At 38.7% G+C, this 57,671-nt stretch carries 43 protein-coding genes (2 of these 43 cut by a window edge); 23 read left to right on the plus strand and 20 right to left on the minus strand.

Translation table 11 applies throughout. The features are described from left to right. The 13 genes from CNR22_04710 to CNR22_04770 form a co-directional block, all read left to right on the plus strand. Positions 1–239, plus strand: partial view of a polyketide cyclase gene (locus CNR22_04710; GenBank protein ID PBQ31095.1) — the end only. The gene continues 262 nt to the left of window position 1, outside the view; only the last 239 of its 501 coding nucleotides appear in the window; the start codon falls outside the window, past its left edge; the stop codon is at positions 237–239. Between the two features lie 80 nt (positions 240–319). Beyond that, a complete protein-coding gene (locus CNR22_04715) occupies positions 320–703 on the plus strand; it encodes a DoxX-like family protein (protein PBQ31096.1) in 384 nt (127 codons plus the stop codon). Positions 704–721: 18 nt separating this feature from the next. Further along, on the plus strand, positions 722–2,119 hold the full coding sequence (locus CNR22_04720) for an MATE family efflux transporter (protein PBQ31097.1): 1,398 nt from the start codon (positions 722–724) through the stop codon (positions 2,117–2,119). Between the two features lie 157 nt (positions 2,120–2,276). Further along, positions 2,277–2,870, plus strand: coding sequence for a TetR family transcriptional regulator (locus CNR22_04725; protein ID PBQ31098.1), 594 nt, complete (start codon positions 2,277–2,279; stop codon positions 2,868–2,870). Between the two features lie 47 nt (positions 2,871–2,917). After that, positions 2,918–4,093: an acetyl-CoA C-acyltransferase gene (locus CNR22_04730; GenBank protein PBQ31099.1), complete on the plus strand. Its 1,176-nt coding sequence runs from the start codon at positions 2,918–2,920 to the stop codon at positions 4,091–4,093. A 2-nt stretch (positions 4,094–4,095) separates the two neighbouring features. After that, positions 4,096–5,505: a dihydrolipoyl dehydrogenase gene (gene lpdA, locus CNR22_04735; GenBank protein PBQ31100.1), complete on the plus strand. Its 1,410-nt coding sequence runs from the start codon at positions 4,096–4,098 to the stop codon at positions 5,503–5,505. Between the two features lie 21 nt (positions 5,506–5,526). Beyond that, positions 5,527–6,807: an acetyl-CoA C-acyltransferase gene (locus CNR22_04740; protein ID PBQ31101.1), complete on the plus strand. Its 1,281-nt coding sequence runs from the start codon at positions 5,527–5,529 to the stop codon at positions 6,805–6,807. 43 nt (positions 6,808–6,850) lie between these two features. Then, entirely contained in the window at positions 6,851–7,594 is a 744-nt protein-coding gene (locus CNR22_04745; protein PBQ31102.1) for a short-chain dehydrogenase, read from the plus strand. 11 nt (positions 7,595–7,605) lie between these two features. After that, positions 7,606–7,839 (plus strand): hypothetical protein, encoded by a 234-nt coding sequence (locus CNR22_04750; GenBank protein ID PBQ31103.1) that lies wholly within the window; start codon positions 7,606–7,608, stop codon positions 7,837–7,839. A 64-nt stretch (positions 7,840–7,903) separates the two neighbouring features. Then, positions 7,904–8,269, plus strand: coding sequence for a thioesterase (locus CNR22_04755; GenBank protein ID PBQ34818.1), 366 nt, complete (start codon positions 7,904–7,906; stop codon positions 8,267–8,269). Positions 8,270–8,286: 17 nt separating this feature from the next. Continuing rightward, on the plus strand, positions 8,287–9,537 hold the full coding sequence (gene fabF, locus CNR22_04760; protein ID PBQ31104.1) for a beta-ketoacyl-[acyl-carrier-protein] synthase II: 1,251 nt from the start codon (positions 8,287–8,289) through the stop codon (positions 9,535–9,537). A gap of 304 nt (positions 9,538–9,841) precedes the next feature. Continuing rightward, positions 9,842–11,464, plus strand: a complete 1,623-nt coding sequence (locus CNR22_04765; protein ID PBQ34819.1) for a phytoene dehydrogenase — start codon at positions 9,842–9,844, stop codon at positions 11,462–11,464. A gap of 99 nt (positions 11,465–11,563) precedes the next feature. Beyond that, positions 11,564–13,609, plus strand: a complete 2,046-nt coding sequence (locus CNR22_04770; GenBank protein PBQ31105.1) for a peptidase M13 — start codon at positions 11,564–11,566, stop codon at positions 13,607–13,609. 125 nt (positions 13,610–13,734) lie between these two features. Here the strand turns inward: CNR22_04770 and CNR22_04775 are convergent, their stop codons facing one another. Continuing rightward, a complete protein-coding gene (locus CNR22_04775) occupies positions 13,735–14,298 on the minus strand; it encodes a hypothetical protein (protein PBQ31106.1) in 564 nt (187 codons plus the stop codon). A 131-nt stretch (positions 14,299–14,429) separates the two neighbouring features. On the opposite strand from CNR22_04775, the gene CNR22_04780 reads away from it, so the two are divergent. Both CNR22_04780 and CNR22_04785 read left to right on the plus strand, forming a co-directional pair. After that, positions 14,430–15,554, plus strand: coding sequence for a b-N-acetylglucosaminidase (locus CNR22_04780; protein ID PBQ34820.1), 1,125 nt, complete (start codon positions 14,430–14,432; stop codon positions 15,552–15,554). Between the two features lie 119 nt (positions 15,555–15,673). Further along, entirely contained in the window at positions 15,674–16,186 is a 513-nt protein-coding gene (locus CNR22_04785; GenBank protein PBQ31107.1) for a hypothetical protein, read from the plus strand. A gap of 176 nt (positions 16,187–16,362) precedes the next feature. Here CNR22_04785 and CNR22_04790 read toward each other — a convergent pair whose 3' ends face one another. Continuing rightward, the gene (locus CNR22_04790; GenBank protein ID PBQ31108.1) at positions 16,363–17,196 is read right to left on the minus strand and encodes an ATP/GTP-binding protein; all 834 of its coding nucleotides are present in this window, start codon (positions 17,194–17,196) and stop codon (positions 16,363–16,365) included. 158 nt (positions 17,197–17,354) lie between these two features. Here CNR22_04790 and CNR22_04795 point away from each other — a divergent pair, with 158 nt between their 5' ends. Further along, positions 17,355–18,647, plus strand: coding sequence for a sorbosone dehydrogenase (locus CNR22_04795; protein PBQ31109.1), 1,293 nt, complete (start codon positions 17,355–17,357; stop codon positions 18,645–18,647). A gap of 235 nt (positions 18,648–18,882) precedes the next feature. Further along, entirely contained in the window at positions 18,883–20,490 is a 1,608-nt protein-coding gene (locus tag CNR22_04800) for a hypothetical protein (GenBank protein ID PBQ31110.1), read from the plus strand. Between the two features lie 63 nt (positions 20,491–20,553). On the opposite strand, the gene CNR22_04805 is transcribed toward CNR22_04800, so the two are convergent. After that, on the minus strand, positions 20,554–21,018 hold the full coding sequence (locus tag CNR22_04805; protein PBQ34821.1) for an NUDIX hydrolase: 465 nt from the start codon (positions 21,016–21,018) through the stop codon (positions 20,554–20,556). A gap of 220 nt (positions 21,019–21,238) precedes the next feature. Between CNR22_04805 and CNR22_04810 the strand changes: the two genes are divergently transcribed. Then, entirely contained in the window at positions 21,239–21,898 is a 660-nt protein-coding gene (locus CNR22_04810) for a hypothetical protein (protein ID PBQ31111.1), read from the plus strand. 48 nt (positions 21,899–21,946) lie between these two features. On the opposite strand, the gene CNR22_04815 is transcribed toward CNR22_04810, so the two are convergent. Both CNR22_04815 and CNR22_04820 read right to left on the minus strand, forming a co-directional pair. Then, the gene (locus CNR22_04815; protein PBQ31112.1) at positions 21,947–22,369 is read right to left on the minus strand and encodes a hypothetical protein; all 423 of its coding nucleotides are present in this window, start codon (positions 22,367–22,369) and stop codon (positions 21,947–21,949) included. Between the two features lie 30 nt (positions 22,370–22,399). Beyond that, positions 22,400–22,999 (minus strand): peptidoglycan peptidase, encoded by a 600-nt coding sequence (locus CNR22_04820; GenBank protein PBQ31113.1) that lies wholly within the window; start codon positions 22,997–22,999, stop codon positions 22,400–22,402. 266 nt (positions 23,000–23,265) lie between these two features. On the opposite strand from CNR22_04820, the gene CNR22_04825 reads away from it, so the two are divergent. Further along, positions 23,266–24,024 (plus strand): hypothetical protein, encoded by a 759-nt coding sequence (locus CNR22_04825; protein ID PBQ31114.1) that lies wholly within the window; start codon positions 23,266–23,268, stop codon positions 24,022–24,024. 41 nt (positions 24,025–24,065) lie between these two features. Here the strand turns inward: CNR22_04825 and CNR22_04830 are convergent, their stop codons facing one another. The 6 genes from CNR22_04830 to CNR22_04855 all read right to left on the minus strand — a co-directional run bounded on the left by CNR22_04830 (position 24,066) and on the right by CNR22_04855 (position 32,779). Further along, positions 24,066–24,539, minus strand: a complete 474-nt coding sequence (locus tag CNR22_04830) for a glyoxalase (GenBank protein PBQ34822.1) — start codon at positions 24,537–24,539, stop codon at positions 24,066–24,068. A gap of 70 nt (positions 24,540–24,609) precedes the next feature. Beyond that, positions 24,610–26,667, minus strand: a complete 2,058-nt coding sequence (locus tag CNR22_04835) for a hypothetical protein (GenBank protein ID PBQ31115.1) — start codon at positions 26,665–26,667, stop codon at positions 24,610–24,612. After that, a complete protein-coding gene (locus CNR22_04840) occupies positions 26,657–27,655 on the minus strand; it encodes a hypothetical protein (GenBank protein PBQ31116.1) in 999 nt (332 codons plus the stop codon). The genes CNR22_04835 and CNR22_04840 overlap by 11 nt, the downstream gene beginning before the upstream one ends. Positions 27,656–27,662: 7 nt before the next feature. Further along, entirely contained in the window at positions 27,663–30,275 is a 2,613-nt protein-coding gene (locus CNR22_04845; protein PBQ31117.1) for a hypothetical protein, read from the minus strand. Continuing rightward, the gene (locus tag CNR22_04850) at positions 30,276–31,640 is read right to left on the minus strand and encodes a hypothetical protein (protein ID PBQ31118.1); all 1,365 of its coding nucleotides are present in this window, start codon (positions 31,638–31,640) and stop codon (positions 30,276–30,278) included. A gap of 65 nt (positions 31,641–31,705) precedes the next feature. After that, entirely contained in the window at positions 31,706–32,779 is a 1,074-nt protein-coding gene (locus tag CNR22_04855; protein PBQ31119.1) for an NADPH dehydrogenase NamA, read from the minus strand. Positions 32,780–32,786: 7 nt separating this feature from the next. Between CNR22_04855 and CNR22_04860 the strand changes: the two genes are divergently transcribed. Next, positions 32,787–33,776: a hypothetical protein gene (locus tag CNR22_04860; GenBank protein ID PBQ31120.1), complete on the plus strand. Its 990-nt coding sequence runs from the start codon at positions 32,787–32,789 to the stop codon at positions 33,774–33,776. Here the strand turns inward: CNR22_04860 and CNR22_04865 are convergent, their stop codons facing one another. The 4 genes from CNR22_04865 to CNR22_04880 all read right to left on the minus strand — a co-directional run bounded on the left by CNR22_04865 (position 33,777) and on the right by CNR22_04880 (position 40,136). Further along, positions 33,777–35,309 carry a hypothetical protein gene (locus CNR22_04865; protein PBQ31121.1) on the minus strand — a complete coding sequence of 511 codons (1,533 nt, stop codon included), beginning with the start codon at positions 35,307–35,309 and terminating at the stop codon, positions 33,777–33,779. 130 nt (positions 35,310–35,439) lie between these two features. After that, a complete protein-coding gene (locus CNR22_04870; GenBank protein ID PBQ31122.1) occupies positions 35,440–36,492 on the minus strand; it encodes a 2-oxoglutarate ferredoxin oxidoreductase subunit beta in 1,053 nt (350 codons plus the stop codon). A 4-nt stretch (positions 36,493–36,496) separates the two neighbouring features. Continuing rightward, the gene (locus CNR22_04875) at positions 36,497–38,356 is read right to left on the minus strand and encodes a ferredoxin oxidoreductase (GenBank protein PBQ31123.1); all 1,860 of its coding nucleotides are present in this window, start codon (positions 38,354–38,356) and stop codon (positions 36,497–36,499) included. Beyond that, positions 38,340–40,136: a glutamate synthase gene (locus tag CNR22_04880; protein PBQ31124.1), complete on the minus strand. Its 1,797-nt coding sequence runs from the start codon at positions 40,134–40,136 to the stop codon at positions 38,340–38,342. The genes CNR22_04875 and CNR22_04880 overlap by 17 nt, the downstream gene beginning before the upstream one ends. A gap of 303 nt (positions 40,137–40,439) precedes the next feature. On the opposite strand from CNR22_04880, the gene CNR22_04885 reads away from it, so the two are divergent. After that, the gene (locus CNR22_04885; protein ID PBQ31125.1) at positions 40,440–40,946 is read left to right on the plus strand and encodes a hypothetical protein; all 507 of its coding nucleotides are present in this window, start codon (positions 40,440–40,442) and stop codon (positions 40,944–40,946) included. A 253-nt stretch (positions 40,947–41,199) separates the two neighbouring features. Here CNR22_04885 and CNR22_04890 read toward each other — a convergent pair whose 3' ends face one another. From CNR22_04890 to CNR22_04910, 5 genes are all read right to left on the minus strand, one after another. Beyond that, positions 41,200–41,610 (minus strand): hypothetical protein, encoded by a 411-nt coding sequence (locus CNR22_04890; protein ID PBQ31126.1) that lies wholly within the window; start codon positions 41,608–41,610, stop codon positions 41,200–41,202. A gap of 91 nt (positions 41,611–41,701) precedes the next feature. Beyond that, a complete protein-coding gene (locus CNR22_04895) occupies positions 41,702–42,073 on the minus strand; it encodes a hypothetical protein (GenBank protein PBQ31127.1) in 372 nt (123 codons plus the stop codon). Between the two features lie 224 nt (positions 42,074–42,297). Beyond that, positions 42,298–42,999 carry a hypothetical protein gene (locus tag CNR22_04900; GenBank protein ID PBQ31128.1) on the minus strand — a complete coding sequence of 234 codons (702 nt, stop codon included), beginning with the start codon at positions 42,997–42,999 and terminating at the stop codon, positions 42,298–42,300. Continuing rightward, positions 42,980–45,961, minus strand: coding sequence for a hypothetical protein (locus tag CNR22_04905; protein PBQ31129.1), 2,982 nt, complete (start codon positions 45,959–45,961; stop codon positions 42,980–42,982). Before CNR22_04905 ends, CNR22_04900 begins: the two co-directional genes overlap by 20 nt. A 495-nt stretch (positions 45,962–46,456) precedes the next feature. Further along, positions 46,457–48,496, minus strand: coding sequence for a hypothetical protein (locus tag CNR22_04910; GenBank protein ID PBQ31130.1), 2,040 nt, complete (start codon positions 48,494–48,496; stop codon positions 46,457–46,459). A gap of 344 nt (positions 48,497–48,840) precedes the next feature. Here CNR22_04910 and CNR22_04915 point away from each other — a divergent pair, with 344 nt between their 5' ends. After that, the gene (locus CNR22_04915) at positions 48,841–53,991 is read left to right on the plus strand and encodes a hypothetical protein (GenBank protein PBQ31131.1); all 5,151 of its coding nucleotides are present in this window, start codon (positions 48,841–48,843) and stop codon (positions 53,989–53,991) included. A 308-nt stretch (positions 53,992–54,299) separates the two neighbouring features. After that, positions 54,300–57,671: the 5' portion of a hypothetical protein gene (locus tag CNR22_04920; protein ID PBQ31132.1), read on the plus strand. Its footprint extends 1,779 nt past the window's final position; 3,372 of the gene's 5,151 nt are visible here — the first part of the coding sequence; its start codon is at positions 54,300–54,302; its stop codon lies beyond the right edge, outside the window.

Below are 57,671 nucleotides of genomic sequence, written 5' to 3' on the forward strand. Positions count from 1 at the left end.
GGTTTGCCGACAAAGACGGTAATCTTATTAAGAATGCTTTTCTTCCCGTTTTTCCATTAGAAGTTTACAATATTTGGAAATTCACAGAAGAAAATGGAAAAACCATATTGAGCTTACGTGGCACTCCATACAATGCAAGTGCTGAAGAAGAAAAAGCATTTGCCGATATGCACGCAGGCATGAACCAGGGATTTGGTGGCACTTTCGATCAATTGGAAACTTACCTAAAAACCCTGTAAACTTAAAGTAAGAAATTGCTTAGTGATTTTAAAATTCAGATATTTAAATTACAGATCTAAAACCTTAAAAAAAAATAGTCATGAAAAAAACAAAAATTATTTACTGGATCTTTACCGGCTTATTCTCATTACTAATGCTGTTCTCGTCGATTGGAGCACTTACGGGCGATCCTCAGGGTGTTGAGTTTATGAATAGCCTCCACTATCCCGCATATCTTGCAGGATTTTTAAGCGTAGCAAAAATCCTTGGGGTTATTGCAATTTTAATTCCTGGTTATCCACGCATTAAAGAATGGGCTTACGCAGGACTTGTTTTTGATTTGGCAGGCGCTACCTATTCACAAATAGCATCGCACATGCCAATGGAAGGATTATTTTTTATGCTGATTTCTTTTATACTTGCTTTTGGTTCATATTTCTATTACCATAAAAAAACGAAAGAAGAAGGCAAACCGACTATTTGATCTTTTTCAAAAAAACCTATGAACGCACCCCTACAACAAACCAGATTTTCGAAATACTTTTCTATTATTAAACAATCTCTTAACGGGGAAGAACAAGATTACACGCAGGGAAGTATTCCACGTGCTGTATTCCTGCTTGCCATACCAATGATATTAGAGTTGAGCCTGGAAAGTGTGTTTGCAATAGTGGACATGTTTTTTGTTGGCAAGCTGGGTGAAAATGCCATTGCTACAGTGGGTTTAACAGAGTCGGTTATTACTTTAATTTATTCTGTTGCTATAGGCCTTAGCACCGGCGCAACAGCCATTGTAGCAAGACGTATTGGCGAGAAAAACCCAGAAGCTGCAGCCCATGCCGGGGCACAAGCACTAGTAATTGCGGTGGTAATTACTTTTTTTCTCAGCATTGCCGGGGTAATTTTTTCAGGGGACATTTTGCAGGTGATGGGCGCCAGTAAAGAGGTTGTGGAAGAAGGCACGAGCTTTACACAAATAATGTTTGGTGGAAGTATTGTCATAATGCTGATCTTCCTGATTAATGGAATTTTCAGAGGCGCCGGCAATGCGGCAATGGCCATGAAAAGTTTGTGGATAGCCAGTATTGTCAACATTGTTCTTTGCCCCATTTTTATTCACGCGTTCGGTTTAAAAGGCGCTGCCATTGCAACGGTTATTGGCAGAAGTACCGGCGTGCTTTACCAGGTGTATCATCTTATAAAAGGAAGCGGGATTTTAAAATTTCATCTCCATCATTTTAAAACTGACTGGACACTTATTAAATCGGTGATTACGGTTGCCTGGCCTGCCACTATACAATTTATTATCGCCAGCGGAAGTTGGATTGTTCTCTCGCGTTTGGTTGCTGAAACAGATGGCACAAGTGCTTCAGCAGGTTACCAGATAGCCATCCGTAATATGGTGTTCTTTATTTTACCAGCCTGGGGGCTGAGTAATGCCGCAGCAACATTGGTGGGACAAAATCTGGGAGCCAAACAAATTGAAAGAGCTGAACGTAGCGTATTGATCACCGCCAAATACAATGCAATTTTCATGAGTTTTGTAATGATTCTCTTCGTCTTTTTTTCCACACCCATCATTCGTTTTTTCAGTCACGATGAAGCCGTGATAGCTTATGGAGCACGTGCATTACAGATCATTGGAACAGCTTATGTTTTTTACGGCATATCTATGGTTATGATCCAGGCCCTGAATGGTGCCGGTGATACGCGCACTCCTACACTTATTAACTTTTTCGGATTCTGGATCTTCCAGATTCCTTTCGCGTATTTCATGGCCAAGGGATTAGATCTTGGTTCTACGGGGGCTTTTATCGCAGTTCCTGTAGCAGAAACACTTATTGCCTTAGTAGCCTGGTACTATTTTAAGAAAGGCAAATGGAAAAACGTAAAAGTATGATTTCTACCCTGGAGATATTGCCACTAAAAGATCCGTTTTTTTGAATAATTCTCTCTCCTGATTTTTAAACTGCCATTTCCTGAAAGCCAATTTTTCCAAAATAAAATATACCGATCGGTATATTAACTATATTTGATCTCAATTTAGAATCTGGATCATGTCGAAAGCAGAAAAAACAAGAGCGTTTATCATTGAGAAATCTGCGTCAATCTTTAATAAAAAAGGATATGCGGGAACATCGTTACAGGATTTAATAAAAGCAACGGGACTTACAAAGGGCTCTATTTACGGCAATTTCGAAAACAAAGACGAAGTGGCCACGGCAGTTTTCAATTATAATATCAAAGGAGTTCACAGGCGTATTTCCGAATATGTTAGTCGTAGTACAACCTGTACCGAAAAACTTATAGCTATAACAGATTACTACCGCGAAAACTGGAAAACGGTTTTTGAAAGAGGTGGTTGTCCGTTACAAAATGCCTCTGTAGAGGCGGATGACAATCTTCCTTTTTTAAAGGCAGATGTTCAAAGTAGCGTAAAACGATGGGCTCAAAGTATCGGTAAAATCATAGAGGCAGGAAAAGAAAAGGGCGAATTCAAAAAGAACATCTCCAGCGAAGAGTACGCCTATACTATTATAACTTTATTGGAAGGTGGCATAATGCTTGGAAAAATTACGAATAACTCGAAACTGCTTATATCAGCGCTCAACAGAATAGTAACTATTGTAAAAACCGAAATCAAGAACTAGTTTTTTTTAACCAAAAATATACCGATTGGTATTAAAATAAAAGGAAAATGAAAGAAGTATTCATCATCTCAGCAAAACGCACACCCGTAGGAGGTCTGCTTGGAAGTTTATCGCATTTATCTGCTACACAGTTAGGAGCTATTGCTATCAAAGAAGCTTACACCCATGCAGGTGTAGATCCCGAAACACTTGATTCGGTTTATATGGGCAATGTACTGAGTGCAAATCTTGGCCAGTCACCGGCGAGACAGGCCGCCATTTTTTCAGGTATTCCTGATAAAACGGACGCTACAACTATCAACAAAGTCTGCGCCTCAGGCATGAAAGCAACAGCTATTGGAGCCCAGCAAATTCAACTTGGTTTGGAGCATATAGTTGTTACAGGCGGCATGGAAAGTATGAGTAATGTTCCACACTATGTGAATGTTAGAAGAGGCACTAAACTTGGTGACCTTACCATGGTTGATGGTATGACAAAGGACGGTCTCTGGGATGTATACAAAAACTTTCATATGGGAAGCGCTGCGGAATTAGGTGTTCAGAAGTATAAATTGAGTCGCAAGGCTTTAGATCAGTATGCCATTGAGTCTTATCAGAAAGCGCAGAACGCCGCTAAAAATGGAAAATTTAAAAATGAAATCGCCACTATTACCGTTGAGCAGAAAAATGGTTCCATTGTAATTGACAAAGATGAGGACATCGATAAAATAATCCTTGAAAAAGTTTCTAAACTGAAACCTGTTTTTGAAAAAGACGGAAATTTAACTGCTGCGAATTCAAGCAACTTAAATGATGGGGCAGCGGCTTTGATCTTAGCATCTAAAGAGGCTGTAGAAAAATACAATTTAAAACCTCTGGCAAAAATTGTATCCTATGCTGATGCGGCCCAGGCACCCGAATGGTTTACGACCTCTCCTGCGCTTGCTATTCCAAAGGCTTTAAAACAAGCAAATTTAAAGTTAAGCGACATCCATTTTTTCGAAATTAATGAAGCCTACGCGTCTGTTATTTTATCTAACCAACAAATTCTCGGATTAGATTTGAATAAAGTAAATGTTTATGGAGGAGCTGTTGCTATAGGACATCCAATCGGGGCATCTGGTGCAAGAATTCTAACAACACTTATTTCCGTTTTAAAACAAGAGAGTGGAAAATATGGCATGGCGGCTATCTGCAATGGTGGCGGTGGCGCTTCTGCAATGATTATTGAAAATTTAGACTAACTATGGAAACAACTCATTATGACGTTATCGTCATCGGCTCGGGTCCCGGAGGATATGTAGCTGCCATTCGTGCGGCGCAATTAGGATACAAAACAGCTATCGTAGAAAAGTACAGTGTTCTGGGCGGCACGTGCACCAATGTAGGCTGCATTCCCTCGAAAGCTCTGCTCGACAGCACAGAACATTTTCACAATGCCGCGCACAAATTTAAAACGCATGGCATTGAAGTATCTGATCTGCATGTTAATTTCACGCAACTTTACAATCGCAAAACGGATGTTGTTAAACAAAATACTTCAGGTTTAAATTACCTGATGAAAAAAAACAGAATCGAGGTCCTCGAAGGCAGGGCATCTTTTTTAAACAATAAAGAAATTTCGCTTACTAAGAAAGACGGAACTCAGACGAAATTTTCAGCGGGTTATTTCATCATCGCTACAGGATCGAAACCTTCTTCTATAAAAGGAGTAGAGATCGACAAAAAAAGAATTATCTCCTCTACGGAAGCTTTGGCTCTTGGCGAAAAACCAAAAGACATGATCATCATTGGCGGTGGTGTTATTGGGGTAGAGATGGCATCGATCTTTGCGCGCATGGATGTAAAAGTTACAATTATTGAATTTGCTGAGAGTCTGATCCCAACAATGGATAAGGACCTTGGCAAAGAGCTTAAAAAAACACTTTCAAAATTAAATATGGAAATTCTGTTAGACCATAGAGTGCAGGCTGCAAAAAATAATGGAACTTCAGTAAGCGTTTCTTTTCTGGATGCAACAGGAACTGCTAAAGAACTAAGTGCGGAATATTGTCTTGTTGCTGTTGGAAGAAAGCCTTACACCGAAGGTTTGGGCTTGGATAACACAAAAATAGGTGTAGATGAAAAAGGAAGGATTAAGACAGATAAAAATTTAAGAACTGCTGAAGAAAATATCTACGCAATTGGCGATGTGATAGCGGGGCCAATGCTAGCTCACAAAGCTGAAGAGGAAGGAGCTTTTGTTGCGGAAACTATTAACGGGCAAAAACCGCATATAAATTATAATTTAATTCCTGCTGTGGTTTATACCTGGCCTGAAGTTGCTTCGGTGGGGTACACCGAAGAACAATTGAAAAAAGAGAACAAAGCGTATCGCATAGGAAAATTCCCCTTTCTGGCAAGTGGAAGAGCACGCGCCGCAATGGAGCCGGATGGGTTCGTAAAAGTTATTTCAGAACCTAAGTATGGAGAGCTATTAGGTGTGCATATTATTGGTCCGCGGGCTGCTGATTTAATAGCACAAGCTGTTATTGGCATGCATTACGAAACTACTGATGAAGATATGTTCCGCATTTCGTATGCCCATCCAACTTATTCGGAAGCTCTGAAAGAAGCTTATCTGATTGCTTCAGGTCAGGGTGCACTTAATTTATAAACCCTCTTAAATACAAAAAATATGCAAACAACTCATCAGGTAAAAAAAGTAGCGGTGATTGGATATAACCGCATTCCTTTCGCAAGGCAAAATACGGCCTATGCCAATGCTACGAACCAGGATATGATGACGGCCGCGTTAAATGGATTAATTGACCGCTATCAGCTGAAAGGAGAGCTTCTGGGAGAAGTAGCCGGGGGTGCCGTTATAAAACATAGCAGTGAAAGAGCCATTATGCGCGAATCTGTTTTAGGAACAAGTCTTGACCCTGCCACTCCTGCCTGCGACATACAACAAGCCTGTGATACCGGCATTGAAGCGGCTGTTTACATTGCCAATAAAATTGCTTTAGGACAGATAGAAGTGGGAATTGCAGGTGGGGTTGATTCAACAAGTAATGTGCCGATTGTTGTTTCGGAAAATTTCAGAACTATTTTACTGGCTGCTAGTCGCGAAAAAAGTTTCGGTGGAAAATTAAAACAGTTTCTGAAAATCCGCCCTAAAGATCTATCGCCTGTTGTTCCGCCGGGTGGTGAACCGAGAACAGGGATGTCGATGGGCGAGCATACCGAACTGACCGCCAAATTTTATAAAATTTCCAGAGCTGAGCAAGATCAGTTTGCCTTAGAGAGTCATCAAAAAATGGCGAGGGCTTATGATGCAGGATTTTTTAAAGACATGATGACGCCTTATCTGGGATTGGAAAGCGATACTAATCTGAGGCGCGACACCACTCTTGAAAAATTGAAGAAATTAAAACCGGCATTCGATAAAACAAACGGAACATTGACCGCGGGTAACTCAACTCCTTTTACTGACGGGGCCTCCTGTATTTTATTAGCTTCAGAAGAATGGGCAAAAACCCACAATCTTCCGGTACTTGCTTATATCACTTTCTCTGAAATTGCTGCAATAGAATATGTGACCAACAAACACAATTTATTATTAGCGCCTGTTCACGCAGCTACACGTATGCTAAAAAAAGCAGGACTTACTCTGCAGGACTTCGATTTCTATGAAATTCATGAAGCTTTCGCAGCGCAGGTTTTAACAACATTAAAAATCTGGGAAAGTCCCGACTTAAGTAAAACATTTGGTTACGATAGACCATTAGGAAAGATAGACCGCAGCAAATTAAATGTCAACGGCAGCAGTCTGGCCGTGGCACATCCTTTTGCAGCCACAGGTGGACGGGTAATTGCAACAATGGCAAAGCTACTGAATCAGAAAGGCTCAGGCAAAGGATTTATTTCCATTTGCGCGGCCGGTGGACAAGGGATAACTATGATTTTAGAAAAATAAAATCAAAGATTCCCGATGGCATAAATCTGAAAAAAATAAAAACATGAGTAAAACAACAGGAAATACCGTTTTAATTAGCGGCGGTAGTGCGGGAATTGGATTTGAAATCGCAAAATTACTTTCCGAAAAAGGGAATAAAATAATTATAACAGGCAGAGACCAGGACCGGTTGCACAAAGCTGCGCTTAAGTTAAACAATGTTACTGCTGTTAATTTTGATGTCAGCAGAAAAGAAGGTGTAGAAGATTTTGTAAAGAAAATCACAACAGACTTTCCTGAATTAAATGTTGTAATAAATAATGCTGGTCGTGCAATACTTTACAAACTAACCGATGAAAACATCAATGGATTCGAAAAAGCAGAAGAAGAAATGCTAACGAATTATCTTTCTATCATTCGGTTGAACGAAAAATTATTACCGCATCTTAAAAAACAAAAGGAGGCGGCTATTGTAAACGTTTCTTCGGTTGTGGCTTTTGTACCGGGACAGCTTGCTACTTATTCAGCAAGTAAAGCAGCACTGCACTCTTATACCCTGTCTTTGCGTTTAGAATTAGAGGGGAGCCCGGTAAAAGTTTTCGAACTTATGCCTCCTTTAGTAAATACTGAGTTTTCTGAAATTATCGGCGGGAGCAAGGGAATTCAACCATCACAAGTAGCGAAAGAATTTACCGAGGCATTTGAAAAGGATGAGTATGAAATTCATGTAGGCAATACCGCGCATGTTTACAAAGTATTTCTCTCTTCCCCTAACGAAGCTTTAAAATTAGTGAACGGAAGACACTAAAAAGTAAAAAAATGAAACAGAAAATTGCTTTTGCCCTTATTATGGGTATTATTACCACTGGAATTATTTCTTTTACTCTGATCTCTATCACTATTGGCTTTGTAGATAAATTTTTAACTACCTGGCTCAAGTCATGGGCTCTGGCTTATTGTGTGGTTATTCCAGCAATACTTGTTATTGGTCCGCGAGTACAAAATTTTGTAGATTATCTATTTAACGAAAAAAAAACCGGCAATGAATCCTAATAATCAACTAGAAATTTTACAAGCCCATCTTGGAAAAGAATTTGAGGCCACTCCTTCTCCTTTTATGAAATGGCTGAAACCAATTGTGCTGGCTGCTGAAAGAGGGAAGTTAGTTTTCCAGTATAAAGTCAGACACGAGATGACAAATCCCATGGGCGGCTTGCATGGCGGAGTTACCGCTGCCATCATCGACGATGTAATTGGAGCGACGCTCTTTTCGTTTAACGAAAGCCACTTTTATACAACGTTGAATAATGTAGTAGATTATTTTGCTCCTGCAAGAGAAGGAGATATTATTATTGCCGAAACTCTAGTCATAAAAAAAGGAAAGCAGATTGTTAATGTGCAATGTGAAGTTTGGAATGAGGGAAAAAATCGTTTAATTGCACGCGCATATTCCAATCTTTTAAAAACAGGAATAGAGAAATAGATTAAAAACGACCAATTATGAAAAGAGTAGTTATAACGGGGCTTGGAGCCATTACGCCCATTGGAAATACAGTAGACGAATTCTGGACTAACTTAGTGGCGGGTAAAAACGGAGTAGGTCCCATTACAAAATTTGACGCTTCAAAATTTAAAACACGTTTTGCCTGTGAGGTAAAAGGGTTTAACCCCGATGATTATGGCGATAAAAAAGAAATGCGTAAGTATGATCTTTTTACGCAATATGCCATAGCAGCATCTGAGCAGGCTATAAAAGATTCAGGATTAAACTTCGAAAAAATGACCATAGATGAGAGAGCTGAAGTGGGAGTTATCTGGGCAAGCGGAAATGGAGGCATTGCAACCTTCGAAGAACAACTGGACGAATTTCACAAGGGAGACGGTACACCAAGATTTAATCCTTTTTTTATTGCCAAAATGATTGTTGACATCGCAGCTGGAGTTATTTCCATCCGTAATAAACTTCATGGACCAAACTATTGTACGGTTTCTGCCTGTGCCTCATCCAACACTGCTATTATTTCTGCATTTGACACTATTCGTTTAGGCAAAGCAACAATCATGGTTGCCGGAGGTTCTGAAGCAGCCATTACGCAAGCTTCTGTAGGTGGGTTCGGAGCTGCCCAGGCCCTGTCTAAAAACAATGAAAATCCTGATAAAGCCTCGCGTCCATTCGACAAAGACCGCGATGGTTTTGTAATAGGCGAAGGTGCCGGAGCATTGATTCTTGAGGATTTAGAACACGCCCTGAACCGCGGCGCTAAAATATACGCAGAGATTGTTGGAGGGGGAATGGCCGCTGATGCTTATCATCTTACTGGTACGGCGCCTGATGGGATTGGTGCTTATTTAGGAATTGAAAAAGCTTTAAAAGATGTGGGTATCGACGCTTCAAAAATCGATTATATTAACGCACATGCCACATCTACAGGCCTCGGTGACATTAGCGAACTCAAAGGCATTCAAAAAGTTTTTGGAAATGGAATGGTAGCTATCAGCGCTACTAAGTCTATGACGGGACATTTATTGGGTGCAGCGGGCGCTGTAGAAGGAATTGCATGTGTGCTGGCTATTAAAAACGGAATCATTCCTGCTACAATTAATTTAGAAAACAGGGATGAAGAAATTGAAGAACTTGTAAACATTGTTACAGGAAAGTCAATCAAGGCAAATGTAAATTATGCTTTGAATAATTCTTTTGGCTTTGGAGGACATACCGCAAGTTCTATTTTCAAAAAGTATTCTGCATAACCTGCTGCACCTGCTCTAAACACACAGTAGGCAAAAGAGTTAACAGTATTGAGTTAATCAGAAAATTTTCATCCATTTATAGAGTAGTTGCTCAATGCGCGAACTAAAAATTCGCGCATTCTTACAAAAAAATTTGCGCCTAATCTTTCTTTTTCAAGACAAACGCACTTTAAACTTTTTCATTTCTTAGGTGTTATAAACACTAATCTGAGCCTGTTTTTGCCTACATTGCAGGGTCGTGAAATTTACTGAAGTGCAAAAAGAAATCTTTGATACCATTGTTATTGGATCCGGTGCGGGTGGAATGACAGCTGCCCTTTGCCTGGCCAAGAAAGGGCAAAAAGTTCTGGTCCTCGAGCAACATTATGTACCGGGCGGATGGTGTCACAGTTTTCACCTCAACGGACAAAGATTTAGTCCGGGAGTACATTATATCGGACTTTTAGATAAAGGACAATCTACCAGTGAACTTTATAAAGCCCTTGGTATTGCCAATGATCTTGTTTTTTTCAGAATGAATGAAAAAGCCTACGAGCATTGTATCATTGGAAATGAAACCATTAATATGCCTGCGGGACTTGATGCTTTGTACGAAAGTCTCTCGCAACGATTTCCGGCTGAAAGAAAAAACTTAAAAAAATATTTAACGCTGGTTGAGAAGGTAAGTCAGCAGGTACAACTCATTCCTAAAATGCGTGGCTTTATGGATCACTTAACCATTGCATTTCGCACCAAGGAAATGGGAAAATATGGTTTGTTTACTTTAAAGCGGGTTATCGACTGGCATATCAAAGACCCTCTTTTAAAAAGTATTCTCAATATTCAATGTGGAGATCATGGCTTGCCTCCTTATAAAGCAAGTTTCCCGGTGCATTGTGTAGTGATGTATCATTATTTTTCGGGTGCCTTTTATCCTATGGGTGGCGGCGCGGGCATAGTAAAAGCAATGACTACTGCTTTAAAAAAACTTGACGGGGAAGTGCGTGTGAAACAAACCGTGAAAAAAATTATTCTTGAAAATAAAGTTGCCGTAGGAGTTGAACTCGAAAACGGTCAGCAAATTTTTGCGAAAAATATTGTATCCAATGCAGACCCAACTACAACTTACCAAAAACTTATCGGGGAAGAATATCTCAGTAAAGGACTTATTAAAAAACTCTCTAAGACAAAATATTCTGTCACCTCGCTCATTTTATTCTTGACACTCGACATGGATGTGCGTGCTGCCGGCATTGATTCGGGCAACGTTTGGTCGGTAAAAAATGCGGATCTCGATGCGATTTACGATGAATTAAAAGACACTGATATACTGGCGGGAGAAGAATTTCCAGCGGTATTTTTAAGTTGTCCCACTTTAAAAGATCCTGTAAGTTTTAATGGCAGGTACCATACTTTTGAAGTAGTAACTTTTATTGACAATGAAAGTTTCGACAAATTCAGCAAGGGCACAGATTACCATTCTGAAGTATATGCTGAACAAAAGGCAATCCTGATAAAAAAGTTTTTAAATAACGTGGAAAAAATAATTCCAGGGGCTAAAAAAAACATAGTGCAGGTAGAATTAGGTACTCCCAAAACCAATCAATATTACATCCAGGGAACAAAAGGAAATGTTTATGGTACCGAGAAAAAATTCACTCAAATTGGTCCTTTCTCCTTCAATACAAAATCTGAAGTCAAAAATCTATATCTCTGTGGTGCCAGTACGCTTTCGCATGGGGTTGGAGGCGCAGCCTATTCAGGAGTTGAAGCAGCAGCAAAAATTTTAAACATCAGCCAGGACGAACTACTTATAGCGGACCCTAAACAGGAGTTAAAAATATATGACGCAGAAAATCCTGATTCCTGGCCGGAATTTATTCACAAGAAAATTGAAGATAAAAAACGCCGGTTTAAAGAGACCGGTGATGTGTTGGAAACAGATTAAAAAAAATCACCCTTTTTGGGCTACCACTCATGTAATTTAATTTTCCTTTTCAGGATTTTTTCACACTTTTGCCGCATTGTTCATTCTAAAAAATCACTTATGCAAATTCACTTTAAAAAGCCGATAATCGGCATTGGTGCTTTTCTGTTGCTAGCGGCTTCTTCCTGCAAAACAGATCAGCCTGCTGACAAAAACACACACTCTTATTTTGATAAGGCTGGCATGGATTCAACCGTAAAAGCCGGAGATAATTTTTTTCTATATGCAAATGGCGCATGGATGAAAACTGCTGTTATACCTGACGATCAAAGTGGCTGGGGAAGCTTTTACACTTTGTATGAAGAAAACCTTAAAAAACTAAAAGGGCTTCTTGAAGATGCCGCCAAGAGCAATAGCACTCAAGGAACTACTGAACAAAAACTGGGCGATTACTACGCAAGTGGTATGGATACAGTAACAATTGATAAGTTGGGAGCACAACCGTTGAAAGAACAGTTAGCGAAAATTGATGCCGTTAAAGATTACAAAGAATTGATGAACCTTGTTGCGGATATGTCTGCGCGCGGGGAAGGTGATTTGATCGCTCTGTACGTTGGAGCCGATGAAAAAAACAGCGGCCAGAATATCGCTATTTTTTATCAGACCGGAACTTCACTTCCGGAAAAAGATTACTATACGCGTAAAGACAGCGCCAGCGAAGCTTCCAGAAAAGCTCTTGTGGCTTATGCTGAAAAAATGTTCCTGCTAACTGGAACAGATGCTGCTACAGCTAACAAAAATGCGAACGCTATATTAGCTCTTGAAACGGAAATCGCTAAAACACATCGCACTCCTGTTGAAATGCGTGACCCACAGGCTAACTACAACAAAATGAGTGTAGCTGCTCTGGAAAAGATCTCTCCAAATGTTGGCTGGTCAAATTATTTCCAAAAATTAGGTGTTAAAGTTGATTCGGTAAATGTTAGTCAACCTGGTTATTATTCTGGCTTAAGCAAAATGTTGGCTAGTCAGCCGATTGATGCGTGGAAAACAAAATTAAAATTCGATTACATCAATACGAATGCAAGCTTATTAAGCAAAGATTTTGCTACTGCAAGCTTCGAATTTGGAAGAACTTTTAGTGGTCAGAAAAAAGACAGTGAGCGTTGGAAAAAAATGACTAACCGTGTAAATGGCGGATTAGGAGAAATGCTTGGGCAAGTTTATGTGAAAAAATATTTTAACGAAACTGCAAAGCAACGCATGGATGAATTGGTAAACAACCTTCAAAAAGCTTTTGATAACAGAATTCAAAATCTTGATTGGATGAGCGCTCCTACAAAAGAAAGAGCTACTACCAAACTACATACGTTCCTCAAAAAAATCGGTTATCCTGAAAAATGGAAAAACTACGATGATGTGAGTATCGATAAAAATAATTTCTTCGCGAATGCTAAAAGTGTTCGTATGCATAATCATAAAGAAGAAATGGAAAAAATCGGCAAGCCTGTTGATCGCATGGAATGGGGCATGAGTCCTCCTACTGTAAATGCTTATTACAATCCTACAAACAACGAGATCGTTTTCCCCGCAGGTATTTTACAATTTCCTTTCTTCGATGCAAATGCTGACGATGCTATTAATTATGGAGCTATCGGAATGGTTATAGGGCATGAAATGACTCATGGTTTTGACGATCAGGGTTGTCAATATGATGAAAAAGGAAACATGAAAAACTGGTGGAGCAGCGAAGACAGTATAAAATTCAAAGCAAAAACCGGAGCTGTTATTAATCAGTATAATAATTATGTTGTGCTAAACGATCAACATGTAAATGGTGCATTAACCCTTGGTGAAAACCTTGCTGATATCGGTGGTTTGGCTATTTCATACGACGCATTTAAAATGACCAAACAGGGGAAAGATACCGTTCGTATTGATGGATTTACTCCTGATCAACGTTTCTTTTTAGGTTATGCTCAGGTTTGGAGATTGAAAAACAGAGACGAAATTCTTCGCACAAGAATTAACACAGATCCGCATTCTCCTGAAATGTTCCGCGTAAATGGACCTGCAGCGAATTTTGATCCTTTCTATGCAGCTTTTGATATTAAACCTACTGATAAAATGTATATTAAACCGGAAGAGCGCGCTCATATCTGGTAGTTGACAGACACTAGTCAATAGTTAATGATCGATAGATACCAGTTACTGGTTGATTGACAAAGTTAATTTTTGCATTTAAGAGAAGGGGCATTGAATTAATTTCGATGCCCCTTTTTTTATACCTTTTAATTTGAGAGATCCAGGATACATTTTTCTCTGATTGACCAAATATCATCTAAGCTATAGGGAATTTTATTTTCTATGATCCACTTCTGAAGATAGTTTTTATGATACGCTACTTTAAAGTGAGTGATTTGATCAGCTTCTATTTCGATTTCGTCAAGAATTACCTTTTCAATTTCTTCTTTATTCCATATCACTTTGGTTACATCGATCATTTCTCCTTTAAACCGCAAATAATTATGAGCCTCTGGAATATAAGCGAGTTTATAATTACTTAAAGTCTTACCAATAAGAGGCGAATTATCTGCATTCATTTTAAACAGGCCTAAAATAAGCTGAAGATCTTTAACATCATTTTCGATGGCCAACACTTTTAATAAAGCATGCTTGGTGCTACAGGTTCCGCAATTTTCAGAAAATACCGTAAGAAGATTGTTTTTGTCAGAGTTCCTGGCATACTTCAGTTGTTTTACAAAGGATAAAGCGTCTTTAAAATTGAAAATATTTTTGCTGTAAAACTGGCTTGAAACAGGACTTTTTCCGGAAAGAGTAAAGTTGAAAGGCATGGGTTTACATGTTTGTGAACAAACATTTCGTTTTTTATAACTCCACGCCTGTGTCGGTCAAATTTAAACTATTTTATTTTATTTTGTTCTTTCATTCACCGTGATAAAAAAAACAAATCATGTCTAAAAAAATCCAGTTTATTTTTTTCCTTCTGTTCACTTCACTTTTCTTTATCTCGATGATCAATAAAGAAGATGCACCATTACCCGGATCGGCAAAACAGGAAGTGGATAGCCTCGATATCAAGATCGGGCAAATGATTATGGTTGGAATAAAAGGAAGAACGGCGGTTTCGCCGGATGATACGCTTTTAAAAGAAATTCGTGATGGAAAAGTAGGAGGCGTTGTTCTTTTTGAAAAAAATATTTCCCCTGCAGATTCGAGAAACAAACTGATTCAGCTCAATTCCGATCTCCAGAAAAATTCTGCTATTCCTTTGTTTGTAAGCATCGACGAAGAAGGGGGATTGGTGCATCGTTTAAAAGAAAAATATGGCTTTGTTGGAATGCCTTCTGCAGCTTACCTTGGAAAAATCGATAACTCAGACTCCACTCTTTTTTATAATCGCCGCCTTACTGCAGAATTAAAAGAATTAGGATTTAACTGCAACTATGCCCCTACCCTTGATATGGCTATGAATCCTGAAAATACTGTCATCGTAAAACGTCAGCGTAGTTTTTCCGACAATCCTGATGTAGTTAGCAAAAATGCTTTGCTTTGTATTCAAGCGCATCATGAGAACGGAATCAAAACCATACTAAAACATTTTCCCGGCCACGGAAGTTCAACGGCAGATTCGCATGCAGGTATTGTGGATGTAACGGAAACATGGAGTTTCAAAGAACTCTTCCCCTACTTCACTGTTTTAAGTTCAGGAAATTACGATGCGATAATGACGGCACATATAATTAATAAGCGTTGGGATAATTCTTACTTGCCGGCAACTTTATCAAATAAGGTTGTCACCGACATCTTGAGAGGACTCTTAGGTTATAAAGGAGTTGTATTTTCAGACGATATGCAGATGGGTGCTATCGCAAAAAATTACGGATTTGAAAATGCTATTGAACTTGCCATAAACGCGGGAGTAGATGTTTTAATGTTTGCTAACAATGTAAGCAAAGAACAAAAAAATGTTAGTGCGTCAGAGATCCATGCTGTAATTAAGAAAATGGTAAAAAAGAAAAAAATTTCGAGAGAACGAATTAATGAAGCCTATTCGCGTATTATAGCCTTGAAAAGTAAAACGTTCTAACACTGCAAATTCGAAATTATCAGGGGTCAATTTTTTACACCTCTTAACATAATTCTTTCGGGGCTTAATTTTAAATCCTTTAATTTGGCTAAACTAAAAACTTATTAATATTCAACCTCATGAACAAATCATTTATTAAATCAGCAGGGCTTTTTATTTTAGCTCTATTTGTCTCTTTATCGTCCTTCGGACAAAAACCCATGGCCAGCCCACGTGACAGCGCGAGTGGAAAAGTAGGAAGCGCTAAGGTTTCTGTAAATTATGGAAGTCCCTCTGTAAAAGGACGTAAAATATGGGGCGACCTGGTACCTTACGGAAAAGTTTGGAGAGCCGGCGCTAACGAAGCAACTCTATTTACTACAGACAAAGCTATTAAAGTAGAAGGGAAAGAACTTGCAGCAGGTAGCTATGGTTTATTTGTTATCCCAAATGAAAATGAATGGATTATTATTTTCAATAAAACCTCAAAACAATGGGGCGCTTATGAATACAAAGAAAAAGACGACGCTTTGCGCGTTACTGTAAAACCTACAAAATCATCAGGTATGAATGAAAGACTAACGTATAAATTTACACCTAACGGACTTTCAATTATCTGGGAAAACTTAACCGTTCCAGTTAACATGAAATAAAATTTAAAAAAAATTAAACCGGAACAGACTTTCTGCTCCGGTTTTTTTTATGCATAACAATTGCGTTTAACTGTACAGGGTTTAATTTGAAAAATTTATTTAATCCAAATGAGACTTAAAAAAAGACCTCCGCTCAGTGTTGAATGGAGGCTTTTTTCATGATTAAAATTTAGTTTTTACTCTTTCAATTTGTACGCTACAATCTTATTTCCATAAAAAGTCGGTACATAAATTATATTTTTTGAAGAATCATAACCTATATCTGCTGTATTTAACTTCTGCTCCCGCGTATCCAATAAAATTGTTTTGCTGCCATCGGGTTTTACATGATAAATAATTCCGCTCCAACACGACACGATAAAATTTCCTGCTTTGGTCTGTATAAGACCATCCACACTTTCATCCATTCCTTCAGCAATCTTTGTTACCACTTTGCCCGTATCGGCCCTCCACAAAGCTCCCGCACTTAAAAAATAAAGACGATCATCAACGGCTAATAAACCATTAACCCCTTTTACTTCAGAAATAAAAACACTAACTGCGTTATTTTCTACACGACTGATAATCGCCTTACGTGTGTCTGAAACGTAAATAATCCCGTTTTTAGCAATAGTAACGTCGTTTAAAAACTTCGCATCAAAAATAGAAATACGTTCCAGAACTTTGGCCTCCTTTATATCGATTACCACAAGTTCATCAACGTCTGCCACATAAAGTTTGCCTTCGTGTATGGCAAGACCTTTTGGAGCATTTAAGCCTGTTAACCAATCTACATTTAACACCTTTCCATTTGGATCCATTTTGCCAATGGAACCTTTTGTGTCTTTTGCGTTAGTTTCTCCTTCGATATTTGAAAAATAAAGAACCTTGTGATCATTGGTCATTATCACACTTTCGGGCACTCTCAGATTAGCTTCTGTTTCCCAGATTTTTTGAATATCAGGCGTTTGCCCATTCATGGTTGATAAAGCCAAAAGCCCCGTTAAACCATATATCAATGATTGTTTCATAAAATTTTAGTCATGTTAAGGTAGTACAATTAAATCTCCGCAAAGTTCATTCCATCAAAACATTTCCCTAAAAAAAGACAAAAATACCACCCAGCCATGCACTTCTTTTTAATCCTGATGTTTAATTTTTACTTTTATCACTCTTAAAACATAACCCCATGCAATTAAAAACTCTTAGTTACGTCTCTGCATTTGCTTTAGCATCACTCTTCGTGCTGCCTTCGTGCAATCAAGATAAGGAAGAACCCAAATCAGAATCACTTGTATTAAAAGCTGATGCAGATAACGCCGGCCTTACTTTGCCCGCAGGTTTTGGGGCCTTAAAGGTTGCCGACGAAGTAGGACCAGCAAGGCACCTGGCTATTACTCCCGAAGGCCACGTTTTTATTAAACTGGCTTATCCCGATAAAGATGGCAATGGGATTGTTTTCCTCAAAGCCAAAGGTAACGATTACACAAAAATTGGTTTTGCTCCCTATGGTGGAACTGGAATCTTTTTAAAAGACAACTATCTGTATGCTTCTTCTAATACCGATGTTTACCGCTACAAATTAAACGAGCAACATGAACCTGTAGAATCTGTAAAACCAGAAAAAATAGTCAGCGGGCTCATTGATCGTCACCAGCATGAATCAAAATCAATTGCTCTCGACAATGCTGGAAATATTTATGTGAACATTGGAGCCTTCTCAAATTCATGTCAGCAAAAAGACCGTGAAAATAATTCTCCTGGCATTGTGAATTGTCCGGTACTCGACTCTGCTGCGGGAATTTGGCAATTTAAGGCTGATAAACAAGATCAGCACTACGGTGATGGACAACGTTACGCGACAGGTTTACGTAATGTAGTTGGCCTGGATTGGAACACTGAAAAAAACAGTTTGTTTGTTATGCAACATGGCCGCGACCAACTTACCATGTTTCCAGATGTATTTGATGCTAAAAAAAATGCTGAACTTCCTGCTGAATGCATGTTTGAATTAAAAAAAGGGGATAATTGCGGCTGGCCTTATTCTTATTATGATCCAACTACAAAGAAAAAAATATTGAATCCTGAATATGGTGGAGATGGAAAAAAAGAAGTGGGTAACGAATACATAGATCCTGTTGCGGCTTACCCTGCACATATGGCCCCAAATGGTTTGTTGTTTTACACGGGAAGCATGTTTCCAGAAAAATATAAGAACGGCGCGTTTATCGCTTTTCATGGATCCTGGAATCGCGCACCAGAACCACAAGCTGGCTTCTTTGTGGTTTTTCAACCATTTAAAGATGGTAAACCTTCTGGTGACTGGGAAATTTTTGCTGACGGCTTCTCCGGCTCAAAAGAAAACTCTGCTTCCGGAAAAGCGGATCATCGTCCCTGCGGCCTTGCACAAGGCCCCGATGGATCTATTTATGTTTCGGATGATTCTAAAGGGAGGATTTATAGAATTATTTATACCAAGTAATTAAGAATTAATCAGTAAAGGTATCTCAACAAACGCGTCTCACGAAACAGGGACGCGTTTATATTTTATCAAGGTAGTTATAAAGCTCACCTTTTTTGACAGCGCTTGATTACAAAATCATTTCACTTATTAATATGTTATCTAAACCTGATTTTAAAAAATAAAAATCAAATTTTATTCCGACCAAAGTCTTTTCATTATCTTCGCAAACTTATACCCCATTTCCTAAAAAACCATGAAAAAACTTTTTACGCTTATCCTTTGCCAGCTTCTATTAACAGGCCTGGCACTTAATGCCCAATGTACCTTTGGAAACTACCCGCCAGTTTATACTTCAACGACTGTTTCCTTGGGTGATAATTTTTTGCTTGGAACGAAATATACTTTGAGTACAACCGGCACCCTGATGGCTATTGGTTACAAAGGTGTTACTCCCGGCGCTCAAATCCGTATGGCTATTTACGCGAGCAATGCTGGAAGCCCTTCCTATCTGGTAGCAAATACCAACACATCAACTGTACAAGCAGGCAATCATCTTCTTCCTGTTACATCACCTGTAGTTTTACCTCCAGGAGATTATTTCATTGTGGGCAATTACTCTGTAAGTCCTCCGGGACCTCAGGTAAATAGCGTATCTTCTACAACCAACGTGGTTTATTACAGTCCGCAACAATTTACCTCTGCCATCACGTATTCCCCCACCTGGCAATCTTTTACCGGTAATGACTTTAATTACTGGGCAGATCTTAATCCAATGGTACAAATTGCCGGAGTGCAGCCTATTTGTAAGGGAGCCTCTTTAACGCTTACCGCTTCAGGCGCCACCACTTATACATGGAGTACGCTTTCCTCAAATACTGTTGTTACCGTTAATCCTACATTAACCACTACTTATAGCGTGATTGGAACATGGACTAACGGTTGCTACCATGTTGCAACTACCACTATCACAGTTCTGGTTTCACCCACAATTACTATCAACAGTGGTACCATCTGCGCTGGAAACACCTTCACTTTACAACCGGGTGGTGCGACTTCATACACTTTTTCGAGTGGAACAGCTACTGTTGCTCCTCAGCAAACCACCAATTATACAGTCTCCGGCACAAGCAGCGGTGGGTGTGTAGGAACCAGAGTAGCAACCGTTGTAGTGAATGCTTCCCCGGTATTAACGATCAACAGCGGCTCCGTTTGTTTGGGAAGTAATTACACCCTTACACCAGGTGGCGCAGTAAATTACACTATACAGGGAGGCAGCTCAGTTGTATCACCTGCAAGCACCTCTACTTATAGTATTGCAGGAGCTGACGCTATTGGTTGTAAAAACACAATTACAGCAACAGTTAGTGTACTCGCCTTGCCAACTCTTAGTTTATCGAGCAGCAATTCTTCCCTTTGTGCAGGAGAAGAAGGAACTCTTACGGTAAGTGGCGCCTCAAGTTACAGCTGGAACACTAACGCTACAAATCCTTCTATTTCTGTAAGTCCGGCCATAACCAGCACATACTCCGTTAAGGGAACTGACGCTAACGGATGTTCGACTACCGCAACGATTGTACAATCTGTAAATCTTTGTACAGGCCTCGAAAACAGTACCTCAAAGGCTCAGTCAATAAGGTTTTATCCAAATCCAACAAAGGGAGTGGTAATGATGGATGCCATTGCTTTTTCCGCAACTTCTCAGATAAAGATTTACAATGCTCTAGGCCAGAAAGTTTTCAGTGATTTCATTCGCCAGGAATCTTTTTCAGTAGACCTTAAAGATTTTTCGAACGGGATTTACACTTTTCAAATAACCGAAACATCAAATTCTGTTCAGTATTTTAAAGTGATAAAAAATTAATTCAAAAAAAATCCCCACCGAAAAAGTGGGGATTTTTTATTTTCTCTTCTTCCCATCAACTAGTTATCTATTTAAATTGAGTAAGGTATGCAACTCAACAATAAAGGCTTTTTGCGCCTCTATTATTTTTTCCATTGCCTGCTCTGCTGCAAACCATTCTGCTCTGTCAACTTCAGGAAATTCTTTTTTCTTACCAGAACGAGGCGGCCATTCCATTTCAAAAGTATTACTCTTTAATTTTCTAACGTCGAACTCCCCTTCTACAGCAAAACAGTATACAGTTTTTCCACCTTTCTGTGTGATATTTTTTAAAGGAATTTCATTGCCCTTCACCTCTTGTCCGGTCTCCTCAAAAAACTCACGCCTGGCAGCGTCTATAGCGTGTTCTGTAGAATCAAATTCTCCTTTAGGAACGGTCCAGGAACCAAGGTCTTTTTTTTGGAAAAATGGTCCGCCAGGATGCACCAATAAAACCTGTAGCTTTTGCTGAACTAATTTATAAAGAAGTATTCCGGCGCTTTGTTTCATATGTTTTATTAATGCTTTGTAAATAACATACCCGTCTGAACATTTCTTTCGGGAAGGGCATGTGCGTGTTACGTTTATAAACGTTTGCGCTGCGGCAACATGGCTATTTAAAGAGCAATGTAAAGTAAAAAGAAGTTTCAAAAGATTTGCAGAGATTTTCAAACAAAAACCCTTCATCATTTGACTTTGAAAAAGAAAATTTTATATTTATTTAAAAATTATGAAAATGAAAAAACTCAACTTTTTATTATCAGCCGCCTCTTTAATCGTTTTAACGGGATGTAATTCTCCAAAAACCGATGGCGCTCACGTGGAAGAGCCGAGCCACACGAAAGATTCTGTAACAACCGCGAAGCCTGACGAGGTTCCTATGGATAGCGCTGCAATGGCAAAAGCCTGGAACGAAAACCGTATGCCAGGAGAAATGCATAAATGGATGGCTACAGCCAATGGCAAATGGACCGCAGAAATGAGTTTTCGTATGAGTCCGGATGAACCATTGTCGCCACCAAGCAAAGCCGATGTTGAAACAAGAATGATCATGGAGGGCCGCTACCAGGAAACCACTTACAAAGGGAAAATGATGGGAATGGACTTTGAGGGAAAAGAAATAATGGCTTATGATAACGCGAAAAAGAAATTTATCAGCACGTTCATAGATAACACAACAACCGGGCTCATGTACATGGAAGGCACATATGATGAAGCTTCCAATACAATTAATTTTACCGGAGATATCACAGATCCTGCAACCGGCAAAAAAATGGATTATCGCCAGGAATTAAAATTTATCGATGATAAAAATCAGTTACTAAGCGCCTATGATAAAAAGGATGGCAAAGAATTTAAGAGTATGGAAATTAAGTTAACAAGAAAATGATCTGAGATAAAATCCTTTTACAAAAGCAGTCTTCGGACTGCTTTTTCTTTACATATACTTCACTTTAATCTCTACAGTCACATCTGCTTTATCCAAAGTAAAATCAAAGCTCTCAAATTTTGGTCGCGACATGCCGGTGTGAAAATAATTTGAAAATCCAAACCCTTCTTTAGGCAAAACCATTCCGTAGTCCATTTTCTCATTTATATTTTCATCATCCAAAATTGCAATGCCATAAGTTCCAGGTTTTAATCCATTATAACTTACAGCAAGCGTACCGTTTTTTAACGCGGTTTTTGGGATGGTCTTTATGAGAAAAGCTTTCTCGTCATCAAAACTTTTCGAATCTTTATAAAATGCAAGGCGAATATTTCCCTTATCGCTGCGAATGCTGTTGATGTTTACTTTTAGAGTTTGTGTCCGGCCTGAAAAGGTGGAAAGGGCTAAAATGAAAAAGAATATGTTCCGCATAACATTATTTTTGGCTAAATATAAATGAAATTATTCGACTAATTCAGAACTAAACATATCACCTGGCGAAATCATATTTTCATTTAAAGGAATTTCGTTTCCATAACGCTCGTGCAATTTCGCCTTTACCGCCGGGTGGCTTAAATCAAATGATTTCAAAGGCTTCAAAGATCCGATATCCAAATTTAAACTACGTTTATATAATTTCCATACATATTCCGAGCAATATAACTTATCATCATCCCAACTAAACCCTAAATCGTAGTGTTTACCCAGATCTTTGATAGCAGCCTTACGCAGAGTTTCAATTGCAGCAGGAGTTAAAACACTCTGATTTTTTAATCTTTTTACTTCGTAAGTTTTATCTGCACTCATGGCAACAAATTCTTCGAGTGTACTTTTAGTAACAGGTTCTACAGCATGATAAACAAATGCCTTACCATTTTCAATAAAAACAATGCCTATATGCGTGTATTTGGAATGTGTTGCCAGTTGAATGGCTTTTCCTTGTCCGGATGGATTTACCAGGAAGATCATATCCCCATTTTTCAGTGCGGACTTCGGGCTCTGCGCTGCTAAAAAACCGGAGAGTAACATACCACTGAACAGAAACAAAAATAAATGGCGCATGATTGAGTTTTTGAATAAAACGCAGCAGCGAAAGATAAGTTGCGAACTTAACAAATTTTAGATTTACAGCATCCACACTTAGCCAACAAACCATAGCAAAGGCGTTAAAAGGCCCAGCACAATAAGTAATTTTTGAAAGCGGTTAAACATAAGTATCTATTTTGATTCTTATACCAGCCATGTCTTACGGAGGTTTCTTCAGTTTCTCCAAACTAGACAAAAACCTTTTTCAAGCCGACGAATTTTCGCTACTTTTAAATTAACACATGGCGTTTTACGATTTAAATAGAGAAGAGCGGGCTCAACGGGTTTTAAACATTCAGAATGAACTTGAAAAAGAAATAAGTTCTGGAAAGTTGCACGATTCACTTGTTTATTTTGGAGACGAAGACACCTACATCCGAAAGGCCGCCTACCTTTCCATTGGCCGTATATATTTTTCGAATAAAAACATTCAATCCAGAATTATTAAAGTGCTTGAAAAACTTATCAATGAAAAGGACTTTAAAATTCGCCAAACTGTAATTAATGCCGCTGGAGAAATTGGCAAATCTGATTTTGAATCAGTACAGCATTTTTTTGATACAGGCCTGTTTGATGTGCATCACTCCCCAAGAAATGCGGTGATTGGATCTATTAAGAAGATGGGAGAAGTAAATCCCAACCCAGTTTTAAAATGGGCGAAAACGTATTTGCTTCACGACGACAAAGAAATACGCCGCGAGATTTGCCACGGCATAGAACTCCGCGGCAGAAAACACCCACAAGATATCCTGCCTCTGCTAAAAGAGTTACAACACGATAAAACAAAACGCGTAAGATCAACCTTGGTGCATGTTATAGGACAAATAGCCTATAAAAAAGGCTGCCTGGAAATTGTTCTGGCAAATTTGAAATCCTGGTCAAATAAAGAATTAGTAGCAGCTGCTCTTGACGAAATTATCGACGTGCATCAGCGTTATAAAAATTTTTCGGCAATGACTCAGAAAGAAGCCATTGCTTATATTGAAAAAAATTACCCGTAAAAAACAGAAAACTCTTGTTTTTACAAAGCGAAGTACAAAAGTTATTTTTGTTCCGACATCATTTTGTCCATACGTTTTTGCATCTCATCATAAGACACATCTTCAATGTGTGTACATACTACCCATTTGTGTCCGAAGGGATCTATCAAATTCCCTGAGCGATCTCCGTAAAACTGATCCTTTACTTCCATACCATTCTCCACTTTTCCTCCAGCATCAACAGCTTTTTTAAACACTGCATCTACATCATCAACGTATAAACAAATTCCAACAGGAGATCCTCCCAGAGACTGTGGACTCTTGTTGCCCCAATCAGCCATCTCTTCTGCCACCATAATAATAGAGTCCCCTATTTCCAGTTCTGCATGACCAACTTTATCACCCATCATTAGACGCCCTTTTTCTTTTGCCCCGAATGCTTTTTTATAATACTCTATAGCTTTATCAGCACCTTTTATATTTAAATAAGCAACAATGCTGTGATAATTGTGAGGAATTACTTTTGATTTTTCCATGATTTTAGTTTTAAATACATTCTGTATACCCGAAAACATATGCCAGCCCCCACTTTTAAATTTGCAGCAACTATTTTTTCGTAACCAGGCTTTGAGGAGCCTGATCCAAAGAAACCGCTCCCCCTTTTCCAAATAAACGCAATGCGAGTTCTTTCCCCACATTCTCAGCGGTTTTAAAAACAATTTGTTCATCCTTAACCAGAACTTTACCATCCGTTCCAACGACATTTATAATTGCCTGGTAAGAGTCGCCTTTGTGACTGAATTGAATGCTGGCCTGAGGTGCATTTACATCGTCTGCAAAATCGATATCACACGCTTTAAGATCTTCGATTACAGATTTAATTATTTCACTTTCTTCCCCGCCTGTTTTTAAATTTATATGCATCTGTATTCCAGAAAAAGGTATTAGTTGAGGAAATTCATCAAAGAGCCGGTTTTGAAAAACACGATTTTCTTCCGTTTCATTTTGAAGCGCCAGAATTTCCAGTACTCTCGCTAAAAATAATTTTTCACGTTCGTATTCAAAGCCGTTAGGTAGAACTTCGCTAGAAGGCTGCGCAATTACATTGTCCAATAGTTTCCTGCAAACCGCCTCAGCCTTTGCAGGCTCGTCATTTTCATAATTAAATTTAGCTACAAACAAATCAAAATAGCGGTAGACTTTTTCTCTGTTATCCTTAGAAGGATACTCTTCGTACATTCTTGTAAAATATGCCGGATTAAAATTTTTCAGGAGATAAAAACTTTCATCAAAAGACACTGTTGTCTCAGCACAGAACAAATCATAAATAATGCGCTTACGTTCAGGATTATATGCCATTGCATTAGCCAAAGCATATTCCAGCATCAACTTCTCCACCTTTAAACCGATCATCGCAAAAAGATCTCCCGGAGAATACCACCAACCAGGATTAAAAAATTTAAGCAGCGCGATTTTTTTATCTAGCAATTGTACCCGTAACAAATTAATGGTGAATTCGTATTGTGATTGCGTGAGTGTGGTATTAATATGAATCTCTTTAAAATTGGACGCCTTGTTTAAATAAAAATCGCTACTGTCAAGCTGACCATCGTACAAATAACTTCTTGCCAGGGCAATGTTATACCATCCGAATCCTGGCGTAGATCCAACTTGTGCAATTTTCTTCTGAGACATTTGAATAGCCTCTTTAGTCTGCCCTCCATAAATGAAAAGCATGGGTAAATAATAATCTGGCTCGCTCAGTGCGAAAGCGCCCTGGTAATCATATTTTTGGTAATAGAAAACCGACTCTTCAAAATGCGCAGTTTCATGTTTCATATTTGCATAGTTACCCCACGAAACTCTCCCGCCTTCGATTAAAAGTTTGTAATAATATTCACTGCTATCGTAATTCTGATTGTAATTATGTAAGATCGCGAGGTAATGGTAAACGGTAAGAAGGTCTTGCTGTTCTTGTCCAGGACCAAACCACATCTCATTAAGCGTTTGGTTCTTTTTTATTTTTTCGATCTGCAAATAGCAGTATTGAAAAGCTAATGCCTCGTTTTCCTCCAGACTATTTTTTAAAAAAGGGTATTTTTTAGAATTATAAAACCGGTTACGATGAACGATCCATGCCCGGTCGCTATTGGTGCTCACATAATCCTTCTGCAAATTATAATGGTCAATGCGATCTAATAAGGCCATCGTTTTTTCAGGCATTTCGAGATTATTATAACATCTTCCTAAAACATAAACCAACTGATGAAAATCGTCGAAGAGCTGAAGATTTTGGCTGTAATATCCAACAGAAGAAAATATCCTCATAAGATTATCACCGTAGTCTTTCTCCATGAGATCCAGGGCTTTTTCTAAAGGAACCACCGCATAACTATAACCCAGATAATCTGCACTACGGTTATATTTATACATCCCTTCATAATAATATCCTACATAATACGTACTGTCCAGGCGAATAAATTCACGACTTCTGGGCAAAGCATCTTTATCGTTAGTTGACACCCCTGTGCGTTTAGCGTTAATCTCGTAGCGGGCCGCCGCAGTATTTTGAGCCCTTAGGTCGTTGACGAAAAGGCACGCGAAAACAACAAACAAAGTTGCTGAGTAATTTAATCTTATATATAAAAAAAGACTAGATAACATTCTTGGCAGTAGTAATATTTAATTTCCGCAAACGGTCCATCTCTTTAACCAGGATACCACTCAATGCTTTTTGTTTCGCTTCTTTGTTCCTGTATATTAACCGGTGATCTATTACTGCGTTTGTTATTCGCAGGTCATCTTCTGTTACAAAACTTCTTCCGTTTACCATCGCAAAAGCTTTCAGACATTTTAAAAAAGTAATTCCACTTCTTGTAGATGCTCCAAGCACAATATCGGGATGCTTGCGGGTAGCGCTTACAATGTTTCTTACACTGCTCACAAGTTCTTCATGAATGAAAACTTTTTCTGCCTCCTGCTGAAGAAATAAAATGTCTTCCATATTTAAAGCCTGTTTCACATTCTCAATATTACTTTGTATACCTAAGTAATCTTTATAAATTTCAAGCTCGGTAGCTTCATCCACATAGCCAAAATAAATCTTAATAAAAAAACGGTCTAATTGTGCTGCTGGCAAAGGATAAGTTCCTTCCATCTCCACAGGATTCTGTGTAGCAATGGTAAAAAACAATTTCTCAAGCGGATAAGTTATGTCCCCCATAGTAATTTGATGTTCAGCCATACATTCGAGCAAAGCTGATTGCACTTTGGGCGAAGCACGGTTTATTTCATCAGCCAACAAAACATTACAAAACAGCGGTCCCTTCTTGAAAATAAACTCTTTTTTTACATCGTCGAAAATATGCGAACCAATTAAGTCCATTGGCAAAAGATCGGGCGTAAATTGAATACGTTTAAAATCAGATACACTCACTCCTGCTCTACCGGAAATACTTTTAGCCAGGATTTTTGCCATCACCGTTTTTCCCGTGCCTGGATTATCCTCCATTAAAATGTGTCCTTTAGCGAGCAATGCGGTAATAATATATTCTATTTGTGGACGTTTACCACGAATTACAGATTCTATATTAACGACCAGTTTTTGAATACTTGCCATTGCTCTTTCCATTTGCAGTGTTTGCTCTTCCATAGTAATTCTATTTAGATTTTGAAAAAAAATGTAGCGTTGCTGTTAAGTTTAAAAATTTACCAAAACGTGTTTTAAAAGGAACTTGCTCTTTTACCTTACTTATAAAAGGTTGGTAGAAATTCCTAAGGACTCTTTGTTCTTCTACCGTTAAAGGGAAAGAGCTGTATTTCATTTTCTGATAAACCGCGTTAAAATCAAAAAATTGAGTTGAAAATTTTGCATCTACCGATTTTAAATAATCGTTTGGCCGCAGAGGATCAGCCTCTATGCCAAGTTGATTCAAATAGTATAAGCACGCGGTATAGCGGGCGTAGCCACTGCCATCTTTTTCAGATCTAGCTCTATTATCCATATACATCCAAATACTCCAGGGGAGAAGAAATAATATAAGCACTAAACTCACAAGGGATATTAAGGTAATCCAAAGAACTTTGATCCAGTCAACATCCGTGTTAATTTCCGTCTTCCCATTTTCCTTTTGCTTCCTGGTGGGATCCTTTGTCATGATTTTAATCTCATCAATAGGCACAGGCACCGGAAGTTTTTTCACAATACCATCCACGTTATCATTTTTTAAAGCATAAATCGTTTTCAATACTTCCGCGTGTGAAACAGCGGTAACATGCATACCTTCCTTCAAGGCACTAAAATTTGTTATTCCTGTGTCACTGGTTATAGTAGCTAAAGAGATGTCTGCTAAAAGATCTGTTCCTTTACTTGTATAATCTGTATCATGGTAAAGAAGCTTTTCAACACTCATTGTCAGTCTTTTTTGCTTTTGATCCACAAATTTAATCTGTCCATCTGCCACCAAAAAAGTCTTCATCACATTTTCCGGAGGTGTGCCATCAGGTTGTGAAGCCTGTTGTGTATTAACATCCGGAATGGTTGTATCGAAATCAATCCAACCAAATTCGTTGAAATATACTTGTACCCAGGCGTGCGCCTGATCTCTGTAAAACCAATACCAACCGGGGTTTTTATTACTCCTGTCAGTTGTAGAAAAGCCAACTGCCACACGGGATGGAATTCCTAAAGAACGCAACATAAATAAAGTTGCGCCTGCAAAATAAGCACAATATCCTTTACGGTTCTCTAATAAAAAATATGTAAGCTTGTTAGCGCTTGGTAAACCGGGTACGCCAGGATTATCAGAGTACTTAAACAAAGGTTGACCGAATTCATTTTTGCTTGTAAAATAATCTCTTAAAGCTAAAATCTTATCGATAGGAGTTCTGGCATTTTTTGTAAGATTTTTTGCCAGCTCCCCGATTTTACGATACTCTGCATCTTTTGGCATGTAAGTGTAATAGTTCATAAACGCCTCATCCGGACCTTTGATCTCGGTTACTTCCCGAAGCAATTCGAAACGTTGTTGCTGAAAATCTTCAAGCTGAACATTTCCTGCCGGATTGTAAATAAAATAAGCGCTGTTTAATTCACTCACCCACATCTTTGCCTGATAGGCACTTCTGTAGGTTTGTTTTTGTTCTTTCGGAACAGAAATAGGTTGGCAAAAGAAAGAAGTAGATGGCGCAAGAAATTCAGTAGAAGATAAACTCACATTATAAATTTCAGCTGTAACAATTTTGCGATTGCGTATTGCTAAAGAATTTTCAATTACTTTTTGATCGGTCTTTTTAAAATACAGCGGAATTTGTGATGGATCGGGATCAAATAAATCGTTGTACGGAATATTTTTATCTGTTTCGAAAGTCTGCGTAGCTGTGTCAAATTTCGTGTAATAAAAAGCAGTAAAATAAAGGGGATTTGGAGTTTTTCCGTCGCTTAAAAAATTATCAAGACGTGCTACAAAAACGAGGTCCTTATCTTTATTGAGAGAACCGGCTAGTTTTGACTGATCTTTATTCTTCACCCCACCGCCTTCATCTTTCTGAGTCATGGATTCATTTTTTTCCGTGCCTTTGCCACCCCCGGATTTGGAACCACCACCCCACTCTTTTTCAATGGCATTAAACTCATTTCTAAAAACATTCAAGAGCACCAAAAACAATACCAGAAAAAAAACTGCAAATCCAACCAGGCGTTTACCGATAAACAACCCAAAACGCTCTTCCTCTTCATTCATATTCCGAATGAGTTCTGAAGTGTAGATTATATAAAAAGCATAAGTCAAAAATGGAACAAATGCGTTTATAAGTGCTGTAACATGAACGTCGGTTGTTTTACTTACAACTACAATTTGTATAACCAAAAGCAGCACAGCCCAGCAAACCGTAAAATATTTGGAGCGGCTAAAACCAAACCCAACAAGCCATCCGCAACAAAACAAAATAGAGAAAACTAAAAATTGTATGGAGACATAAAAGGAGTCAAACTCACTGACATTAATACTTCCCAATGATTTATAGACAATGTATTGAAGTATAAACAGAAGTCCGGCCGTTGCCCAAAACCGAAAACGAAAAGCATAAAAGATAATAGACAAAACCACTCCGGCGAAAAAATACAGCCCTTGCTTAACCCAATGATTCTCGAGAATAGAATAAAATAAATTCAGACGCCAGAGTAAATAAAATACCAAAGCCGCTGTGGGAAGAGCAAGTAAGAATAACTGCGCTACAACTTTTTTTACACTATGTAGTTTTCCTATCGCCATTTAGTTGATAACGAGTTGCTGATGATCTTTTAAAAGTAACTTAAGTTCTTTTTCATTCTGCTCAATTTTAAATCTCAACTTAGACAAATTCCACGAACTTCTATAGGTTGCCGTTTTATCAGTTTCCTGCTGAATAAAGATCCACTGCAACCAATGTGTAAAATCAAGATCGTTCAAACTTTCCGTTAAGGGAACAAATACAAACGAAACGTTGTGCCCGTATCTATCTACCAGTTCTTTCACCTGCTCCACCTCACTTAAAGAAGAAAGCAAAACAACGGCAGCATCTTTTGGATCAAAAAAACTTTTGAGTTGCGTTTCAGTTTGCCAGGAAGACAGTGTTATAGCATATTTTGTTCTGTCATCATTACTGTTAGCAGACTGGGGAATCGGCTGGTCAGAGACATAGCGCACCTCAAAACCTTTTCTCTCAAACTGCTGGTAAAGTGACCAACACATGGTTTTATAATAATTCAGGAATGGCACTTCAATTACTTCATTCCCCCGAACATCGAAAGAAGAAAAAAATGAAGGATAAAAATATATGTGTGAAGCGTAGGGATCCAAAACCTCTGGTATTCTCACAACAAGCTCTTTATTCTTAGCGTAAATCTTCCACACAATCCTTCTTACGTCATCACTGTTCTCGAAGTTTTTATAATTGATGTACTCGCCTTCTACTTTTTTAAGCTCCTCTATACGGGTAGTCTGCTCTTCTGTCTTGCGAGGAAAGGCATGGACACTTTTTATTTCCTGAACTTTCGGAGGTGTATAAAAAGAATTATTAGCCAATAAAGGAGTGGCGAAAGAAAAGAACTGAAAAAAATCTTCGAAATAAACAATTACTTTTTCAATACGGTATTCACGAATCTCGGGAAGGTCCCAGGAATAAACACCATCGAGTGCTGTATTAATAATTTTGCCCTTGCCTAGTTTTACAAGATCAAATTTTTTAGAGTAACGCGTTTCATCATAATTTAAACGAATGCGAATGTAACCCAGCAATGGTTGTAAAATGGGATGAATGTAGATAGAAACTTTTTGTTTGCTCCCGTCTTCTGTAGAAGTGGTGGTAAGACGTACTAGAATTCCACGCCGCCGTTGCTGCAACTTAAAATACACAAAAGCCACACTTACAGAAAGCATTCCCAGGCAAAGAATAAAAGATCCAACAAATAAAGCAAGCGACAATAAAAGCTTAAAAATATCTTTGTAAGACGAATCAGGTATTTCAGAAGCCCGATGCAACCAGCGATAACCAAGAAAAGCGGCCAAAGCAAATAAAAGAAAATAGAGTGTAAACGGAAGATAAAATCCAATGCGCTTTCCTAAAAAAAGTAACTTTTTTAAACGCGACCTGATCATATACTTGCTTATCTTTTTTTTAAAGCTAATACTTTTTTCATTCAGAATCCAGGACCCTTCAGCCTTTAACGTAATTTCTTTTTTGCTCTCACGTATTGATCGGGCCAGTCGACATCCTGCCCAAGTTCGTGAGCAGCATGCAAGGGAAAATAAGGGTCACGTAACAATTCGCGAGCCATAAATACCAGATCCGCGCGATTGTCAACAATGATAGACTCCGCTTCCTGCGCAGTCGTAATAAGTCCCACAGCACCGGTCCTTATCTCACTATTTTTCCGAATACTTTCTGCGAGATCGGTTTGATACATTGGTTTTAATTCTATTTTTACACCATGTACATTTCCACCGGTAGAACAATCTATAAGATCAACATCCAGTTCTTTTAAAACTTTTGCCAGTTCAATAGAATCCTTTTCAGTCCAGCCGCCCTCTGCATATTCTGTAGCAGAAAGGCGCACAAATAAAGGAAGTTCAGTAGGCCATACCGTGCGGACAGCTTCTACCAGCTCTCTTAAAAAGCGCGTACGATTCTCAAAACTTCCACCATAATTATCGGTGCGGGTATTGCTAAGCGGCGATAAAAATTCGTGAATTAAATACCCATGGGCCCCATGTAGTTCAACGATTTTAAAACCGGCTTTCAGTGCGCGTTCTGCCCCATCTTTAAACCGCTTTACCAAAGTCTTAATTTCAACCTTCGTTAATTCTTTTGGAATAGGATCACCTTCTTTAAAAGCAATCGCACTCGGAGCAACCGTCTCCCAACCACCATCGTTCATTCCAATAGCCTGGCCACCTTTAAAGGGCGATTCCATGCTGGATTTACGGCCTGCATGCGCAAGCTGAATGCCCGGAACGGCGCCGTGGGTTTCTACAAAAGTGGTAATGCGTTTTAAATGTTCTATGTGTTCGTCTTTCCAGATACCGAGATCAGAAGGAGATATTCTTCCTTCCGGAACAACCGCCGTGGCTTCCGTAAAAACCAACCCCGCTCCTCCAACTGCTCTGCTTCCCAAATGCACGAGGTGCCATTCACCGGCAAAACCATCCAGGCTGGAGTATTGACACATAGGTGAAACTACCAGTCTGTTTTTAATAGTGATTGATTTTATTTGTACCGGTGTGAAAAGTTCTGCCATAATTTTAATGTTGATCTTCACAAAAATAACATTACAGGCAGAATATAAACGTGAAAAAATCACAAGAGGATCTGCCCCAAATTTGGCGCCCGGCTTGGAAAAAAAATGTAAATTGTCGGCCAGTAATAACCCAAATATGATCAGGCTTCTAATTGTCTTTCTATTTTCTTTTATATGTTTTTCCTGCGAAACTCTTTTCGAAGACGAAGATCTTAAAATCATATACTTTCCAAATAGCGATCTCATAAAACAATCTATAGAATATAAAGACGGTAAAAAATCAGGCGCCTTTAAAGAATTTTACAGAAATGGAAATCCAAAAACCATTCAGCATTACCGAAACGATACGCTTACTGACACTTCTTTCTTCTTCTTCGAAAACGGCGTGCTCGGTAGTCTGCAAATTTTTAAAAATGGTGGCAAAACAGGTTGCTGGAAAAAATTTAATAAGCAGGGGCGCGAATACTGGAATGTTACTTTTAAGAACGGACTACTGGATGGCAAGGCCGAAGAATACAGTTACAGAACCATTCGCCTGCTAACCCGCAATAACTATTTTCAGGGAAAGAAACAGGGTCGACAGGAATCCTATTATCCTAACGGCAAGCCAAAGTCTATTACGTATTTCGAAGATGGCTTGGAATCAGAGAACGCACAGGAATGGGATGAAAAAGGAAAAGAAATACATAATGATTTTAGTATTCACGTTACTGAGAAAAATTTAGTGTTACTCGAAAATAAACTAACTTACTACATAACGCTGGACAATCCTCAACCAGACGATTGTGTCTATGAAATACAGTCACCCCAGATTTCTAAAAAAATTGTGACTATTCGCCGTCTCGAAAAAAATGGCAACAGTCATATCACAGACTACTACATCAGTAAAGGCGGCTTCGTGATGGAAGAAGTGCACATTGCTGTTTTTCGTAAAACTGCATTGGGAAATCAGATTGTAAAGCGCAGTAAATTTATGGCGTCTGCAAATAATTTCTAGTTAAGTTTGATTGAGTCGCATTTGCAAAGCAAAACTATTAGGAGCGTAGATAAGTCCCTTTTTTAAAAGTTCTCTACAACGCTTTACATTTCCCTTCTTATAATAAAAAGTCGCTCCTTCAGAATACGCTTTTTCAACGTATGCTGGTGTATGTTCAACGGTCTTGTCATCGGCAACTATAGATTCAAATTCTTTTAAATAATTATCTCCCTTAACAGCATTTCCCAGAAGATAACTCTGGTAACCCAGTTGTAAAACACAATTACTCCTTATCCCGTTTAGCCAATTAGATGTTGCGAGAAAAGCAAAGTCTGAAGAGAATTTTTTTGCCAGGTTCAGAATTTCCTGAGCTTCCGTCATCTTCTCAGCTTTTCGCGATAATTGCGCAATGATCAAACTTCTAAGGTCAGCCGGTTCTGGATTTGCGGTATAAGCGCCAAGCAGATGCTCATAAATAATCTTATCACTTTTTTCAGCAATAAACGCTACACGTGCAAGATTGTAATGGTAACTAAAAGCAATGTCGTTCTTTAAACCAGAATCTTTTAACGACTTGTGGATGATATTAAAAGATGCTTCATATTTTCCGTAATCAGAGCGATCAATAAGTTGATGCTGCGTTAACCGCTGAAACTCATCTCGTATATTTTGATCAGTGATATCTACATTATCAAGCGCATTCAAGCGACATAAAATTGCAAAATCCTGTACATAATTTTGTTCATTGTAATTATTGCTTCGTACCTCCATGGCGAGCATGTACTTTAAAAGGTGCCGGTTGCGCGGGCAATCATCTAAATAACAGGCTTTTTTCATTTCCCTGGCTGCTACCGTGAATATATGATCATCTGCAGAATATAAACTGTAATTGGAATACTGCATACCTACCAGACTGCGCATAGACACAGGCGTAGACGAGTAAAAATATTTTTCGAAGAGTTCTGAGGCGGGCCTTAAATCGTAATCCTCTTGTGGAATAACATGAACGGCATATAAATAGTCTACATAATTTTTCACAAAACTATCACTAAAACGCATGTATCCTTTTTCCTCGCTGGTAGTCTCTACAAAAATTTTATAACTCTGCGGATAGGCAATCAAAAAAACATGACTTGGCTTTTCCATGATCTGGAAAGGAATTCCGAGATCTGTAAAAATAAGCGCATAGAGCGCCGTTGAGGATACGCAATTGTAATATCCGTTATTAAAAATATCGCAAAAACTATTTTTGTATTCGTACTTTGTAAAGAATTTCCGGTGCACATATTGATGGATATATTTCACCTGTTTTTCTTCACTCTTACCTTTAATAGCTTCCCGTAGTTCATCCACACAAATTTTTATTCTCAGAGAAACAGTCGATAATTTAACGTCGTTGTACGTTTGAGGACTTAAAAGTAAAAGTTCAAGATAACGCGTACTTCCTGCAGTTGATTGAAAAAAAATGGTTCTTTCTTCCTGGTCTTTAAAAGTAAGGTCTCCTTTTTTTACAATAGAATCACCCTGTTGTGCTAAGCCAAATGAAGCAGACAAACAAAAGAACAAGAATAAATACACCTTAGACATCATGAAGACAGGGGAATAATAGCGCTAAATCTACAAAATAAATGGGGATCGCTAAAAACCATGTTATTATTCAAGAAACGCTTTAATGCTTTAGGTGTTACCTGAATTCCGCATTAATGTCCTTCAACATTTCCGAGCCCGGGCAAAGATCTTTGGCAGAGAGCGTATTCAAAGGTTTTTCAGTAGAGTTAATCGTGTGATGCAGATCTTTTGTTTCAGGATTCATATATAAAAGGCCGGTAAGAATTTCACCTTTTTCCTTTGCATTCATCATGGCGTTCACCGCAGAACGTTTATCTAAAGGATCCCAGTCTTTCGCTAATTTATTTAATTGGATAAAAGAACCATCATGCATTTTTACTTTTTCTACACTCCCTTCCTTGTAATTAGCGGTGATCTCTTTCATCTCTGGAACAAAATCGATGGTAGCAGTAGCTTCCACATGTTCTCTTACATAGTCGTAAGATTTTGTAGATCCAACATTGTTATTAAAGGTTACGCAAGGGGAAATCACATTTATAAATGCAAAACCAGGATGCATTATTGCAGCCTTCATTAAAGGAATTAATTGCGCTTTATCACCGGAAAAACTTTGTGCTACAAAAGTAGCGCCTAGCTCTATGGCAAGACTTGCAAGATCTATAGACTCAAAAGGATTTACCTGTCCACTTTTATTTTTCGAACCCAGATCGGCTGTTGCAGAATCCTGTCCTTTTGTTAAACCATAACACCCATTATTCATAACCACATACACCATATTGAGATTTCTTCGTACCACATGTACAAACTGTCCCATACCAATGCTGGCAGTATCTCCGTCGCCCGAAACACCGAAATAAATCAAATCTCGGTTAGCAAGATTCGCCCCCGTCGCAACAGAAGGCATTCTTCCATGTACCGAATTAAAACCATGTGAATTACTTAAAAAATAAGCAGGAGTTTTCGAAGAGCAACCAATGCCTGATAATTTCGCGAGACGATGTGGCTCAATGTTTAATTCAAAAGCGGCCTGAATAACCGAAGCGCTGATAGAATCATGTCCGCAACCTGCACAGAGTGTAGATAGCGAACCTTCATAGTAATCAACAGTATAACCGAGTTTATTGGTGGGTAAGGCTGGGTGACGGAATTTAGGGCGTACGTAGCTCATAAATCTATTTTACTTTTTTATTAGTGAACAAATTCTTTACGATCTCAAGTGCAATGTGATGGGCTGTTATAGGAAGGCCATCATAATTTAAAATGGAAATTAGTTTGTTCGGGTCTACTTGCAATTCGATGCTTATAATGCTTTTCATTTGTGCGTCACGGTTCTGCTCGATCACAAAAACTTTTTTATGTGAAGTAATAAATTCTTCTACTGTTTTATTAAAAGGAAAAGAACGTATGCGTAATGCGTCCAAAGTTATTCCCTGCAATTTTAAGTCATCCATTGCTTCTTCCACCGAATAGGCAGAAGTACCAAAAAACAGGACTCCATTTTCAGAACTATTTTTTTCCTGGTAAAGTTCTGGCTTATGAACCATAGTCTTAGAAGTCTCCCATTTTTTCATGAGACGGTCCATGTTTTTTTTGTAAGCATTTCCGTCTTCCGTATAAACTGCATATTCATCACGCGATGTACCGCGCGTAAAATACGACCCTTTGGTAGGATGTGTGCCCGGATAAGTACGGTAAGGTATTCCATCGTTGTCCACGTCTTTATACCGCCCGAAGCGCTCAATTTTTTCAAGCTGCTCCGCGTTTAACACTTTACCTCTTTTGTATTCGCGTTTATCATCCCACTGCAAGGGGGCAGAAATATGGTCATTCATTCCTAAATCTAAATCGGTCATCACAATGATTGGCGTTTGCAGTTCTTCCGCCAGATCAAAAGCATCAGCTGTCATGTCAAAGCACTCCTTAGGCGTGGAAGGAAACAGTAAAACATGTTTAGTATCCCCATGCGAAGCATAGGCAGCCTCCATTACATCCGATTGCTGTGTGCGCGTTGGCATTCCGGTGGAGGGTCCGGTGCGTTGCACATCAATAAGTACAGCGGGAATTTCGGCGAAATAAGCCAGTCCCAGAAATTCATTCATTAACGAAACACCAGGACCGCTGGTGGCAGTAAATGATCTTGCCCCATTCCAGCCGGCACCAATAACCATGCCTATTGCGGCTAATTCATCTTCCGCCTGAACAATGGCCACTTTTCTTTTCCCTGTCTCTTTATCTAAACGCAAGGTGGCCGAATAATCCATAAATGCTTCAACTACAGATGTAGAAGGAGTTATAGGATACCAGGCAGCTACACTCGCGCCGCCATACACGGCTCCTAATCCACACGCAGAATTTCCATCCATTAAAATTGAATCTTTTAATAACTCCCTTCGCTCTACACGCATGTCTAAGGGATATTTAAAATTCTCACGAATATAATCTCCACCTAGTTGTAAGGCTTTAACGTTGGCGGGAATCAATTTTTCTTTTCCTTTGAACTGGTCTGCCAGCAAGCCTTCGAGCACTTCAAATTCAATAGCGAAAAGCGCTGCTAAAGCGCCAACATAAATAATGTTTTTAAATAATTGACGTTGCCGGGGATCTGAATAATTTTCATTACACATATCCATTAAAGGAATCCCTATGTAGTGTATATCAGAGCGCAGATACTCCTCGTTTAATTTTTTAGAGCTATCATATAATAAATATCCTCCGGGCCTTACCGAAGCAATATCAGCCTTCATACTCTGAGGATTCACCGCTACAAGCAGATCAATCCCTTCGCGGCGACCAAGATAACCTTTCTCACTTACACGTACTTCGTACCATGTTGGTAATCCTTGTATATTGGAAGGAAAAATATTTTTTGGTGTTACAGGAATTCCCATCCTGAAAATAGCCTTCGTAAATAAATGATTCGCACTTGCAGATCCTGTGCCATTTACATTTGCAAAACGCACAACAAAATTATTTATTCCGCTGTTTTTAATTGCAGACCCATTGCTGCCGGTTGATTTAGTGCTTGATGACATTCGTACCTCCCACTTTACTTACGTTATAGAAAAATTTCTGCATGTCCCACGCAGCTGTCGGACAACGCTCTGCACACAATCCGCAGTGCAGACAAACGTTTTCATCTTTTACCATGACTCGTTTTGTAGGCAATGTTCCCGAAACATACAGATCCTGATCGAGTTGTAGTGCCGGCGCTTTCAATTTAGAGCGCAAATCAGATTCGTTTTCTTCATTTTCGGTAAATGTGATGCAGGCAGTGGGGCAAACATCCATACAGGCATCACACTCAATGCATTTGGTTTCTGTAAAAACAGTTTGAACATCACAATTCAAACAACGTTCAGCTTCGTTACAAGCCGTCTGAAGATCAAATCCTAATTCAACTTCTTTCTTAATATTTTTTAAGGTCAGCTGTTTGTCTGCTTGAGGTACTGCATAACGCGAATCTGTTGTCACTTGAGAATCATAACTCCATTCGTGAATTCCCATTTTCTGACTCACAAGATTTACATATGGAGCAGGACGTTCGGTAAGCTGATTTTTTTGCTGACACATTAAGTGCATGGAGATCGCAGCCTGGTGTCCATGAGCTACAGCGGTTATCACATTTTTAGGCCCGAAAGCCGCATCACCACCAAAAAAAACCTTAGGATGTGTAGAGGCAAAAGTTTTTTCATTCACTACAGGCATTCCATCTTTATCAAACTCAACACCCATATCCCGTTCTATCCATGGAAAACTATTCTCCTGTCCCACTGCAATTAAAACATCGTCGGCTTCTACAAAAACCTCTGCTTCACCTGTAGGTACAAGTTTACGCTTATTGTTTTCATACACAGCTTTCACTTTTTCAAAAGTCATTCCTTTTAAAACGCCATTCTCCACCACAAAAGATTTCGGAACATGATTATCCAAAATAGGAATGTCCTCATGTTGCGCATCTTCTTTTTCCCAGGGAGAAGCTTTCATTTCCGAAAAAGGGCTTCTAACTAATACCTTCACATGCTCACCGCCAAGCCTGCGGGCTGTGCGACAGCAGTCCATCGCCGTATTCCCACCACCAAGCACTATTACGTTTTTGCCAATACTCTTTGTATGCTCGAAGGCAACAGAACCTAACCAATTAATTCCAATGTGTATGTTTTTCGCTCCTTCTTTTCGTCCGGGTAAATCAAGATCTCTGCCACGCGGTGCTCCTGTTCCAATAAAAACAGCATCGTAACCCGCGTCTAAAATTTCTTTCAGACTTTTCACATACTGATCAAAATGCTGATGAATACCCAGATCAAGAATATAATTTACCTCTTCATTTAAAACAGTTTCAGGTAAACGAAAAGCAGGAATCTGGCTCCGCATAAATCCGCCACCCAGTTTTTGCTGTTCGAATAAATGCACTTCATACCCTTCAGGGGCCAGGTCACGCGCCACAGTGAGCGATGCGGGACCACCACCAATTAACGCCACCTTTTTTCCATTAGATTTAAATGGAGCTTTGGGCATCATATGCTTTACGTCATCCTTATTATCAGCAGCTACTCGTTTTAAACGGCAAATGGCTACGGGCTCTTCTTCCTTAAGCCGGCCTCTCCGGCACGCCGGTTCACATGGCCGGTCGCAGGTTCTCCCTAATACTCCGGGAAAAACATTGGAATCCCAATTGATCATATATGCATCAGAAAACCTTCCTTCGGCAATTAATCGGATATATTGGGGAACTGGAGTGTGCGCAGGACAAGCGTGCTGGCAATCTACTACTTTGTGAAAATACTCGGGATCTTTAATGTCTGTTGCTTTCAAATTCTTAGGATTAATAGGGAATACTAGAGATGCTTAACAATTAAAGGAACGTGTGATATTCTCAAAAATAAGATATTTTTATTAAAAACAAGCATTCAATAAAAATATACAGAGTATTCTTTATCTGGAACAAACCTAAATAGTGCATCACCCTGGCATTTATTCATACTCCTTAAACCGGGCTTCATCTAAAATGGAGGTTCCGCCGCCTTATTTTCATTTTTCTTTTAGGGGCATCACCTTCAAATACCGTCATAGTACAAAACACAGTCATTTAAATAATTACACTAAAAATTAAGGATCATGAAAAATTCAATAATTACATATCTTTTAGGTTTTTTCTTTTTGATTTCCTGCTTTAAAGCTATGAGCAACATCAAACATTTTTCAGATCCGGATGTTTGTCTTGAAATTGACGGTAAAATTTCTAACGCCAACGATGGTGAAGATAAAACGTGTCTTGTAGAGCTTTTCACTGCAAACAATCTGGTAAGTTGGGCAACATTAAAAGACGGAAAAAAGGCTTTTAAATTTGCCCTTAAAAAAAATACAGTTTATACAATCAGAATTTCTAAACGGGGTTACGTTTCGCGTCTTGTTTGCGTAAATACAAAAACAAGTGCAGATCCTGAGGACTTATTCAGTTTCTCGTTCGAAACAAAACTCTTGAAAAATGAAGAAGCTGAAAAAATGAATAAGGAATTTTTAGACCTTCCCATTGCATTAATTTATTTTGACACCAAAAAAGACTGTTTCATCTACGATAGAGAATATACTTCCAAAGTAAAAAAAGAAGTCGCACTGAAATAAACGCATATAGTACAACAGAAGTACAACGTTGAAGTGAAAGCGCCTATGCGATTCTACTTCAGTGTTGTGTAGAGTTGATTGTTTCTAATCCTGGGGGGGCTTATTAACATCAACATAAAAAAGCCCTTGGTAATGGGGCTTTTTTTATTCTTAAAATAGGTCAAATTTATAGCAGTTTGATTAAAAGATCGATAGAGGTTATTTTACGAGATAAAGTTGCTAAAAATAACCAGCTGATCTCCATCGTCCACTATCAAGAAATTATTTCATACTCAAATCTTGAATTACTGGCTATTTCCAATTGCTCACCAAAACTAAAAATATCTTCATCGTCTTCTTCGTAACGCCATACAATACGCACTGTAGTGGTGTTTGATTTAAAAGTATTTACAAGCCTCAGAATATCCAAAAGCATAAGCGTTGAAGACGTATTGGCATAATACATGGAAAGAGTCAGTTTAAGCGAGGAGGGATTTTTTTTAAGGTACTCATTTAACCAGTCTACTATCTCACTATAAAATTTTTGAGCGTGACTCAATGTTGAAACTCCCGAAATACGGAGGTCCCCATTCAAATTTAATTCTACTTTGGGTGTCTGTGATGTAGCCTCTATAAGTAAGTTATCCATTTTTTTTTTGTGCGATGGGTTATAGGTTTGGATCAATCATTTTGTATCTCAAACTTAACTATTGTTTTAAATACAATTCTCATTGGTTTGGTAAATAATGACTGTTGTTAATAAATGAACTGGTAAATTAATATTCTTTATAATTGAACTTTAGCCTGCAAATTTTCTCAAAAAGCTGGCCCGATTCTTTAAGCACCGTATCATCCTTGGGAAACAACCAGTCAATTTCTGTTTTTTGAAAAAAATCATCGTAAGACGAAGCTTCCTTAAATAAACCAAGTAAACTTTTAATAGAAACAGAGTTTAGGCTTTGTAAGTTAATTACAAAAAGCACTTCAGATCTTATTTTCTTATATTTTTTAAATTCATCCGATACGTGCCCATAAAAATACGCAGCATCTTCCGACACAGAATGCCCCTCTATTGAAAATGTATTTGTGCTATAATTAATTACAACCTCAGGTGTTTTTTTTGTCTTGTGTATAATTATAGTTTTCAATCAGATAATCTTATTTACGCTTCCATTATTTTCATTGTGAATTCACTTTACAGGAAATACTGAAAGCCACGTTTTTAGTGAGGCCGCGTAAATTTACATTTAGTTTACAATGAGTCTTAAAAGCATTAACAAATGAGTTAATTGACCAATAACTGAGGTAATTTTTACGATTTTACCTAAAACGCTGACTGAAAATTTAAGATTCTGACAAACTGATTTATTGTCTAAACACTGATTCTACTCGAAAATTCTTTCATCTTTCTTTGAGAAACGGCCACGTGGTGATCATTATTCATTATTAAGATTCCACTGCGCCCTTTTGTGAATTTTTTTATCTGATTAATATTTATGATAAAAGAATGATGACATCTGTAAAAAAATGCCGGCAATATAGATTCATACTCACCAATGTTTTTTGTAGATACGACGGAGTTTTCCTGTGTATGTATAGTTGTATAAGCACCGTCAGCTTCAAGAAACACTATAGTGTCAAACTTTATAAATTCAAGTCCGGCCGATGTGTAAACCGAAAGAAAATTTGCAACTAAATTTAAATCCTTTTTTGCTTCCCGAACAAGTTTAGAAGCTCGGTCAACTGCAGTAATAAATTCCGTTCTGTTAATAGGCTTTAAAATATAATCTATGGCCTGTGCACGCAAAGCCTGAAGAGTGTAATTGTTATGAGCGGTGATAAAGATAACTTCAAATGTTTTTTCGGCCACCCGCTTTAACACATCGAAACCCGTGCCACCTTTAATATGAATGTCTAGAAAAAGAAGTTCGGGTTTTAGCAGATCTATTTGTGCCACAGCTTCTTCAACGTTATCAACAACTGCTATGACTCTGCAATCCGGAAAATTCTCGGAAATATTTTTTTTTAGCAGTTCCTGGCCTGCGATTTCATCTTCAACTATGAGTGTTCTCATTTTCTTTAAGTGGAATAATAAGTGTGACTTTAGTTCCGGTTTCTTTCAAAGATCCAACATGCTTATCATGAGTGGTCAGCTTCACATGAATGCCATAGATATCTTTTATAATACGTATTTTTTCAGACACAATTTCAAGGCCTTTTGAAGTGTGTCTACCAGGACGATTTTTATTAATTTCGAGTGAACGTTCCCGTCCGATACCATCATCTTCAATAGTACAAATAATACTATTATTTTCCAGCACCATAGCGATATCAATTTTACATTTTTTTGACGAATGATTAATTCCGTGCTTAATAGCATTTTCCACAAAGGGTTGAATAAGGTGCGTTGGAATAAGCATGCTTTCAACATTCTCTGTAACGCTTATCGAAAAATCAAATGAAGGATTCATCCTTTGTTTTTCTAATTCAAGATAAGAAGTAATGATTTGAATTTCGTTTTCGATTGTAATAAAACTTTTAGAACCGCTCTCTAAAAAATTCCGAAGCAATTTCGAAAAGTGATCGATATATAAGTCAGCGTTCTTTTGATCGTTAATGGAAAGATAATATTTGATGCTATTAAGCGAATTAAAAACGAAATGTGGATTCATTTGCGCTTGTATAGCTTGTAATTTCAACTCTGCCATTTGCCTTTGCGTTCGTTCGCGTTCCTCAGCTTTGCGCCTGTAATTCTGAAACCTGTAACGTACAGTAATAAATGTAATAGCAATAAAAAATAAAAACGAAGAAATTCTGAACCAGAGCCGCTCATAAAAGTGAGGTTTGATCTCAAAGCGATAGGTACTTACTCTTGGAAAGGGATCATTAAAGGCATCAACAACTCTTACAGAAAAAGTGTATTTGCCGGGTGGAATCAATTTATAAGTAACCGAGGTTTCTTTACTCAGAGAACTCCAATTGGTTGAATGTTCACCGTCGAGTTTATATTGGTAATAAACATTGTATTTGCCTAAAAAACTCGTTGTCGAAAATTGAAATTCTACCGAAAAGGTTTCTCTCTCAAAGCGGTGTTCGCTGCTATCGTAGGCCGTATCATTAATCAGTACCTTATTGATAACGGGAAGTAAATTACGTTTTGAAGGCGTTTCAGGCACAACAATAACAACACCTTGTAAAGAAGGAAAATAAAAATGATTGGATTTTGATTTTAAATAATTATTCTGAAACCCTCCATTAAATTCTGTGTTAAGAATACCGGCTTCTTCATCGTAGTGAAAAGGTACCAGGTACTTTAATTTTCCCTCGTAGAAATCGGCAAGGTCTTTTTCTTTTATACGCCATAAACCATAATTAGATGTCACATACAAATAACCACTATCATCTTTGGCCAGACAAAAAACATTGTCATTTAAGCGTGCATTAGCCATTTTATTTACGCTGGTTAAGTGCTCTTTATAATAGCAGTATAAACCTCCACCATAAGTGCCAATCCACAATCTGCCCTCTGCGTCTTCATAAAAACAGCGCACTTCTTTTCCCAATATCCCTTCTTTCTTGCCGAGGTGGGCAATGCACTTATAAGTACTATCAAGAATGTAAACTCCCTCATTACCTCCCAAACAGAGGTTGCCATTTTTTAACTGATAAAAAGTTATAATTACCTTTTTAACCACATCCGTTAATACAGGTTTAATAGATTTGGATGAAGCTCCACAAGCCGCCCCATTGCTGGTTCCAATCCATATTGTTCCTTTTCGGTCCTTAAAAATTGCATGCACAGCTCCACTTCTAAGCTGTTTTGGAGCACAAATAGAATCAAACCGCTTTCCATTTTTCGCAAGAATCACACCGTTTTTCCACGTACCTATATATAAACACCCATCAATCTCGGCTAGAGAAGAAATGTGAGGCCTGATTTTTATTTTTGGAAAAACAGTATCTATTGCCAGTTTATAAATAATGCCACTTGGGTTAGCCAGCAATGTTTCACCAGACTTTGTACTGATGATTGAGCATAAAGAAGTGTTTTCATCGAAGCCCTGGTCGGTATAATAAGTGTAGCAATTTTTAAAATGAAGTTTTATAAGTCCTTTTTCACCCGTACCAATAAATAGGCAGTCTTCATTAGAATTATAATAGATCGCCTGAAAAAAAACCGAAGGTAAAGCGTTTATCCTTTTGTAAACATCTGTATAGCCTGTAGTGACGGCATAAAGTCCACGAGTGGTAGCTACGTAAAATTCGTTGCGCCCTATAAAATCAAATTGCGAACAATTGGCAAAAATATTTTTTTTAGGAACAGAAAAAACAATTTTACTCGAAGAATCGGAAATCTTATAGATTACTTTGTCGCCGAGGCTGTAAATACAGCTATCGTAAGGACTCTTTTTAAAATAACGGTAGTCTCCAGAACCTATAGCGAAACTTTGTTTGGAGTTGCATTTATACTTCATCAGCCCCTCTTTTGTGCCGGCTAAGAAAAAATTTTTATCATAAAATAGACTCTCCGCGTTTTTAATTTCTGTTGAGGCAATTTTTTTAAATTGAAGCTTTCCGAGATCGGCAGAATAAATTTCTCCAGATTCATTCATACAAAACATACTGTCACCGCTAATACAAAAAGCTCTAAAGTGATTCAAAAGACGGTACTCCGGGTAAAGCAAGTAAGGATGACCATCAACACCTCTTGCAAATAAACGTGCGTATTTGTTGTTCCATAACACTTTAGTATAAAGTTGCGCTTTGTAAGCGTCATCTTTTATAAAAGGTTTAAATTCAGTTCCGTTGTATTCTAAAATCCCCAGGGCTGTTGCTATAATTAAATTGCCATTAGACTTTGGAACTATATCCAGTATTTGACTCTGAGGTAGTCCGTCACGAGTAGAAAACTGCGTGATTGTAAAAGGCATTTTAAAATCAAAACTTTTTTCAAGCAAATACCCTTTTGTTTGAGAATAATGAGAGAAAGAAAAAATAAATAGCAAGCAATAAAAACACAGTTGTCTCACATGCATAAAGCATTTAATGTTGTAGGGGTTGAATCGTAAATTTATAAATTATATTGATAGAAGCCTTATGTAGACTAATTAAACAAAAACATCACTCACTTATCTTTAATTAAACTCATTTATTAATCTAGTAATTCGTTAAAGTGCTTGTTGTGTTCTAAGTAGTTTTGGAATTCAAAAAAAGCGAAATTTTCAAAAGGCAAATTGATTAAATTTTGAATTAGTAACAAGAGTAAAAAACCGGGACTTGATTATTCAATACTAGACTTCTTGACATAAGTTGAATACAGACGATAATTTCTGGTTCTTTTAGATGTATTTTTTCTACCGCCTATTTTTATTTTTTTTCGAAACTCTAGTAAACAAAAAAGGACTCTTGAAATTCAAGAGTCCTTTTAAGATAGGGTTAATTGCTTTGGTTAAGGTAAAAGTAGTAAAATCAACCGATATATTTTTTTCTTCTTGAAAACTTTTAATACAATCTTGAAAAAGCAGCCTTATTTATTTAATTACTTTTTCTTCTTTTAACTGGTACAGTAATTTACGTTCTCCATTATAAGTGGCTGTAATAAATCCATCCTGAATTTTATTCTGTTGAACTTTTCTCAGAAGTTCCAAAGCCTGGTTATACGTATTAAAGCTTCCCATGGTGAAGCGGGTTACACCATCTTTGTCGGTACGGCGAATAATTTTGGGAAGGCCAACTATACGGTTGTAATTAAAATTTTCAGAAAACTTATAAGCTGCTATTTGTACGTTGTATTTTAAGTTGGGTGTTACAACTTCTCCCTGTTCATTTGTAAAAATGGCGTTGTCTACAAAATCCATGTTTGTTTTTTGAAGTTCATCAGGAGTAGTGTTTTTACTTTCGAGGTTTGTTTCGTAACTATTGGAATTAAATTCAGCAAAAACATTCATCACTATAAAAGAATCAATATTCATTGTACTTAAATGAAGAGTTCTCGGGCTAAACTTATCTACCGAAACTACCAGGTCATACTCATCACCTGCCGCCAGGTTGCTCAAAAATTTTCCTGTTACTTTATTCGCACTTACTTTAAAACGCACATCCTTATTATTTAAGTTAGACCGGATTTCAACTTCTGCACCAACAGGTTTTCCATCAACCGTAATAAGTCCTTCAACCTGAAGCAATACTACAGGTCTGCCTGGAATTCCGGGCTCTACCTTATAAATATCCTGCCCTCCGTCGCCGCCTTTTTTGTGTGACGAATAATAAGCTACTTTGCCATCTGATCGCACTACAAAATAATTATCATCATTCGTTGTATTAATCGGTGAACCAAGATTGTAAGGTGTTTGCCAATCTCCATTTATATAATCGCAACGAAAAATATCGTAGCCGCCAAAACTATTTTTATTATTTGATGAAAAAAACAAAATTCTTCCATCAACCGTTACAAAGGGAGCATCTTCGTCATACTTGGAATTAATCTGCGGACCCAGGTTGGTAATATTCGTCCACATATTATCTTTCACACGCTCTGCCGAATAAAGATCTTTTCCTCCATAACCGCCCTTGCGTTCGCTGGCAAAAATAATTTTATCTTCATTTGGGATAAAACAGGCCGAACCATCCCACTCCGGACTGTTTAATTTAATCTGAAGAACAGGCAACGTCCACTTAGAACCATTTAATTGAGAAAGATAAAGATCCCCTTTTCCTTCCCCGCGATTTCTATACATAAATAATTCTGTAGCGTCAGCATTTAAACTAACTGCAGCGTCATGAGTAGCTGTATTCAGTTCGGCAATTCCGGCTGGATCGCTCCATAGTGTATCATTAATTCTTTTCGACATAAATATATCTTCATAATAAAGCTCAACATTTTCTATGTTCCTTATTTTACTTCCCTTTACTACCTGTTTTCCACCCTTAGCTTTAGGACCACGGTAAGTATAAACCAGCATTTCGCCATTAGAAGGAATAAGCGGACAGTATTCATCGGCCTTTGTATTTACAGGCGAACCCAGGTTGGTAATCTTAACGAAACTTTTTTTCTCTTTAAGATCCACTATGTTGTAACAGTGTTGCAGGCTTAAATTGATTTCGTTTAAAAATTTATCGTCCTTTAAGCCTTTTTTCTGTTCACTTTCCAGAGCCTTCTTAAAATACTCAATGGCCTGCGGAATACTATCATTTTTTACAAGTGCATAGGCAAGATTAAAACTGTAACCGGTAATCTCTGCCTCCTTGCTGCCAAGAGCCCGAAGGAGAGACAGCGATTTTTGTTTATTATCCGGATCGTGAGAATAACAAATACCCTTAAGATAATTCAGATAAGGCTGATCTTTAACGCTTATGCTTTCGAAGAGTTCTACCGCCTCATAATATTGAGACTGCAAAAATTTTGTTCTTCCCTCCTTTAAAATTTTAAGATCAGGGGCTTTCAAACCAACGCTTGCATTTTCAAATAAAAACTCATCAGCCTGTGCATGAAGTTCGGGTTGAAGAAGCATAAAAAATAACATCAGCGCGAGCTGGTTCATATAAAATTTAAAATTTTTCATAATAATCATAGAGAAATGGGAGTTGCGAGGCAAAAATAATTTAAAACAGAACGCGTGTAGAAGCGCGCGGACGCAACTTATCAAGAAAGCACTGATGAAAACATGAATTCAAACGACAAAAGAGGAAAATCGTCCTATGAATCAAAAAAAATCTTAAAATTACCGGCACGAAAATTTGTGAGATTATGTGGCTTAAGGAGTAAAATACTTATCCCCTTCTGAATGGATTAGTAAAAGAGCGTTTTGAATGAGTGAATAACTTTGAAACCAGCTACTCATCTCCTAATTTTACTACTAAATAAAAAAGTCCTATAAATTATTTTTGTAGAATTTAACACAAAAAACAAGAAAGCATGAAAAATCTCTTCAAAACTTTGTCTGTAATTGCCCTCTCTCTAAGCTTTGGTCTTAACGCTCAGGTTAATTCCAATAAGGCAAAAACGACAATGGCTCCACAAAACACTGCCAAAGCTTCTTATGTGGCTAACCAGGAATATTTAGCGCCAACTTCCAATACTGGTTTTCAAAGCTATTATGGAGATTCTCTTGCTGGATTCCAGGAAGCTAAAATAAAAGCAGATCTTTTAGGGCAAGGTATAGCGCTTTGGGAGGTAAATATGAAGTTGAAATTATTGAAGCGTAATTATATTAATACCAAATTCAATATCGGACCAAAAAAAGTTCCGGTATTTATGCCGATTTCTAACGGCAAAAAACAATCTACAACTTCGGTTATCAATGGAAAGCCAATAGGTGGAGGCGGAGCCGTTGTTAATGCGACCCCCTGTGTAAATGAAGATTTCGAATCTACTTTACCAGGAGCTTACACAAGTTCTAATGCTGTGACCGGGTGGACTGTTACTGAAAGAAACAATGATGATGCTTGTAATCCAACCAATTGGACAGGCGGCAGCAGTGAGTTTTCGATTGTTGCAACGCCTATCTTAAACTGGTGGGGGTTATTCGCAACAATGGGTGTTATAGGAAACTCTCCATTAGGAGGCTCTAATGTGGCCCAATTAAATGACAGTTTACCGGGTACAACACACATGACCAAAATCTCAACACAATTTCCGGTTACTACTGCAAACACCGTTTTTCAGTTCGCTTATGCCGGTTACTGGGAAGATGGTGGACATAGTTGTTGCCTGGTGCAAGGCCTGAATACGCAACCGGGTTTAAGGGTAGATATGTATGACTGTAGTGGAAATGCTCTACAGTGTTCTTCTATAAATTTCTCCCCTGGTAGTGGCTGTGCAAGCAGTAATGTAACTTTCAGTACTACTGCAAATGCTTCATGGACCAACTGGCAGGTAAAATACATTGACTTAACGCCCTATATTGGAACTTGTATTAGAATTGACATTGCAACTGCCGATTGTTCTGCAAGTGGTCACTGGGGTTCTACTTTAGTGGATGCCAGATGTGGTGGGCAGGTTGTAGGTTCAGGAATGGGTGGCCCTAATGGCGGTAACGTGTCGGGCCCGGTGAGTTTTTGTGCCGGACAAAATGTGGCTCAGATTGCAGCACCTTTAGGATATTCAACTTATCAATGGTATGATGCAAGCGGTATTATTACTGCAGCTAATGGAGGTACCGCCCCTACTTTAACTATCAGCGCTCCTGTGAGTGGTGCCGTTTATACAGTAGAAATGATTTCGCCGGCAGGCTGTATGTTTACTTCTACCAATGCCATAGGTTTTTCAACGGTTAATATTGCCGCTATAGGTTCCTTCTCAACTTGCGCAGGAGGAGCGAGTGGTTCTGCCACAGTCGTCGGTAACGGTAGTGGTACCGGGTATGTTTATACCTGGATAAATGCAGCTAATAATGCTACTATAGGAAATGCTGCAACCGTCAATAACCTGGCTCCCGGTGTATATAGCGTCGTCATCTCGGCCTTTGGGGCCACCGGTTGCGGGCAAGCCACTTCTACCGTACTGGTAAGTACCGCTCCGCCGGGTGTGCAGTTTGTTTTAAAATCGTTTTGCGGAACTGAAGCCTATCTCTGTGCTAATGGTAGTGGTAGTAATTATCAATGGTATACTCCTTCCTTAGCAGCTATTTCGGCTACTGCTGGAGGAACGGCAGCTTGCTATACAGTTAATCCTGCAAGTAATGGAAATATTTACACCATGACTCGTCTCTCTTCACAAGGCTGTCGTGATTCTGTTCAATATTGGCTCACAGCATCTCCTCCGGGCACAATGTATATGAGTAATCTCTCTAAAATCTGTCCGGGTGGTACCAATGGTACTGCAACGGTTACTATCATTCCTGCTGCTAATACTCCTCCGGGTTTTAATACGTATTCGGTAACTGGTACAGGAACAACTTCAGCTTATACTTCCGTTAATGGACCTACAACTTCTAATACTTATAGTTTTGGAGGTCTATCTGCAGGTACTTACACGCTTCGCGGTTTCGATGGGTCTTGTACTTACACTGCCGGATTCTCGCTTGTTCCTCACACATACACTTACAACTTGTCTCAAACAAGTGTGAGTCTGTGTCCAGGCAATAACATACAAGCAGCTGCGGTATTCCCCTCTCCACCTGCTTTTGGTCAATATACGTATTCATGGAGTCCTTCCACTTTCTTAATAGGTGCAAACTCTCAAAATGCTATTATCAGCCCTACATTGGCGGTGGGTGTTACTACAACTATTACCTATTCACTCATTGTAACGCCTACCATTGTAAACTGTCCTATTGTTAAGACATTTACGCTTAAAGCTTACAATCCGGCTATACCTACCTTTTCGTTAATACCGAATTTGTGTAATACGTCTCCATCCATTCAGATTGTGGCTAATCCTCCGGGCGGAGCATTCAGCTCTACTAATAATGCTGTTTCAAGCACGGGTTGGATTACACCTTCGTTATCATCTATATCGTCAGCTACAGCTATGAACAACGTTTTTGGTTATACCGTTACACCTTCTTACAGCTGTTCTGTGAAAACAACTGGTAACTACCAGGTATCTCAGTTCTGGCCTTCTTCCTTAAGTTCAACTGTTCCTCCACTCTGTAGTACTGGACAGCCTTTCAATTTAATGAACATTGTTTCTAATACTCAAAATGGAGCATGGACAAGTACTTTAGGCACAAGTCCAAGTGTAGTTACGGGTTCAAATAGCTTTAATCCTAATAATTTACCCACAGGTACTTATTATATTAGCTATGTAACGCAGTCTACACCTAATCCTACCGTGTGTCCTTCTATTACAACTACTAGTGTATCTGTAACACATACCAGTACACCGCTTATTTATGCTAAACCAGAATTCTGTACAAACAGTGCTCCTTTCACTATGACTGTAAATCCTACAGGTGGTGGCTGGCTGGTTAATAATGGCGCGGTATCTCCTGGCGGTGTGGTTAATCCTACACTGGTTACAGTTCCGGGCATGGTGATTACTTATACAGTAATGGATGGGCCTTGTTTAAACACAAGTACTACTAATTTAACAGTGTCTCGTTTTTATACTGCCGCATTCAGCGCTCCAATACTTGACCAGTGTGGTCCTACCAGCACTCCTATTAATTTAATGAGTTATGTACAGAACACTGTAAATGGTTCCTGGACTCAAGGGGTAAGCATGGGTCAAAACTACATTCCAAATGGTGGAATTATAGGATCTACTTTCTATCCTAACAGCTTGCCTACTGGTGTGTATACCCTTACATACAATACTGTTTCTGCACCTAATACACTTTGTCCTGACCAAAGAACTATCACTGTTTCTGTTCTTAATCCTATTACACCAACCATTACCCAAGTTGGACCATTCTGTAATAATGCAGGAACTGTGCAATTAGTTGTTAATCCAGCCAATACCGGGCAGTGGACTTCCTCTCCGTATGTCTCTTCAAACGGAGTATTTACTCCTTCACTTAGTTCTGTAGGTAATAATGGAATACAATACGTTGTTGGAACCAGTACCTGTAATGTTGAAAATACAAAAGTTATCAGTATTGAGGCTTTTGTACCAGCTACTATCGTAAGTACTATTCCTGATTTATGTAATACAAGTCCTGTTTTAAACCTTACACCATTTACTTTAAGTAATCTTGGTAGCTGGAGCGGTGCTGGTATTTCAGGAACAAGCTTTAACCCTGGAATAGTGGGTGCAGGTCAGTTCGTCTTACAACACAATACTAATTCCTCGCCGTCCGGTATCTGTCCTGATGTGGCAAGTATTTCAGTGAATGTTTACTCTTTAGCAACTCCGGTGGTTAGCCAGGTTGGGCCTTTCTGTAACTCTAGCCTGCCTACGCAATTAGAAGTAACCCCAATAGGTGGATTGTTTGGAGGTCCTAATGTGGGTGTTGTATCTTTCGGCGGTAAATTTAATCCTGCTGCTGCTATTATTGGTAACAATATCATCAACTATAGCATTACCTCAGGGCCTTGCGTTGCTTATGCTCAAACGGTAATTAAAGTAGAGAAATTTGTATCAGCTGATCTTTCAAAACCTGCTGGTCCGTATTGTACTACTACAGATCCTATTAACCTGGATAATTTCGTACAAAATCCAGGTGGACAATGGGAAGCTTTTCAAAGCAGTCCTGGATTGTTAGGTAATATGTTCTATCCTAAGGTAGCAAACCCTAATAACAATAACAGGTATGTGTACGCTACTCACTCTATGCCAACTGCAACTCTTTGTCCGGATACGGCCATGATGAGAATTGAGGTAAGAGAGGCAAGAGAGCCAAAAATAACTGTTACCAAAAATGCAGAATGTGCACCTGTGGAAGTTGTATTTAATGATCCTGGTGTAAATGCAGGGGTAGGTATCTGGACTTTCGAAGATGGTTCTGAACCGGTGCAGGGCTATAATACCACACACGTCTTTACAGTTCCTGGTACTTATGAAGTTCATTATAACTATACAGATGAAATCGGTTGTGTTTCCACTCCTGTAAAAACTCAATCTGTTACCGTTAATGAGGTGCCTAAAGCAGACTTCTCTGTGCCTGAGGAAATTTACATTACCGATCCGCAAATTCAGCTCACCAACTTAACTTCTGTTTTAGGAAATAATACTTACCAATGGAAAATGACAGGGGCTTTAACCACTACAACGGAAGTAAATCCAGCCATCATTGTTCCTAAAATCGGTAAATACCAGATCACTTTAACAGCCACTTCAATTCACGGCTGTACCGATGAGATTACTAAAACAATTGAAGTGAAAAATGTATTCAATGTGTTTATTCCTAACTCGTTCTCTCCTAACTTTGATGGATTAAACGATTACTTCATCCCAGTTTTCTCGAAAGAAGGATTAGATATGAAATCTTTCGAAATGGAAATATTCGACCGTTGGGGACACTCTTTATACCATACCAAAGATGCTACAGCTAAAGGTTGGGATGGATCGGTACAAAACAAAGGAGAGCCTTTAAAAGAAGAAGTTTATATCTACAGAATTAAATACAAAGATTCTGATGGTAACGCTTATAACAAAATGGGACATCTCTCTTTAGTGAAATAATTTTTAAATACCCTCTTAAAAAAAAGCTGCTCAAAGAGCAGCTTTTTTTTTGCCTTTTTTATCAATTTCTTATTAAGATTATCCATCTTATTTGTTCACACTGCTCTATTTTTTTTGGCATTATCTACATACCAATGAGGTTAATTTAAAAGGACCAAAAGCCGATTACCTTTTTAAACGACTTAGTAAAAGATCGTTTTGAATGAGTGAATAACTTTGAACCCAGCTACCCATCCCCTAATTTTACTAATACTACGAAACCGCTTTAAACTGTTTTTGTAGAACCCAATACAAAAAATCAAGAAAGTATGAAAAATCTCTTCAAAAATTTGTCTGTAATTGCCCTCTCTCTAAGCTTTGGTCTTAACGCTCAGGTTAATTCCAATAAGGCAAAAACGACAATGGCTCCACAAAACACTGCCAAAGCTTCTTATGTGGCTAACCAGGAATATTTAGCGCCAACTTCCAATACTGGTTTTCAAAGCTATTATGGAGATTCTCTTGCTGGCTTCCAGGAAGCTAAAATAAAAGCAGATCTTTTAGGGCAAGGTATAGCAGCCTGGGAAGTGAAAATTAAATTAAACATTTTAAAGCGTAATTATATTAATACCAAATTCAATATCGGGCCGAAAAAAATTCCGGTATTTATGCCAGTGGCTAACGGCAAAAAACAATCTACAACTTCGGTTATCAATGGAAAGCCAATAGGTGGAGGCGGAGCCGTGGTTAATGCGACCCCCTGTGTAAATGAAGATTTCGAATCTACTTTACCAGGAACTTATACAAGTTCTAATTCAGTAACCGGGTGGACTGTTACTGAAAGAAACAATGATGATGCTTGTAATCCTACTAACTGGACAGGCGGCAGTAATGAGTTTTCGATTGTTGCAACGCCTATCTTAAACTGGTGGGGGTTATTCTCAACAATGGGTGTTATAGGAAATTCTCCATTAGGAGGTACTAATGTTGCCCAGTTAAATGACGATCAGCCCAACACTACCCACATGACCAAAATCTCAACACAATTTCCGGTTACTACTGCAAACACCGTTTTTCAGTTCGCTTACGCAGGATATTGGCAAGATGGCGGACATAGTTGTTGCCTGGTGCAAGGCCAGAATACGCAACCGGGTTTAAGGGTAGATATGTATGACTGTAGTGGAAATGCTCTACAGTGTTCTTCTATAAATTTCTCCCCGGGTAGTGGCTGCGCAAGTAGTAACGTCACTTTCAGTACTACTTCTGGAGCCTCGTGGACCAACTGGCAGGTGAAATACATTGACTTAACGCCCTATATTGGAACTTGTATTAGAATTGACATTGCAACTGCCGATTGTTCTGCAGGGGGTCACTGGGGTTCTACTTTAGTGGATGCCAGATGTGGTGGGCAGGTTGTAGGTTCAGGAATGGGTGGCCCTAATGGCGGTAACGTGTCGGGCCCGGTGAGTTTTTGTGCCGGACAAAATGTGGCTCAGATTGCAGCACCTTTAGGATATTCAACTTATCAATGGTATGATGCAAGCGGTATTATTACTGCAGCTAATGGAGGTACCGCCCCTACTTTAACTATCAGCGCTCCTGTGAGTGGTGCCGTTTATACAGTAGAAATGATTTCGCCGGCAGGCTGTATGTTTACTTCTACCAATGCCATAGGTTTTTCAACGGTTAATATTGCCGCTATAGGTTCCTTCTCAACTTGCGCAGGAGGAGCGAGTGGTTCTGCCACAGTCGTCGGTAACGGTAGTGGTACCGGGTATGTTTATACCTGGATAAATGCAGCTAATAATGCTACTATAGGAAATGCTGCGACCGTCAGCGGCCTGGCCGCCGGTGTATATAGCGTCGTCATCTCGGCCTTTGGGGCCACCGGTTGCGGGCAAGCTACTTCAACCGTTTTGGTAAGCACATCTCCTCCCGGCATCGACATTGTTTTAAAATCGTTTTGTGGAACCGAAGCCTATCTCTGTGCTAATGGTAGTGGTAGCAATTATCAATGGTATACTCCTACTTTAGCAGCTATTTCGGCTACTGCTGGAGGAACGGCAGCTTGCTATACAGTTAATCCTGCAAGTAATGGAAATATTTACACCATGACTCGTCTCTCTTCACAAGGCTGTCGTGATTCTGTTCAATATTGGCTCACAGCATCTCCTCCGGGCTCAATGTATATGAGTAATCTCTCTAAAATTTGTCCGGGTGGTACCAATGGTACTGCAACGGTTACTATCATTCCTGCTGCTAATACTCCTCCGGGTTTTAATACGTATTCGGTAACTGGTACAGGAACAACTTCAGCTTATACTTCCGTTAATGGACCTACAACTTCTAATACTTATAGTTTTGGAGGTCTATCTGCAGGTACTTACACGCTTCGCGGTTTCGATGGGTCTTGTACTTACACTGCCGGATTCTCGCTTGTTCCTCACACATACACTTACAACTTGTCTCAAACAAGTGTGAGTCTGTGTCCAGGCAATAACATACAAGCAGCTGCGGTATTCCCCTCTCCACCTGCTTTTGGTCAATATACGTATTCATGGAGCCCTTCCACTTTCTTAATAGGTGCAAACGCTCAAAATGCTATTATCAGCCCTACATTGCCAGTGGGTGGCACTACAACTATTACCTATTCACTCATTGTAACGCCTACTCTGGTAAACTGTCCTATTGTTAAGACATTTACGCTTAAAGCTTACAATCCGGCTATACCTACCTTTTCGTTAATACCGAATTTGTGTAATACGTCTCCATCCATTCAGATTGTGGCTAATCCTCCGGGCGGAGCATTCAGCTCTACTAATAATGCTGTTTCAAGCACGGGTTGGATTACACCTTCGTTATCATCTATATCGTCAGCTACAGCTATGAACAACGTTTTTGGTTATACCGTTACACCTTCTTACAGCTGTTCTGTGAATACAACTGGTAACTACCAGGTATCTCAGTTCTGGCCTTCTTCCTTAAGTTCAACTGTTCCTCCACTCTGTAGTACTGGACAGCCTTTCAATTTAATGAACATTGTTTCTAATACTCAAAATGGAGCATGGACAAGTACTTTAGGCACAAGTCCAAGTGTAGTTACGGGTTCAAATAGCTTTAATCCTAATAATTTACCCACAGGTACTTATTATATTAGCTATGTAACGCAGTCTACACCTAATCCTACCGTGTGTCCTTCTATTACAACTACTAGTGTATCTGTAACACATACCAGTACACCGCTTATTTATGCTAAACCAGAATTCTGTACAAACAGTGCTCCTTTCACTATGACTGTAAATCCTACAGGTGGTGGCTGGCTGGTCAATAATGGCGCGGTATCTCCTGGCGGTGTGGTTAATCCTACACTGGTTACAGTTCCGGGCATGGTGGTTACTTATACAGTAATGGATGGGCCTTGTTTAAACACAAGTACTACTAATTTAACAGTGTCTCGTTTTTATACTGCCGCATTCAGCGCTCCAATACTTGACCAGTGTGGTCCTACCAGCACTCCTATTAATTTAATGAGTTATGTACAGAACACTGTAAATGGTTCCTGGACTCAAGGGGTAAGCATGGGTCAAAACTACATTCCAAATGGTGGAATTATAGGATCTACTTTCTATCCTAACAGCTTGCCTACTGGTGTGTATACCCTTACATACAATACTGTTTCTGCACCTAATACACTTTGTCCT

The organism is Sphingobacteriaceae bacterium, assembly GCA_002319075.1.
GTDB lineage: Bacteria > Bacteroidota > Bacteroidia > B-17B0 > Aurantibacillaceae > Aurantibacillus.

Coding starts and splice junctions, on each gene's coding strand:
- CNR22_04715 (PBQ31096.1), top strand. CDS start 320: ATGAAAAAAACAAAAATTATTTACTGGATCTTTACCGGCTTATTCTCA.
- CNR22_04720 (PBQ31097.1), top strand. CDS start 722: ATGAACGCACCCCTACAACAAACCAGATTTTCGAAATACTTTTCTATT.
- CNR22_04725 (PBQ31098.1), top strand. CDS start 2,277: ATGTCGAAAGCAGAAAAAACAAGAGCGTTTATCATTGAGAAATCTGCG.
- CNR22_04730 (PBQ31099.1), top strand. CDS start 2,918: ATGAAAGAAGTATTCATCATCTCAGCAAAACGCACACCCGTAGGAGGT.
- lpdA (PBQ31100.1), top strand. CDS start 4,096: ATGGAAACAACTCATTATGACGTTATCGTCATCGGCTCGGGTCCCGGA.
- CNR22_04740 (PBQ31101.1), top strand. CDS start 5,527: ATGCAAACAACTCATCAGGTAAAAAAAGTAGCGGTGATTGGATATAAC.
- CNR22_04745 (PBQ31102.1), top strand. CDS start 6,851: ATGAGTAAAACAACAGGAAATACCGTTTTAATTAGCGGCGGTAGTGCG.
- CNR22_04750 (PBQ31103.1), top strand. CDS start 7,606: ATGAAACAGAAAATTGCTTTTGCCCTTATTATGGGTATTATTACCACT.
- CNR22_04755 (PBQ34818.1), top strand. CDS start 7,904: ATGAAATGGCTGAAACCAATTGTGCTGGCTGCTGAAAGAGGGAAGTTA.
- fabF (PBQ31104.1), top strand. CDS start 8,287: ATGAAAAGAGTAGTTATAACGGGGCTTGGAGCCATTACGCCCATTGGA.
- CNR22_04765 (PBQ34819.1), top strand. CDS start 9,842: ATGACAGCTGCCCTTTGCCTGGCCAAGAAAGGGCAAAAAGTTCTGGTC.
- CNR22_04770 (PBQ31105.1), top strand. CDS start 11,564: ATGCAAATTCACTTTAAAAAGCCGATAATCGGCATTGGTGCTTTTCTG.
- CNR22_04775 (PBQ31106.1), bottom strand. CDS start 14,298: ATGCCTTTCAACTTTACTCTTTCCGGAAAAAGTCCTGTTTCAAGCCAG.
- CNR22_04785 (PBQ31107.1), top strand. CDS start 15,674: ATGAACAAATCATTTATTAAATCAGCAGGGCTTTTTATTTTAGCTCTA.
- CNR22_04790 (PBQ31108.1), bottom strand. CDS start 17,196: ATGAAACAATCATTGATATATGGTTTAACGGGGCTTTTGGCTTTATCA.
- CNR22_04795 (PBQ31109.1), top strand. CDS start 17,355: ATGCAATTAAAAACTCTTAGTTACGTCTCTGCATTTGCTTTAGCATCA.
- CNR22_04800 (PBQ31110.1), top strand. CDS start 18,883: ATGAAAAAACTTTTTACGCTTATCCTTTGCCAGCTTCTATTAACAGGC.
- CNR22_04805 (PBQ34821.1), bottom strand. CDS start 21,018: ATGAAACAAAGCGCCGGAATACTTCTTTATAAATTAGTTCAGCAAAAG.
- CNR22_04810 (PBQ31111.1), top strand. CDS start 21,239: ATGAAAATGAAAAAACTCAACTTTTTATTATCAGCCGCCTCTTTAATC.
- CNR22_04815 (PBQ31112.1), bottom strand. CDS start 22,369: ATGCGGAACATATTCTTTTTCATTTTAGCCCTTTCCACCTTTTCAGGC.
- CNR22_04820 (PBQ31113.1), bottom strand. CDS start 22,999: ATGCGCCATTTATTTTTGTTTCTGTTCAGTGGTATGTTACTCTCCGGT.
- CNR22_04825 (PBQ31114.1), top strand. CDS start 23,266: ATGGCGTTTTACGATTTAAATAGAGAAGAGCGGGCTCAACGGGTTTTA.
- CNR22_04830 (PBQ34822.1), bottom strand. CDS start 24,539: ATGGAAAAATCAAAAGTAATTCCTCACAATTATCACAGCATTGTTGCT.
- CNR22_04835 (PBQ31115.1), bottom strand. CDS start 26,667: ATGTTATCTAGTCTTTTTTTATATATAAGATTAAATTACTCAGCAACT.
- CNR22_04840 (PBQ31116.1), bottom strand. CDS start 27,655: ATGGAAGAGCAAACACTGCAAATGGAAAGAGCAATGGCAAGTATTCAA.
- CNR22_04845 (PBQ31117.1), bottom strand. CDS start 30,275: ATGGCGATAGGAAAACTACATAGTGTAAAAAAAGTTGTAGCGCAGTTA.
- CNR22_04850 (PBQ31118.1), bottom strand. CDS start 31,640: ATGATCAGGTCGCGTTTAAAAAAGTTACTTTTTTTAGGAAAGCGCATT.
- CNR22_04855 (PBQ31119.1), bottom strand. CDS start 32,779: ATGGCAGAACTTTTCACACCGGTACAAATAAAATCAATCACTATTAAA.
- CNR22_04860 (PBQ31120.1), top strand. CDS start 32,787: ATGTTGATCTTCACAAAAATAACATTACAGGCAGAATATAAACGTGAA.
- CNR22_04870 (PBQ31122.1), bottom strand. CDS start 36,492: ATGAGCTACGTACGCCCTAAATTCCGTCACCCAGCCTTACCCACCAAT.
- CNR22_04875 (PBQ31123.1), bottom strand. CDS start 38,356: ATGTCATCAAGCACTAAATCAACCGGCAGCAATGGGTCTGCAATTAAA.
- CNR22_04885 (PBQ31125.1), top strand. CDS start 40,440: ATGAAAAATTCAATAATTACATATCTTTTAGGTTTTTTCTTTTTGATT.
- CNR22_04900 (PBQ31128.1), bottom strand. CDS start 42,999: ATGAGAACACTCATAGTTGAAGATGAAATCGCAGGCCAGGAACTGCTA.
- CNR22_04905 (PBQ31129.1), bottom strand. CDS start 45,961: ATGCATGTGAGACAACTGTGTTTTTATTGCTTGCTATTTATTTTTTCT.
- CNR22_04910 (PBQ31130.1), bottom strand. CDS start 48,496: ATGATTATTATGAAAAATTTTAAATTTTATATGAACCAGCTCGCGCTG.
- CNR22_04915 (PBQ31131.1), top strand. CDS start 48,841: ATGAAAAATCTCTTCAAAACTTTGTCTGTAATTGCCCTCTCTCTAAGC.